The organism is Promicromonospora sp. NPDC090134, from assembly GCF_044746965.1.
In the GTDB taxonomy this organism is placed as follows: Bacteria; Actinomycetota; Actinomycetes; order Actinomycetales; family Cellulomonadaceae; genus Promicromonospora.
Window position 1 is genome coordinate 342,247 of record NZ_JBIVCZ010000001.1, and the last position, 55,302, is coordinate 397,548.

General features: G+C 72.7%; 55 protein-coding genes and 1 riboswitch (2 of these 56 cut by a window edge). Of the genes, 29 read left to right on the top strand and 26 right to left on the bottom strand.

The genetic code is table 11. From position 1 onward, the window contains the following. Positions 1-847, top strand: the 3' portion of a protein-coding gene (locus tag ACIPN7_RS01500) for an App1 family protein (RefSeq protein WP_400537276.1). Its footprint begins 341 nt before the window's first position; the window shows 847 of its 1,188 coding nt (coding positions 342-1,188); the start codon falls outside the window, past its left edge; its stop codon occupies positions 845-847. An 18-nt stretch (positions 848-865) separates the two neighbouring features. Here ACIPN7_RS01500 and ACIPN7_RS01505 read toward each other — a convergent pair whose 3' ends face one another. Further along, positions 866-2,137 carry an NYN domain-containing protein gene (locus tag ACIPN7_RS01505; protein ID WP_400537278.1) on the bottom strand — a complete coding sequence of 424 codons (1,272 nt, stop codon included), beginning with the start codon at positions 2,135-2,137 and terminating at the stop codon, positions 866-868. A 149-nt stretch (positions 2,138-2,286) separates the two neighbouring features. On the opposite strand from ACIPN7_RS01505, the gene ACIPN7_RS01510 reads away from it, so the two are divergent. Both ACIPN7_RS01510 and ACIPN7_RS01515 read left to right on the top strand, forming a co-directional pair. Continuing rightward, positions 2,287-2,907, top strand: a complete 621-nt coding sequence (locus ACIPN7_RS01510; protein ID WP_400537280.1) for a TetR family transcriptional regulator — start codon at positions 2,287-2,289, stop codon at positions 2,905-2,907. 51 nt (positions 2,908-2,958) lie between these two features. Continuing rightward, positions 2,959-3,831, top strand: coding sequence for an LLM class F420-dependent oxidoreductase (locus ACIPN7_RS01515; protein ID WP_400537283.1), 873 nt, complete (start codon positions 2,959-2,961; stop codon positions 3,829-3,831). 3 nt (positions 3,832-3,834) lie between these two features. Here ACIPN7_RS01515 and ACIPN7_RS01520 read toward each other — a convergent pair whose 3' ends face one another. Both ACIPN7_RS01520 and ACIPN7_RS01525 read right to left on the bottom strand, forming a co-directional pair. Continuing rightward, a complete protein-coding gene (locus ACIPN7_RS01520) occupies positions 3,835-4,476 on the bottom strand; it encodes a DNA-3-methyladenine glycosylase I (protein WP_400537285.1) in 642 nt (213 codons plus the stop codon). A 120-nt stretch (positions 4,477-4,596) separates the two neighbouring features. Further along, positions 4,597-5,481 carry a TetR/AcrR family transcriptional regulator gene (locus ACIPN7_RS01525; RefSeq protein WP_400537287.1) on the bottom strand — a complete coding sequence of 295 codons (885 nt, stop codon included), beginning with the start codon at positions 5,479-5,481 and terminating at the stop codon, positions 4,597-4,599. A 121-nt stretch (positions 5,482-5,602) separates the two neighbouring features. Here ACIPN7_RS01525 and ACIPN7_RS01530 point away from each other — a divergent pair, with 121 nt between their 5' ends. The 6 genes from ACIPN7_RS01530 to rlmC all read left to right on the top strand — a co-directional run bounded on the left by ACIPN7_RS01530 (position 5,603) and on the right by rlmC (position 11,391). Beyond that, complete coding sequence (locus ACIPN7_RS01530; RefSeq protein WP_400537289.1) at positions 5,603-6,571, top strand: ATP-binding cassette domain-containing protein; 969 nt, start codon at positions 5,603-5,605, stop codon at positions 6,569-6,571. Next, positions 6,568-7,335: an ABC transporter permease gene (locus tag ACIPN7_RS01535; protein WP_400537291.1), complete on the top strand. Its 768-nt coding sequence runs from the start codon at positions 6,568-6,570 to the stop codon at positions 7,333-7,335. Before ACIPN7_RS01530 ends, ACIPN7_RS01535 begins: the two co-directional genes overlap by 4 nt. 47 nt (positions 7,336-7,382) lie before the next feature. Continuing rightward, positions 7,383-8,108, top strand: coding sequence for a DUF2306 domain-containing protein (locus ACIPN7_RS01540; RefSeq protein ID WP_400537293.1), 726 nt, complete (start codon positions 7,383-7,385; stop codon positions 8,106-8,108). Between the two features lie 29 nt (positions 8,109-8,137). Continuing rightward, the gene (locus ACIPN7_RS01545) at positions 8,138-8,746 is read left to right on the top strand and encodes a DinB family protein (RefSeq protein ID WP_400537295.1); all 609 of its coding nucleotides are present in this window, start codon (positions 8,138-8,140) and stop codon (positions 8,744-8,746) included. A 198-nt stretch (positions 8,747-8,944) separates the two neighbouring features. Then, a complete protein-coding gene (locus ACIPN7_RS01550; protein WP_400537297.1) occupies positions 8,945-10,150 on the top strand; it encodes a D-alanyl-D-alanine carboxypeptidase family protein in 1,206 nt (401 codons plus the stop codon). 68 nt (positions 10,151-10,218) lie between these two features. Then, the gene (gene rlmC, locus ACIPN7_RS01555) at positions 10,219-11,391 is read left to right on the top strand and encodes a 23S rRNA (uracil(747)-C(5))-methyltransferase RlmC (RefSeq protein WP_400537299.1); all 1,173 of its coding nucleotides are present in this window, start codon (positions 10,219-10,221) and stop codon (positions 11,389-11,391) included. On the opposite strand, the gene ACIPN7_RS01560 is transcribed toward rlmC, so the two are convergent. From ACIPN7_RS01560 to ACIPN7_RS01570, 3 genes are all read right to left on the bottom strand, one after another. Next, positions 11,358-12,716, bottom strand: coding sequence for a zf-HC2 domain-containing protein (locus tag ACIPN7_RS01560; RefSeq protein WP_400537301.1), 1,359 nt, complete (start codon positions 12,714-12,716; stop codon positions 11,358-11,360). The two genes, rlmC and ACIPN7_RS01560, sit on opposite strands and share 34 nt — an antisense overlap. 199 nt (positions 12,717-12,915) lie before the next feature. Further along, positions 12,916-14,388: an RNA polymerase sigma factor gene (locus ACIPN7_RS01565; RefSeq protein WP_400537303.1), complete on the bottom strand. Its 1,473-nt coding sequence runs from the start codon at positions 14,386-14,388 to the stop codon at positions 12,916-12,918. Positions 14,389-14,584: 196 nt separating this feature from the next. Continuing rightward, on the bottom strand, positions 14,585-14,974 hold the full coding sequence (locus tag ACIPN7_RS01570; protein WP_400537305.1) for a hypothetical protein: 390 nt from the start codon (positions 14,972-14,974) through the stop codon (positions 14,585-14,587). 436 nt (positions 14,975-15,410) lie between these two features. On the opposite strand from ACIPN7_RS01570, the gene ACIPN7_RS01575 reads away from it, so the two are divergent. Beyond that, a complete protein-coding gene (locus ACIPN7_RS01575; RefSeq protein ID WP_400537307.1) occupies positions 15,411-17,345 on the top strand; it encodes a class I tRNA ligase family protein in 1,935 nt (644 codons plus the stop codon). On the opposite strand, the gene ACIPN7_RS01580 is transcribed toward ACIPN7_RS01575, so the two are convergent. After that, positions 17,342-18,178: an ion transporter gene (locus ACIPN7_RS01580; RefSeq protein ID WP_400537309.1), complete on the bottom strand. Its 837-nt coding sequence runs from the start codon at positions 18,176-18,178 to the stop codon at positions 17,342-17,344. The genes ACIPN7_RS01575 and ACIPN7_RS01580 overlap by 4 nt on opposite strands. Before the next feature lie 211 nt (positions 18,179-18,389). Here ACIPN7_RS01580 and ACIPN7_RS01585 point away from each other — a divergent pair, with 211 nt between their 5' ends. Beyond that, on the top strand, positions 18,390-18,656 hold the full coding sequence (locus ACIPN7_RS01585; protein ID WP_400537311.1) for a GlsB/YeaQ/YmgE family stress response membrane protein: 267 nt from the start codon (positions 18,390-18,392) through the stop codon (positions 18,654-18,656). 5 nt (positions 18,657-18,661) lie between these two features. Beyond that, positions 18,662-19,597: a hypothetical protein gene (locus tag ACIPN7_RS01590; protein ID WP_400537313.1), complete on the top strand. Its 936-nt coding sequence runs from the start codon at positions 18,662-18,664 to the stop codon at positions 19,595-19,597. Between the two features lie 139 nt (positions 19,598-19,736). Here ACIPN7_RS01590 and ACIPN7_RS01595 read toward each other — a convergent pair whose 3' ends face one another. Continuing rightward, entirely contained in the window at positions 19,737-20,471 is a 735-nt protein-coding gene (locus ACIPN7_RS01595; protein WP_400537315.1) for a C40 family peptidase, read from the bottom strand. A gap of 1 nt (position 20,472) precedes the next feature. Then, positions 20,473-20,668, bottom strand: a riboswitch (cyclic di-AMP (ydaO/yuaA leader). A 162-nt stretch (positions 20,669-20,830) separates the two neighbouring features. Between ACIPN7_RS01595 and ACIPN7_RS01600 the strand changes: the two genes are divergently transcribed. Both ACIPN7_RS01600 and ACIPN7_RS01605 read left to right on the top strand, forming a co-directional pair. Continuing rightward, entirely contained in the window at positions 20,831-21,724 is an 894-nt protein-coding gene (locus ACIPN7_RS01600) for a hypothetical protein (protein WP_400537317.1), read from the top strand. A 139-nt stretch (positions 21,725-21,863) separates the two neighbouring features. Further along, positions 21,864-22,925 (top strand): S8 family serine peptidase, encoded by a 1,062-nt coding sequence (locus ACIPN7_RS01605; protein WP_400537319.1) that lies wholly within the window; start codon positions 21,864-21,866, stop codon positions 22,923-22,925. 87 nt (positions 22,926-23,012) lie between these two features. Here the strand turns inward: ACIPN7_RS01605 and ACIPN7_RS01610 are convergent, their stop codons facing one another. The 4 genes from ACIPN7_RS01610 to ACIPN7_RS01625 all read right to left on the bottom strand — a co-directional run bounded on the left by ACIPN7_RS01610 (position 23,013) and on the right by ACIPN7_RS01625 (position 26,294). Beyond that, positions 23,013-23,516 carry a C40 family peptidase gene (locus ACIPN7_RS01610; protein WP_400537321.1) on the bottom strand — a complete coding sequence of 168 codons (504 nt, stop codon included), beginning with the start codon at positions 23,514-23,516 and terminating at the stop codon, positions 23,013-23,015. A 494-nt stretch (positions 23,517-24,010) separates the two neighbouring features. Beyond that, positions 24,011-24,478: an SRPBCC family protein gene (locus ACIPN7_RS01615; RefSeq protein WP_400537323.1), complete on the bottom strand. Its 468-nt coding sequence runs from the start codon at positions 24,476-24,478 to the stop codon at positions 24,011-24,013. 77 nt (positions 24,479-24,555) lie between these two features. After that, complete coding sequence (locus ACIPN7_RS01620; protein WP_400537325.1) at positions 24,556-25,689, bottom strand: PASTA domain-containing protein; 1,134 nt, start codon at positions 25,687-25,689, stop codon at positions 24,556-24,558. Beyond that, positions 25,686-26,294 (bottom strand): SigE family RNA polymerase sigma factor, encoded by a 609-nt coding sequence (locus ACIPN7_RS01625; protein WP_400537327.1) that lies wholly within the window; start codon positions 26,292-26,294, stop codon positions 25,686-25,688. The genes ACIPN7_RS01620 and ACIPN7_RS01625 overlap by 4 nt, the downstream gene beginning before the upstream one ends. 80 nt (positions 26,295-26,374) lie before the next feature. Here ACIPN7_RS01625 and ACIPN7_RS01630 point away from each other — a divergent pair, with 80 nt between their 5' ends. Together ACIPN7_RS01630 and ACIPN7_RS01635 are read left to right on the top strand one after the other, a co-directional pair. After that, positions 26,375-27,484: a DNA glycosylase AlkZ-like family protein gene (locus ACIPN7_RS01630; protein ID WP_400537329.1), complete on the top strand. Its 1,110-nt coding sequence runs from the start codon at positions 26,375-26,377 to the stop codon at positions 27,482-27,484. Positions 27,485-27,630: 146 nt separating this feature from the next. Beyond that, positions 27,631-28,866 carry a cytochrome P450 gene (locus ACIPN7_RS01635; protein WP_400537331.1) on the top strand — a complete coding sequence of 412 codons (1,236 nt, stop codon included), beginning with the start codon at positions 27,631-27,633 and terminating at the stop codon, positions 28,864-28,866. Between the two features lie 86 nt (positions 28,867-28,952). Here ACIPN7_RS01635 and ACIPN7_RS01640 read toward each other — a convergent pair whose 3' ends face one another. Further along, positions 28,953-30,143 carry a cytochrome P450 gene (locus ACIPN7_RS01640; protein WP_400537333.1) on the bottom strand — a complete coding sequence of 397 codons (1,191 nt, stop codon included), beginning with the start codon at positions 30,141-30,143 and terminating at the stop codon, positions 28,953-28,955. Positions 30,144-30,274: 131 nt separating this feature from the next. Between ACIPN7_RS01640 and ACIPN7_RS01645 the strand changes: the two genes are divergently transcribed. Beyond that, the gene (locus tag ACIPN7_RS01645; RefSeq protein WP_400537335.1) at positions 30,275-30,790 is read left to right on the top strand and encodes a GNAT family N-acetyltransferase; all 516 of its coding nucleotides are present in this window, start codon (positions 30,275-30,277) and stop codon (positions 30,788-30,790) included. Positions 30,791-30,811: 21 nt separating this feature from the next. Here the strand turns inward: ACIPN7_RS01645 and ACIPN7_RS01650 are convergent, their stop codons facing one another. Next, a complete protein-coding gene (locus tag ACIPN7_RS01650) occupies positions 30,812-31,579 on the bottom strand; it encodes a GH25 family lysozyme (RefSeq protein ID WP_400537337.1) in 768 nt (255 codons plus the stop codon). Between the two features lie 65 nt (positions 31,580-31,644). Next, a complete protein-coding gene (locus ACIPN7_RS01655) occupies positions 31,645-32,163 on the bottom strand; it encodes a DinB family protein (protein ID WP_400537339.1) in 519 nt (172 codons plus the stop codon). Positions 32,164-32,254: 91 nt separating this feature from the next. On the opposite strand from ACIPN7_RS01655, the gene ACIPN7_RS01660 reads away from it, so the two are divergent. After that, on the top strand, positions 32,255-32,512 hold the full coding sequence (locus ACIPN7_RS01660; protein WP_400537341.1) for a hypothetical protein: 258 nt from the start codon (positions 32,255-32,257) through the stop codon (positions 32,510-32,512). A gap of 93 nt (positions 32,513-32,605) precedes the next feature. On the opposite strand, the gene ACIPN7_RS01665 is transcribed toward ACIPN7_RS01660, so the two are convergent. From ACIPN7_RS01665 to ACIPN7_RS01675, 3 genes are all read right to left on the bottom strand, one after another. After that, positions 32,606-33,112, bottom strand: coding sequence for an FBP domain-containing protein (locus tag ACIPN7_RS01665; RefSeq protein WP_377235135.1), 507 nt, complete (start codon positions 33,110-33,112; stop codon positions 32,606-32,608). A gap of 385 nt (positions 33,113-33,497) precedes the next feature. Then, the gene (locus ACIPN7_RS01670; protein WP_400537343.1) at positions 33,498-33,860 is read right to left on the bottom strand and encodes a DUF3817 domain-containing protein; all 363 of its coding nucleotides are present in this window, start codon (positions 33,858-33,860) and stop codon (positions 33,498-33,500) included. 63 nt (positions 33,861-33,923) lie between these two features. Beyond that, complete coding sequence (locus tag ACIPN7_RS01675; RefSeq protein WP_400537345.1) at positions 33,924-34,853, bottom strand: DMT family transporter; 930 nt, start codon at positions 34,851-34,853, stop codon at positions 33,924-33,926. Here ACIPN7_RS01675 and ACIPN7_RS01680 point away from each other — a divergent pair. Beyond that, entirely contained in the window at positions 34,852-36,264 is a 1,413-nt protein-coding gene (locus ACIPN7_RS01680) for a PLP-dependent aminotransferase family protein (protein WP_400537347.1), read from the top strand. The genes ACIPN7_RS01675 and ACIPN7_RS01680 overlap by 2 nt on opposite strands. Before the next feature lie 13 nt (positions 36,265-36,277). On the opposite strand, the gene ACIPN7_RS01685 is transcribed toward ACIPN7_RS01680, so the two are convergent. Both ACIPN7_RS01685 and ACIPN7_RS01690 read right to left on the bottom strand, forming a co-directional pair. Further along, positions 36,278-36,607 carry a TfoX/Sxy family protein gene (locus ACIPN7_RS01685; RefSeq protein ID WP_400537349.1) on the bottom strand — a complete coding sequence of 110 codons (330 nt, stop codon included), beginning with the start codon at positions 36,605-36,607 and terminating at the stop codon, positions 36,278-36,280. A gap of 10 nt (positions 36,608-36,617) precedes the next feature. Then, the gene (locus tag ACIPN7_RS01690; RefSeq protein ID WP_400537351.1) at positions 36,618-37,109 is read right to left on the bottom strand and encodes a nitroreductase family deazaflavin-dependent oxidoreductase; all 492 of its coding nucleotides are present in this window, start codon (positions 37,107-37,109) and stop codon (positions 36,618-36,620) included. Positions 37,110-37,217: 108 nt separating this feature from the next. On the opposite strand from ACIPN7_RS01690, the gene ACIPN7_RS01695 reads away from it, so the two are divergent. From ACIPN7_RS01695 to ACIPN7_RS01720, 6 genes are all read left to right on the top strand, one after another. Beyond that, positions 37,218-40,196 (top strand): glycoside hydrolase family 2 TIM barrel-domain containing protein, encoded by a 2,979-nt coding sequence (locus tag ACIPN7_RS01695; protein WP_400537353.1) that lies wholly within the window; start codon positions 37,218-37,220, stop codon positions 40,194-40,196. A 110-nt stretch (positions 40,197-40,306) separates the two neighbouring features. Next, on the top strand, positions 40,307-41,422 hold the full coding sequence (locus ACIPN7_RS01700; RefSeq protein ID WP_400539132.1) for a mannonate dehydratase: 1,116 nt from the start codon (positions 40,307-40,309) through the stop codon (positions 41,420-41,422). Between the two features lie 39 nt (positions 41,423-41,461). Further along, positions 41,462-42,619: an RDD family protein gene (locus ACIPN7_RS01705; protein WP_400537355.1), complete on the top strand. Its 1,158-nt coding sequence runs from the start codon at positions 41,462-41,464 to the stop codon at positions 42,617-42,619. A gap of 55 nt (positions 42,620-42,674) precedes the next feature. Further along, positions 42,675-43,283, top strand: coding sequence for a DinB family protein (locus ACIPN7_RS01710; protein WP_400537357.1), 609 nt, complete (start codon positions 42,675-42,677; stop codon positions 43,281-43,283). A gap of 185 nt (positions 43,284-43,468) precedes the next feature. Then, positions 43,469-43,885, top strand: coding sequence for a VOC family protein (locus tag ACIPN7_RS01715; protein WP_400537359.1), 417 nt, complete (start codon positions 43,469-43,471; stop codon positions 43,883-43,885). Between the two features lie 28 nt (positions 43,886-43,913). Next, positions 43,914-44,786, top strand: a complete 873-nt coding sequence (locus ACIPN7_RS01720; protein WP_400537361.1) for an alpha/beta fold hydrolase — start codon at positions 43,914-43,916, stop codon at positions 44,784-44,786. Positions 44,787-44,822: 36 nt separating this feature from the next. Here the strand turns inward: ACIPN7_RS01720 and ACIPN7_RS01725 are convergent, their stop codons facing one another. Next, the gene (locus tag ACIPN7_RS01725; protein WP_400537363.1) at positions 44,823-45,191 is read right to left on the bottom strand and encodes a DUF2255 family protein; all 369 of its coding nucleotides are present in this window, start codon (positions 45,189-45,191) and stop codon (positions 44,823-44,825) included. After that, a complete protein-coding gene (locus tag ACIPN7_RS01730) occupies positions 45,188-46,063 on the bottom strand; it encodes a helix-turn-helix domain-containing protein (RefSeq protein ID WP_400537365.1) in 876 nt (291 codons plus the stop codon). The genes ACIPN7_RS01725 and ACIPN7_RS01730 overlap by 4 nt, the downstream gene beginning before the upstream one ends. A gap of 104 nt (positions 46,064-46,167) precedes the next feature. Here ACIPN7_RS01730 and ACIPN7_RS01735 point away from each other — a divergent pair, with 104 nt between their 5' ends. Beyond that, a complete protein-coding gene (locus ACIPN7_RS01735) occupies positions 46,168-47,091 on the top strand; it encodes an alpha/beta hydrolase (RefSeq protein WP_400537367.1) in 924 nt (307 codons plus the stop codon). A gap of 80 nt (positions 47,092-47,171) precedes the next feature. After that, entirely contained in the window at positions 47,172-48,377 is a 1,206-nt protein-coding gene (locus tag ACIPN7_RS01740; protein WP_400537369.1) for a cytochrome P450, read from the top strand. A gap of 67 nt (positions 48,378-48,444) precedes the next feature. Here the strand turns inward: ACIPN7_RS01740 and ACIPN7_RS01745 are convergent, their stop codons facing one another. Then, entirely contained in the window at positions 48,445-49,722 is a 1,278-nt protein-coding gene (locus ACIPN7_RS01745; protein WP_400537371.1) for a cytochrome P450, read from the bottom strand. 41 nt (positions 49,723-49,763) lie between these two features. Further along, positions 49,764-50,972, bottom strand: a complete 1,209-nt coding sequence (locus tag ACIPN7_RS01750) for an AI-2E family transporter (RefSeq protein ID WP_400537373.1) — start codon at positions 50,970-50,972, stop codon at positions 49,764-49,766. A gap of 191 nt (positions 50,973-51,163) precedes the next feature. Here ACIPN7_RS01750 and ACIPN7_RS01755 point away from each other — a divergent pair, with 191 nt between their 5' ends. After that, on the top strand, positions 51,164-51,523 hold the full coding sequence (locus tag ACIPN7_RS01755) for an MmcQ/YjbR family DNA-binding protein (RefSeq protein ID WP_400537375.1): 360 nt from the start codon (positions 51,164-51,166) through the stop codon (positions 51,521-51,523). 28 nt (positions 51,524-51,551) lie between these two features. Here ACIPN7_RS01755 and dnaB read toward each other — a convergent pair whose 3' ends face one another. Continuing rightward, complete coding sequence (gene dnaB / locus ACIPN7_RS01760) at positions 51,552-52,916, bottom strand: replicative DNA helicase (RefSeq protein ID WP_285101714.1); 1,365 nt, start codon at positions 52,914-52,916, stop codon at positions 51,552-51,554. A 381-nt stretch (positions 52,917-53,297) separates the two neighbouring features. Between dnaB and ACIPN7_RS01765 the strand changes: the two genes are divergently transcribed. After that, on the top strand, positions 53,298-54,641 hold the full coding sequence (locus tag ACIPN7_RS01765) for an MATE family efflux transporter (protein WP_400537377.1): 1,344 nt from the start codon (positions 53,298-53,300) through the stop codon (positions 54,639-54,641). A 33-nt stretch (positions 54,642-54,674) separates the two neighbouring features. On the opposite strand, the gene ACIPN7_RS01770 is transcribed toward ACIPN7_RS01765, so the two are convergent. Continuing rightward, a protein-coding gene (locus ACIPN7_RS01770; RefSeq protein ID WP_400537379.1) for a winged helix-turn-helix domain-containing protein crosses the window boundary here: on the bottom strand, positions 54,675-55,302 show its 3' portion. The gene runs 176 nt beyond the window's last position; the window shows 628 of its 804 coding nt (coding positions 177-804); the start codon falls outside the window, past its right edge; it ends in the stop codon at positions 54,675-54,677.

The window sequence follows — 55,302 nt, forward strand, 5'->3', positions numbered from 1 at the left end:
GCTCCCGACGGACGCCCCGCTGTCCGACGGCTGGCACACCGCCCTCCTGACCTGCCTCGACGAGCCGGAGCCCGCCGAGGCCGAGGCTCCGCTGCGGGTGCTCGACGAGCGCCCGCGGACCGGCGTGGTCAGCGACATCGACGACACGACGATGGTCACCGCCGTGCCCCGGCCGCTGCTCGCGGCGTGGAACACCTTCGTGCGGCACTCCAGCGCGCGGCGCGCCGTGCCGGGCATGCCCGAGCTGTACCGGACGCTCCAGCGGGCGCACCCGGACGCGGCGTTCTTCTACCTGTCGACCGGCGCCTGGAACACCGCGGGCACGCTGCGCGCGTTCCTCTCGCGGCACGCCTACCCGCCGGGCCCGTTGCTCCTCACCGACTGGGGGCCGACCCTCACCGGGTGGTTCCGCAGCGGCCAGGCCCACAAACGGGCGAGCCTCGACCTGCTCATGTCGTGGTTCCCGAACGTGCGCTGGGTGCTCATCGGCGACGACGGCCAGCACGACGTCGAGATCTACCAGGACGTCGCGCGCCGTCGTCCCGACCGGGTGCGGGTCGTGGCGATCCGGCAGCTCACCGGCGGGCAGCAGGTGCTCGCCGGGAACGCCCCGCACGTGGGGAACGGGTCGCACGCCGGGAGCGGTTCGCACGCGGGGACCGGGGCGCGCGTCGGTACGACGACGGCGCCCGCCGTCGGACCGGTGCCGACCGCCGAGCAGGTGCCGGCCGCCGAGCAGGTGCCGGCCGCCGAGCAGGTGCCGACCGTCGCGGGCCGGGACGGCGACGAGCTCGCCCGCCGCCTCGCGACCGTCCCGGGCGTGCTCGACGACCCGGCCGGGGCCTAGGCTCCGGCCGGCTCGGGCTCAGGAGGTGGCGGTCACCAGGTAGTCGTCCGCGTCGTCGTCCCAGGCCAGGGACACCGTGCCCGCGGCCTCCGCCGCCTTCGCGAACTGGAGGAACCCGCGGAAGCCGAGCGCCTTCTCGGAGAAGTCCGGGCGCCGCTTGCGCACGGCGTTCTTCAGCCCCGACAGTGCCGCCGAGCCGTTCGACTCCTGCACCACGTCACGCAGCAGCGCGAACGCCGCGTCGGTGTCGCCCTGCTCCGGCAGCGACACCTCGGGGTCGCCCGCGGACGGGCCCGTCGCCAGCTCGACGAACCCGCGGTCCGCGAGGAACCGCAGGAACTCGCCGAACGTACGGAATCCGTAGTCCGACTCGCTGAACGTGGCGTCCTTGCGCAGGAGCGTCCGCTTGAGGGCGGACGCCGTGACGGCGCCGCTGGTCGAGGACTGGAGGTCGCCGAGGGTCTGCGCCACGCGCACCTCCATGGGCACGTCGTCCGACGCCGGGGCGTCGTCCTGCTCGGCGACGTCGACGTCCGGCTCGGCCTCCGGCGCGACGTCGACGGGGGCCGGCGCGGGCTCCGCCTTCTTGCGCCGGCGGGTCGCGGGCTTCGCCTCGGGCTCGGCCGGCGTCTCCGGTTCGGCCGCGGCCTCGGGCGACGTCGTGCCGGCGACGGCCTCCGCGACCGCCTCGGCGGCCTTGGCGCGGCGCGAGGCGGCGGGTGCCTTCTGCGCGGCGGCGCGCTCCGTCGTGCCCGTCTTGCGGGTGCGCGAGCCGCGCTTCGGGGCGGGGGCGCCCTGGTCCTCGTCCGGCACCTCGACGCCCTCGAGGCGGTCGTAGAAGAGGAACTCGTCGCACGCGGCCGGCAGCAGGCGCGACGTCGACTTCTCGACGCCCACGCCGATGACGCGCTTGTTCAGCTCGCGCAGCTTGTGGACGAGCGGCGAGAAGTCGCTGTCGCCCGTGCACATGACGAACGTGGAGATGTAGTCGCGCTCGAAGGCCATCTCGATGGCGTCGACCACCATCTTGATGTCGGCGGCGTTCTTGCGGGAGGCCCCCATGCGCTGCGTCATCTCGATGAGCTCGACCTGGTGGCGCGTGAGCATGCGCCGGTCCTCGTCGAAGTACGACCAGTCGGCGTACGCCCGGCGCGCGACCACCCGGCCGCGCACGGCGAGCGCGTCGGCGATCGGGCCGAAGTCGAACTGCATCCCGCCCAGGTGCTCCCGGGCGCCGAGCGCCAGGTTCTCGTAGTCGATGAAGACTGCCAGGCGTTCCTCTTGGTCCATGCCCGCCACTCTAGGGGGTTACCGGCGCAGGGGGTGGCGGAGCCGCACCGGGCCACCGCTCCGCAGGGTGAAATGAAGAGCGGGTGAAATATGTCGCGTCGGGGACCCCCGCTCGGCCCGGAAGTTCACCCGGTGCCTAGGATCGGGCCATGGCCGAGGCGACCGCCGGACCCGACGACGACCCGATCTCCAACCGGAATCGGATCATCGGTGCTGCCACGCGTCTGACCTGTGCCAACGGCTGGTCCAAGGTGACGATGGGCCGCCTCGCGACCGAGGCCGGCGTGAGCCGCCAGACGGTCTACAACGCCGTCGGCAGCCGCGACGACCTGGCCGAGGCCATGGTGCTCACCGAGTCGGCGCAGTTCATCTTCCGGATCGCCGAGGCCTTCGACCGGCACCCTGACGACCTGCTGCCCGCGATCCGCGACGCGGTCGAGAGCACGCTCACGTTCGCCGAGGGGAACGCGCTGCTGCGCGCGGTGGTCTCGGCGACCCACGGCGCCGACACCGAGCTGCTGCCGCTGCTCACCACGCACTCGGAGGCGCTGCTCGGCACCGTGAAGGTGGTCGTGCAGGACCGGGTGGACCAGTACGAGATCGCCCTCGGGCCGGAACGGATCGCCGCGGTCATCGACATCGTGGTGCGGTCCGCGCTGAGCCACGTCATGCAGCCGTCGGCGTCCCCGCGGGAGACGGCCGAGTCGATCACCTGGCTCGTCGCGTGCGTCCTGGGCCGTGCGGAGGAGCTGGCCCCCACCGGCGTCTGACGCCCCACGCCCCGCGCTTGACGCCCCGCGTCGGCGGAGGAGGATCGAGGCATGCGAATCGGCACCCACTTCATGCGTTTCGACTCGATGGAGCCCGCCCGGATGCGGACCGAGCTGGCGGACGCCGCCCGGTACGCCGACGACGGCGGCGTCTCGTGGATCTCCGTGATGGACCACTACTTCCAGATGGAGCACCAGGGCTTCCCGGCGTCGGACCCGATGCTGGAGGCGTACACGACGCTGGGCTACCTGGCCGGCGTGACCGAGCGGGCACAGCTCGGCGCCCTGGTCACCGGCGTGACGTACCGGTACCCCGGCCTGCTGGCCAAGATCGTCGCGTCGCTCGACGTGGTCTCGGGCGGGCGCGCGACCTACGGCATCGGCGCCGCCTGGTACGACAAGGAGCACGCGGGGCTCGGCGTGCCGTTCCCGCCGGTCAAGGAGCGGTTCGAGATGCTCGAGGAGACCGTCCGGATCGCTCGCCAGATGTACGACCCGCAGGAGAACGGCCCGTTCGAGGGCAAGCACTTCCAGCTCGCCGAGACGCTGTGCTCGCCGCCGCCGCTGTCGGGTCCGGAGATCATGATCGGCGGTTCCGGCGAGCGGAAGACCCTCCGGCTCGTGGCGCAGTACGCGGACGCGTGCAACCTGTTCGCCGAGACGCCGGAGCGGCTGCGCCACCTGCTCGACGTGCTGCACCGGCACTGCGACGACGTCGGGCGCGACCCCGCCGGCATCCGCGTCACGATGCTGCACCGCGGGCGCCCGATCGGCCCGGACGACACCGCTGCGTTCGTCGAGGAGATGCGGGGCTTCGCCGTGCACGGTGTGGACACCGTGATCCTGCGGCCGCCGGGCACGTCGCTCGCCGCGTGGGTGCGCGACGCCGTGCTCCCCGTCGTGGAGCCGTGCGCCGACCTGTGACCTTCAGCCGGCCGTCCCGGCGTCCTCGGCACGTGCCCGGTTGAGCACCACCGGGCACGTGGCCAGGTGGTCGTCCACCAGGCCGCACGCCTGCATGGCGGCGTACGCCGTGGTGGGGCCGATGAACCGGAAGCCCTCCTTCTTGAGCGCCTTGCTCATGGCCTTGGACTCGGCGGTCGTCGCCGGCACGTCGCCGAACGTGGCGTGCCGCACGCGCCCGGCCGGGTCGGGCGCGAACGACCAGATCAGCTCGTCGAGCGTGCGCCCGGAGTCGTACAGTGCGACCACCGCGCGCGCGTTGTCGACGGTGGCCTCGATCTTCATCCGGTTCCGGATGATGCGGGCGTCGCCGAGCAGGCGCTCGACGTCGTCCGGCCCGAACGCCGCGACGCGCTCCGGGTCGAAGCCGTCGAAGACCTCGCGGAACGCCGGCCGCTTGCGCAGCACGGTGATCCACGAGAGCCCGGACTGGAAACCCTCCAGGGCGATGCGCTCCAGCAGGGCCGACTCGCCGTGCACGGGCACGCCCCACTCCTCGTCGTGGTACGCCGAGTAGAGCGGGTCGCCGTCGCCGAAGCAGCGCGCGGGAGGGGCGGCGCCGTCGTCCGCCGCCGTGCTGATGTCTGTCCCGTGGTCGATGGTCACGGCACCACTCTGACTCACGTCACCGACACTCCGCGCCGGTCGGCCGCCTGACTGTGCACGACGTCCGAATTCCGCTGCCTGTGGTCGCGCCAGAACCGTTGCGGCGTCGTGCCGAGGGTCTCAGGGCGCCCCAGGACCGATCGCGCCCCGGCGTCGCAGGTAGGCCTCGACGCCGTCGAGCACCGTCGCGATCCCGAAGGCGATGTCGTCGTCTGACGGAGCGGTCATCGCCGTCCCGGGCCAGGTCGCGAAGGCCTCGAACAGATTCGGGTACGTCGCGGGGTCGGCGTATCGGGTGAGCACGATCTCGAAGTCGGCGTAAGGGCTGGCCGCCTCGAGCGCGTCGGGGTCGAGCTCGGACTCGGGGGTTCCGTCCGGCAGCCCCGCCTCACGGCGCACCTGGTCGGCCGCCGCACGGCGGGACTCGACGTGCACCCGGATCTCGCCCAGAACGTGCTGCGCGAGCAGGCCGACGACGGCGAGCTTCTCGTCGGCCGGCAGGTCGACGGGCCGCAGAACCCCGAACGCCTGGTCGATCCAGCGCACCCGGTTCGGCCCCGGAGGTGCGGCGGTCAGCGGCAGGTCCATCATCCACGGCCGTCTCACGCCCAGGGCGATCTGCGCCCGGGTCCAGGCCTCGAGCCCGGCGCGCCAGCCGCCGTCGACGGGGAGATCCGGCAGGTCGGCTGCCACGGCGTCCGCCATCATGGCCAGCAGCTCCTCCTTGCTGGACACGTGCCGGTACAGGGCCATCGGCGTGTACCCGACGGCGTCCGCGACGCGTGCCATCGACACGGCGGCGAGTCCTTCGGTGTCCGCCAGGTCCATCGCTGCCTGCACGATCTGCGCGACCGACAGCGCGGGCTTGGGCCCGCGCCGCCGCGGTGCGGCGGCACCCCACAGGCGCCGCACGGCGGCGGGCAGCTCACCCGCCGGCCTGTCCTGCGGCTGGTCGGCCGGTCCCTGCGGGCGCTCGGCGGGTTCGGGCGTGGTGTCGGCGTTCATCGACTCCCATCCTGCCCTGCTCCGCTGCGTGACCCGACCCGTAACTCTCTTGACCGCATACTGTTTACGCCCCACACTAAAACGCGTAGGCCATAAACAGTATCCGGAGCGGAGAGGGACCATGACTGCGATCGTCACGGCCGAGGGACTGGGCAAGTCCTTCGCGAGAAAGGGCTCGACGAGCCCGCCTGTGCTGGACGGGCTCGACCTGGAGCTCCAGGAGGGCGCGGTGCTCGCGCTGCTGGGCCCCAACGGGGCGGGCAAGACCACCACCGTCCGCATCCTGTCCACGCTGCTGAAGCCGGACGCGGGCCGCGCCACGGTCGGCGGGTTCGACGTGGTGCGGGACGCGCGGCGTGTGCGCGAGATCATCAGCCTCACGGGGCAGCAGGTCGCCGTCGACGACAAGCTGTCGGGCGCCGAGAACCTCACGATGATGGGCCGGCTCGCCCACCTGCCCCGCCGCGCCGTGCGCGACCGGGTGGCCGAGCTGCTCACGGCGTTCGACCTGGCCGACGCCGCGAGCCGGCACGTCGGCACCTGGTCGGGCGGCATGCGACGCCGGCTCGACCTCGCCGCGGGCCTGCTCACCCGGCCGCGCGTCATGTTCCTCGACGAGCCCACCACGGGGCTCGACCCCCGGTCCCGGCAGGCGCTGTGGGACGTCGTCCGGAGCGTGGTCGCCGACGGCACCAGCGTGCTGCTGACCACCCAGTACCTGGAGGAGGCCGACCGTCTCGCCCAGCGGGTGGCGCTCGTGGACGGCGGCCGGATCGTCGCCGACGGCACGCCGGCCCAGCTCAAGCGGCAGGTGGGCGAGGCGGGCGTCGAGCTCACCTTCGCCGCCGCGTCCGACGTCGAGCGGGTCGCCCTCGCGCTCGCGGGCGCCACGGTCGACGGGGCCCGGGTGCGCGTACCCACCGACGGTTCGGTCGCGCACGTGCGCTCCGTGCTGTCCGTGGTCGACGACGCCGGCGTGGCGCCCGAGCACTGGGAGGTGCGCGCGCCGAGCCTTGACGACGTCTTCCTCACCCTGACCGGGCACACCGGCCAGGAGCGTCCGGTACGGACGGCGGAGGTGGCGGCATGAGCCACGTGCTGAGCGACGTCTCGACCATGACCACCCGCGGCCTGCGCCTCGTTTCGCGGGACGCGGACGCCATGATCACCGCGGTGGTGCTGCCCGTCATCATCCTGCTGATGTTCGTCCTCGTGTTCGGCGGGGCCCTCGACACCGGCACGGAGTACATCAACTACGTGACCCCCGGCGTGATCCTGCTGGCCGCCGGGTTCGGCGCGGCGAACACGGCGATGGCGGTCGAGCGCGACATGTCCGGCGGCATGGTCGACCGGCTCCGGTCGATGCCGGTGAACGCCTGGACCGTGCTGTCCGGGCACGTCGTGGCGAGCCTGGTGAAGAACCTCGCCACCACCGCGATCGTCTTCGGCGTGTCGATCCTGCTGGGGTTCCGGCCCCAGGCCACCGCGCTGGAATGGCTCGCCGCGGTGGGCATGATCCTGCTCTTCGTCGGCTGGATCACCTGGCTCGCCACCCTCGTGGGCGTCCTGGTCCGCTCGCCCGACGCCGCCGGCGGCTTCTCGTTCTTCGTGATGTTCCTGCCCTACGTGTCCAGCGCGTTCGTGCCCGTCGACACGCTGCCGGGCTGGCTGCGCGGGTTCGCGGAGCACCAGCCGGTCACGCCCGTGATCGAGACGGTGCGCGGGCTGCTCGTGGGTGGCGGCTCGGCGGTCGCCGACCCGGCCGGCGTCGCCGTGCTCGCCGTCGCCTGGTGCCTGGGGCTCGGGCTGCTCTTCGCGGTGGCGGCCGGACTGGCGTTCCGTGCCCGGCGTTGACCCGCACCTCCTCGCGTCCCATCCGGCCTGGCGAAAGCAGGTATGACATGGCAACCGACACGACAACCACCACTCCGAAGCCCGCGCCGTCGCCCAGGGCGGTCCGCTGGTGGCGCCGGCCCTGGATAGCACCGCTCGCGATCATCACCGCGGTGTTCCTCGCGACCGTACTGCCGCGCTACGTGGGCCTCGACCCGTCCCGTGCGCTCCTCCTCACCGGGGAGGTCGGTGACCGCGGACCCGCCTACTACCCCGCCCTGGTCACGCACATCTTCTTCGGTTCGGTGATGCTGTGCGCGGCGGTGCTCCAGCTGTGGCCGTGGCTGCGGGCCAACCACCTGCGCGTCCACCGGTGGAGCGGCCGGGTGTACGTGGCAGCGGCCATCCCGACCGGGCTCGCAGCCCTGGTCACCGCACAGTTCCCGGCCGCAGGTCCCAGCCAGCGGATCGCGAACACACTCCTCGCGGTGCTGTTCCTGACGTTCACGCTGCTCGGGTTCCGGGCCGTGCGGCAGCGACGCTTCGCGGACCACCGCGAGTGGATGATCCGGAGCACCGCGATGGCCTTCTCGATCGTGGCGAACCGCTTCTGGGGAGTCGCCCTGGTCATGCTCTTCGTGCCGTCGTTCGACGGGGACATGGCGTCCTCGCCCGAAGCCTTGTCGGCCGCTGCGGCGTCCGCCTGGGTGTCCTGGGTGGTGAACCTGCTGTTCGCCGAGTGGTGGATCCACCGGACGCCGAAGAAGCGGGTCAGGGCGCAAAAAGCTCGGTAGATGTCGGTGACGGGGGACACACTGTCCCCATGTCACAGACCGCGAACGACGTCGAGCTCGAACAGAAGCAGATCCTGAAGAAGTACCTCCAGGAGACCCGTGAGGCCCTCGTGTGGAAGCTCGAGGGCCTCACGGAGAAGCAGACGCGCTGGCCCCTCGTGCCCTCCGGCAACAACCTGCTGGGCATCGTGAAGCACTGCGCCAACACCGAGATCGGCTATCTCGGGCCGGTGTTCGGTCGGGAGTGGCCGAACCCGGCCGAGCTCGTCCCCGACGACGTCTTCGAGACGGACCCGCAGGCCGACTGGTACGCGACCGAGGACGAGTCCGTCGCCTCCGTCGTGGACCTCTACCGGCGGGGGTGGGCGTTCTGCGACGAGACCATCGACACGCTCCCGCTGAGCACGGTCGGCCGGGTGCCCTGGTGGCGGTCCGGCGAGGTCACGCTGTTCCGCATCATCGTGCACGTCACCGACGAGACCGCCCGGCACGCCGGCCACGCCGACATCCTGCGCGAGCTCACGGACCGGTCCGTCGGGCTCCACGCCGGCAACACGAACATCCCCGACTGGCAGGGCGACCAGATGGCCGCGTACGTCGACAAGCTGAAGAACCTCGCCGAGCGGGCAGGCAACTAGCGCCCGCGTCCGAGATTCGCCAAACTGCGGGCCATGCCCCTCAACGTGGAGCCGTCCACATCCTCCGGGCCCTCGCCCGAACCAGCCCTCGCGGGAGCGCCGAAGCCCGCACGGTCCGCGCCGACACCCGACATGTCGTCCGGTAGATCGGACATCGTCCCGCCACGTCGCGCGGGTGGGCGACCCGACGGCGGCTCCATGCGACCGCTGTTCGTCTTTCTCGTCGCCGCCGCGGCCGCGCTGATCGGCAGCATCGCGTTCGCCCTCGTCCACGTCGGCTCCGAGAACGACCTGGAGCAGCTCAGCACCGCGCGCGCCGACGTCGTGCAGGCGGTCGACGAGGGGCGCACGGCCCAGGAAGGCCTGGCCGAGCAGGTCGCGGCGGCGGAGAAGACGCTCGCGGCCTCCGAGGGCCGCGTGGCCGACGACGCCGTGCGCACCGCCCTGGCCGCACACGTCACCCAGGCCAAGGAGCTCGGCACGCAGGAGGCGCCGTCGATCCCCGAGGCCGGCGCCCCCGGCCTCGACGCGCCCGAGGACATCGACGCCCTGGAGGCCGCGGCGACCGAGTGGTCGATGTCCATGCGCACCGCCTCGACCACGCTCGCGGCGGCGATCAAGGACGTGCAGGCCTCCTACCGCCAGTGGCAGCAGGATCGCAAGGACGCCCAGGCGCAGGCCCAGTCGGAGGCCGACCAGGCCGAGAGCATGGCCCAGCAGCTCGAGGAGGCCAAGGCGTCGCTCGCCACGGTCACGGACCAGCTCAAGATCTCCGTACGGGACTCCGGGTACACGCTCGACTGGACGGCGGAGGTGGGCGCGCCCGACGGCGTCCGCTCGGCCCTGGCCACCCGCCGCGCCGAGGGCGAGGCGGCGCTCGCGGTCGGCGTGAACACGAGCAGGCTGAACTCCGTGAAGGCGCTCGGCCAGCAGCGCGAGACGGCGCGCGTCGCGCTCGAGGATGCCGCCTGGGCCGCCCGCGCGGCGGTCGCCGACGACTCCAACGGCCGGCTCGCGCAGGCCGACCTGTGCCTGGTGGGCGTCGGCCCCGAGGGGCAGGACCAGTACCTCCGGTGCGACGCGGCCGAGGCCTGGGGCAAGCTCGGCGCGGCGTTCGAGGAGGAGCTCGGCAAGCCGCTGCGCATCGAGTACGGCTACCGGCCCTACGACTGGCAGCTCCAGGCGCTCGACGAGTTCGGCAGCGGGCAGGTCGCGGCGCCCGGCACGTCCAACCACGGCTGGGCGCTCGCTGTGGACGTACCTGTGGACGACGGGTTCCGCTTCGGCCAGCCGGAGTACGAGTGGCTCGCCGCCAACGGGCCGAAGTTCGGCTGGGTGCACCCGGAATGGGCCCGCCAGGGCGCCGGGCGCGAGGAGCCCTGGCACTTCGAGTACGAGGGCTGACCGCCCCTCCGGTGCCACCGCGCGCCGCCGCCGACCGCGGCGGTGCGCGGGCACTGGATAATGGGGGAGTGCAGTGCCCTCACTACGACGCCGGACGCTGCCGCTCCTGCACCCTCCTGGAGATCGACTACCCCACCCAGGTGCTCGACAAGGAGCGGCACGTCGCCGAGCTCCTCGACCCGGTCTCCGACGGGACCACCTGGCTCCCCGCGGTCCGCAGTGTCGAGTCCGCCTTCCGGAACAAGGCGAAGATGGTCGTCAGCGGCACGGTCGCCGAGCCGGTGCTGGGCATCCTCGACCGGGCCGGGCACGGCGTCGACCTGACCGACTGCGGCCTCTACCCCGAGGCGCTCCAGGCGTCCTTCGGCCCCCTCGCGGCGTTCGTCACGCGCGCGAACCTGGAGCCCTACCAGGTCTCGGGCACGGGAAAGCGCGCCCAGCAGCGCGGGGAGCTCAAGTACCTGCTGGTCACCCTGTCGCCCGACGGCGAGCTCATGGTCCGGTTCGTGCTGCGCTCCCAGGAGGCGATCGCCCGGATCCGCAAGCACCTGGCCTGGCTGCGGGCCGAGCTCCCGGCCCTGGCTGTGGCGTCGGCGAACATCCAGCCCGCGCACGCCGCGGTGCTGGAGGGCGACCTCGAGATCCCGCTCACCGAGCGCGGCACCCTCCCGATGCGCATCGACGACATCACGCTGGACCTGCGTCCGCAGAGCTTCTTCCAAACCAACACGGCGGTCGCCACCGAGCTGTACCGGCAGGCGCGGTCCTGGGTCGACGAGGTGGGCCCGGGCAGCCTCTGGGACCTCTACTGCGGGGTGGGCGGGTTCGCCCTGCACTGCGCGGCACCGGGGCGCACCGTCACCGGCATCGAGATCAGCGCCGAGGCGGTCGTGGCGGCGTCGGGCACCGTGGAGCGGCTGCGCGACGGCGGCCAGGCGGACCGGTTCCGGGACGTCACCTTCGCTGCGGGTGACGCGACGGCGTTCGCCGTCGGGCCGCAGGGTCCGGAGCTGCCCGAGATGGTGATCGTGAACCCGCCCCGGCGAGGCATCGGCGCGGACCTGGCGCACTGGCTGGAGACCTCTGGGATCGACCACGTCCTGTACTCGAGCTGCAACGCGACCACGCTCGCCAAGGACCTCGCCGCGATGCCGTCGCTCCGGCCCGTGCGGGCGCGGCTGCTCGACATGTTCCCGCAGACCTCGCACTACGAGGTGCTGGTGCTCCTCGAGCGCGCCTGACCGGGCGGTGTCGCCTTCTTGTCCTGCTTCTTCTTCTCCTGCTTCGCCTCGTCGGGGGGTGTCTCCTTCTTCGCCTGACCCGGCGGGACGTGGTCCTTCTTCGCGAGGCCAGGCGGGGTCGCGTCGTCCTTCTTCGCCTGACCCGGCGGAACGCCGTCCTTCTTCGCGAGACCGGGCGGCGTCGCGTCGTCCTTCTTGGCATGGCCCGGCGGGACCTTGTCCTTCTTGGCATGGCCCGGCGGGACCTTGTCCTTCTTCGCCAGGCCGGGCGGCACGTCGTCCTCCACCGGCGTCGCCCGAGCGGACGGAACGAGCCCCGTCGGGGTCACGTCCGCCAGGTCGGGGACGTTTGCCGGATCCGTGTGCGGGGAGATCTCGGCGGCCTGCCGGACGGCGGGTCGCCTGTCGTGCGGCGCGGAGACCGACACCGTGCCGGTCTCCGGGAACGACGCCGCGGCGTCTATGCTGCCCGCGACCCCGGTGGTGACGGCGGTGGTGACGAACAGGCCGCCGGCGACGGTCGCGGTCAGGCTGATCGGGTCGGTCAGCACGCTCCGGGCGGTCACGACGGCCCGGGTGCCCACCGTGCTGAGCCAGCCCCCGGCGCCCGCGGCACCGGCCGCCGTCGTGCCCGGACCCGCCGACGCCGCGGCACCGAGCAGGAGGACCGGGGCCGCGGCGCGCAGCATCCAGTAGGACTCGCGGACGTCGACGAACGCCCGCGTGCAGCCGGCGCACCCGACCGTGTGGTCCTCGACCTGCTGCCGCCGGCGGGGCAGCAGACGGTTCCGGACGAAGTCGTGCAGGGCGGCCCGGGTGGCCCGGCACTCGAGGTCGGGGGCCGTGCCGGTGTGCGTCTCGGCGATGGTGCTCGCGAGCCGGTTCTCGGCGCGGCGCAGGCGGCGCTTGGCGGCGTAGGGGAGCACGCCGATCTCGTCGGCGATCGCCGCCACGGGCCGGGACCCCACGTGGTGGTCCCAGAGGAGCTGCTGCTCGCCGGCCGGCAGCCGTTCCATCGCGACGTTCAGCACCTCGGGGTCGAGGGCGTGCCGGGGCTGCGTGACGTCGGCGGCGCCGCCGTCGGATCCCTCGGCGGCCGGCTCCTGCTCCCGGGCCATCCGCTGCGCCACCTCGATGGACGCGGCGCTCCAGAACGCGAGGGGGTCGGCGAGGTCGCGGGCCTTGAGGAGCTCCACGCAGAGCAGCTCCAGGCCGCAGCTCGTGGCCAGCTCCGGGTCGATGCCCGGTACCCGCCGGGACACCGTGAACACCACGGCGCGGCGGTGTGCCGCCCACAGGCCGAGGTCGGCGCTCGTGACAGTCACGCGGCCCCCCTCCTCCACGCGACGTGGCACCCCGTGGCACCTCGGCGCGCGTGCCCCCGGGCGTGCATGCTCGCAAGGAATGCATGCGCATGGAAGGGTCCCCCGTGATGGCGGGACGATCTTGGGCCGGCGCCCAGATCACCTGTGCGTTCGCACAGCATGGAGGGGACACGGGCCTCGTGGGAGGCCCGCACGACCATCAGTCCCCGGTCGCAGGCTCTGCGTCGTCGGCGGCGTCCGAGAACGTGCCGAAGAGCAGCTGCCAGATCTCGTCCAGCGTGGTCGTGGCGAGATCGATGCCGGGCAGGTCGGAGAGTCCGAGGCTGGCGAGCAGGTCGTCCAGCGCGGTGCCGAGACCCGGCGTCTCCTCCTCCGGTTCCTCCGGCACCTCCGGCGGTTCGACCGGCGGCTCCGGCTCGGCCGGCGGCTCCTCGGGCTCCGTCGGCTCCTCGGGCGGGTCCGGCTCGTCCGAGCCGCCGTCGGGGCTCGACCCGGAGCCGGAGTCCGACCCGGGGTCCGCGGGCGGGTTCGGGGCGTCGGCAGGGGTGCCGCCGGAGTCCGGCTCCGGCGCCGGCTCGGCCATCACCGGCGCGTCGGCGGGCGCGGCGGCGCCGTCCTCCTTGGGCGTGGTAGCGGGGCGCGGCTGCGGGTCCGTCGGGGGGATCGACGGGGGCTTCTCGTCCGTCGGCGGCTTCTCCGAGGTGTCGGACGAGTCCGTGCCGTCGCCGCCGCCACCCCCGCCGGCACCGGCCCCGCCGCCCGACCCGCCGCCCTCGCCGGCTGCCCCGGCGTCGTCGGTGGCCTGGACCGGCGGGTCGCCGAGCTGGTTGGCGATCAGGGCCGCGGCGCTGCCGCCGATGGCGAGCGCGGCGAGCACGCTCGCCGCGACGGCGGCCTCCTTTTTGCCGAACCGGGGCTTGGTCGCACCGGCGGCGCCCGCCGCGCCTGCGGCGGCGGTGCCGGTGAGGAGTCCGCCGGCGATGAGGTGCTGGCCGAGGTCGCGGAGCATCCAGGAGACCTCGCGGACGTCGATGAACGCGCGGGTGCATTCGCCGCAGCCGTCCATGTGGACTTCGAGGCGGCGTTGCCGGCGGGGCAGGAGGCGGCCTTTGAGGTAGTCGTGCATGGCGGCGCGGGTGGTGCGGCACTCGGGTTCGTTGACGGTTTGTGCGTGGGCGGCGGCGAAGGCGCCGGCGAGGCGTTCCTCGGCGCGGCGGAGGCGCATGGTCACGGCATGGGGTCGGACGCCGAGGCCGGTGGCGATGTCGGTGACGGCCATGTCGTGGACGTGGCGGTCCAGGAGGATCTTGCGGTCGTCGTCGGCCAGGTCGGACAGTGCGGTGCGGAGCATGGAGACGTCTGCTTCGCGTTCGGCGTCCAGCTCGGCGCCGGCGACGGGGGGTGTCAGGCCGTCGAGGGTGTCGTCCTCGACGGGGCGGGCGCGGCCGGCCTCGCGGGTCATGGAGATGGCTTCGTTGACCGCGGCTCTGCGCCAGTAGGGGGCGGGGTCGTCGATGGTGCCGCCGGTGGAGACGATCCGGACCATCTTTTCCAGGGCCCGGCTGGTGGCTTCTTCGGCGTCGATGCCGGGTACGCGTGCTGCGACGGAGCGTACGACGTTGGGCCGGTGCACCACCCAGTCGTCAATCCGCAGGTCACCTGTGGTCGTCACGCGAACCTGCTCCCCTCTGCGCATAGTGTCCGGTTTCGACTCGCTCGGCAATGATCGCACCACAGATGCACGTTTGTGCAACTTTCCGGCGTGATCGGACGGCGTGGCGGCGCCGCTGGGGGGCGCGGCCGGCACGGCCTCCGACCTGGTCCCGGGCGGCGGCTCGGGCGCTGGTCTGGTCGTCTCCATCAGGCATTCACCTCCGGGTGGTCGCGAACGTGGTCGATACTGCGTCGAGGCCCTGCGGTCCGGACGTCGCGTGGATGATCGCGAGCGCGACCTCGCAGGTGGCGGCGATCAGGTCGCTCGCCCCCCACGCGTCGGCCAGGCGATAGAGGTTGACGGCATCGCCCTCCGCGTACGCGCGCAGGTACTGGGCGCCCAGACGAACGAGTTCGGGGTGCTCGGTGTGTTCCATGCAGCCCAGACGCGCGAGCGGTCCGGATGTCACAGCACTTCTGGAAATTTCTTCGGATTGTTCTGTGACGTCCGGTTCGGGCCGATGTCGGCGTCCGAAATGGGTGCCCAGGGCACCGTTCGGCGCGCGCGATGCAATTTCATCCGGTAGTCCTGTGATCCAGGCCACATGTGAATGCATCGAAAAGTGCTGTGACATCCGGGACGTGCCCGCGTCCTAGCTGCGACGCGGACGAAGTTCGGACCTCGCTGGGGGCGGGCCGAGCTCCGGCGCGTCGGGTGGGAGACCGTGGTTCGGAGTGCGCTGGGGGCACGCCGAGCCACGATCTCCCGCTCTCCGGCGTGAGCGCCGGCTCGGACCTCGCTGGCGGCGGACCGAACCGGCGCTCGTGTCCCCGCGCGGCCCCGCCCTCGGCGCGGCACGCAAACTTCCTTTACCCGGTCCGGCCGGCCCACGTACGGTGGACGCATGCACACGGCACGCTCGCTGCTTATGTAGCCGCACCGGACTCGCCCTCGATCGGGCACGACCGGTGCGGCCGCCCCTCCCTGCGAGGGGCTTTTTCGTGCCCGGAACCCGATCGACGTACCGGAGAGCGAGAGCGATGAGCGAGCAGCGCACCACCCCAGAACCCGCCGGCGGCGGTCCGGCCGCGGCCCACCCGTTCGCGGCGTCCGACGACGGCGCCCGGCCCCGCCGCTATCTGCTGACGATGTTCCCGTACCCCTCGGGGGACCTGCACATGGGTCACGCCGAGGTGTTCGCGATCACCGATGTCGTGGCGCGGTACTGGCGCGCCAAGGGCTTCGACGTGCTGAACCCGGTGGGCTGGGACTCGTTCGGCCTGCCGGCCGAGAACGCGGCGATCCGCCGTGGCGAGCACCCGGCCGTGTTCACGGAGGCCAACATCGCGACCCAGGCGGCGTCGATCGAGCGCTACGGCGTCTCGTTCGACTGGTCGCGGCGGCTGCACACCCACGAGCCGGGCTACTACCGCTGGACGCAGTGGCTGTTCGCCCGCCTGCACGAGCGAGGCCTGGCCTACCGGGCCGAGGCCGAGGTGAACTGGTGCCCGCACGACCGCACGGTGCTGGCCAACGAGCAGGTGGTCGACGGCGCGTGCGAGCGCTGCGGCACCGCCGTGGTCCCGCGCAGCCTGACGCAGTGGTTCTTCCGGACCACCGCGTACGCGGACCGGCTGCTGGACGACATGACGCTGCTGGAGCCGGGCTGGCCCGCGCACGTGCTGACGATGCAGCGCAACTGGATCGGCCGCTCCGCGGGGCCGGACGGCGAGCCCACCTATCGCCTGCACGACTGGCTGGTCTCCCGGCAGCGCTACTGGGGCGCGCCGATCCCGGTGGTGCACTGCCCGGCCTGCGGGGAGGTGCTGGTGCCGGACGACGAGCTGCCCGTCGAGCTGCCCCACCTGGAGGGGGACCGCCTGGCCCCGGGCGACGTCTCGCCGCTGGCCGCCGCCCGCGACTGGGTGGAGACCACGTGCCCGCGCTGCGGCGGCCCGGCGGAGCGGGACACGGACACGATGGACACCTTCGTGGACTCGTCCTGGTACTTCCTGCGCTACCTGTCGCCCGGGTACGACGGCGGGCCGTTCCGACCCGAGGACGCCGCCCGGTGGATGCCCGCGGCGCTGTACGTGGGCGGCGTCGAGCACGCGACGATGCACCTGCTGTACGCGCGGTTCGTCACCAAGGTGCTGTACGACATGGGCCTGGTGCCCTCGCCCGAGCCGTATGCCCGCCTGATGAACCAGGGGCAGGTGGTCAACCACGGCCGCGCGATGAGCAAGTCGCTGGGCAACGGCGTGGACCTGGCCGCGGAGCTGGACCGGCACGGGGTCGACGCCGTCCGGCTGGCGATGCTGTTCTCCGGACCGCCGGAGGACGACGTCGACTGGGCGGACGTCTCACCCGAGGCGATGCGCAAGTTCCTGGCCCGCGTGCTGCGGCTGGTCCCGGCGGGGTCCTACCCGGGCGGGCCGGGGGCGCGCGCGTCCGACGCCCTGCGCCGCACGGTGCACCGGACCGTGCACGACGTCGACGGCCTGGTCGAGGCGGGGCGGTTCAACGTCGCGATCGCGCGGCTGATGGAGCTGGTGGGTGCGGTGCGGCGGGCGTCGTCGGACGGCGGGGCGGACGACGGTGCGGAGGCCTACCGCGAGGCTGTCAGCGCCGTCGCGGTGCTGCTGGGCCTGTTCGCGCCGTTCACCGCCCAGGAGCTGTGGGAACGGCTGGGGCGCACGACACCGGTCGCGGCGCAGCCGTGGCCCGAGGTGGACCCGGCGTATCTGGTGACGGCCGAGGCCGAGGCCGTGGTCCAGGTGGACGGCCGGGTGCGGGACCGGATGCCGGTCCCGGCGGACGTCGCCCCGGCCGAGCTGGAGCGGGCCGCCCTGGCGCGACCGGCGGTCACGCGCGCCGTGGGCGGCCGGCCGGTGCGGCGGGTCGTGGTCCGCCCGCCGAACCTGGTCAACGTCGTGACCGGGCCCGACGTGCCGTCTGACGTGGCGCCCGGTTAGGCGGCCGCGCCGTCCTTCTCGTCGAGCTTCGCGCGCAGGGCGCGGAGCTCGGCGAGGATCTCGCGGTTCTGCTCGGCCAGGGCGTCGAGCCGCTCGTCCTTCTGCTCGTCGTCCTTCCGCTCCTCCTCGGAGATCTCCTCCATGCCGTTGACGATGACGGCGATGAACAGGTTCAGCACCGCGAAGCTGACCACCAGGATGTAGAGCACGAAGAAGATCCACGCGGCGGGATGGGTCTCCATCACCGCGCGTGCGATGTCGGGCCAGGCCTCGCCCGTCATGGCCTGGAAGAGCGTGAACAGGGACGTCCAGAGGCTGCCGAAGTACTCCGGGGTCGTCTTGCCGAACAGGCCGGTCGCGATGACCGCCGACACGTACATGACCAGCACCAGCAGCGCGCCCACCGCGCCCATCCCCGGCACGGCCCGCAGCAGCCCGTCGACGACGCGGCGCAGCGCGGGAACCGCCGAGATGACGCGCAGCACCCGCAGCACCCGCAGGGCACGCAGGGCGGACAGCGACTCGGTGACCGGGAGCACGGCGACGCCCACCACGAGCAGGTCGAACACGTTCCACGGGTCGCGGAAGAAGCGCCAGCCGTAGGCGACCAGGCGCAGGAGCAGCTCCAGCACGAAGAAGCCGAGCATGACGTGGTCGATGGTGCGCAGGACCACGAGGGCCTGGCCGCCCACCATCATCTCCGCGCCCAGCACCAGCGCGTTCGCCAGGATCACCCCGAGCACGAGGTTGGTGACCCACCTCTGGTCGAGAAAGGCACGCAGTCGCTCTCGTCCGGTCCGCGGTACGACCGGTGTGCCGATCTCCTGGTTCATCGGGTGTCTCCTCCACTTTCCCGTGCCCGGAGCCCACGCTCCGGCCGTGCCTCAGGGCCCCTTGCCCGGGCGAACCTTAGCGCGGCGGTGTACCCCGACTTGTCTGGGCGCAATGTCCCGATATGGGCCTGATCGGCGGGTCCGGTGGCAAGTGAACCAAATCAGTGCTTGAGTAGAGCACAAGCAAGCAACACGACTGGAGGAAAATGCCATGGGCTTCTGGGCCTTTCTCATCCTCGGACTGATCGCCGGTGTCATCGCTCGCATCGTCATCCCGGGCAAGCAGCCGGGCGGTTTCTGGGTCACCTTGCTTCTCGGAGTGCTCGGCGCCATGCTCGGCGGCTGGCTGGGCGGCCTCATCTTCGACATCAGCTTCAGCGAGTTCTGGTCCTGGTCGACGTGGCTCTTCGCGGTGATCGGCGCGGTCATCGTGATCCTGATCGCCCAGGCGATCTTCGGCCGGCGCAAGACCGCCTGACCACTGTGGCCCGCGGCCGCACCGTCCTCGTCGTCGTCCTGACGTCGCTGGTCGGGGCGGCCGCGGTCGCATGTTCGGGTGCGCCCACGCCGTCGTCCACGCTGGGGCCCGTGCCCGACGACATCGCCGACCACCTCAGCGTCCAGGTGGACCAGGGGCGCACGCAGTACGCCGCCCGCGAGATCGTCCTTGCGGTCACCAACGACTCGGACGAGACGATGACACTGGTGTCGGGGGCCCTGGACGCGGACGGCTTCGGGCCGTCCCGCCCCACCAAGGAGAACCGCACCCCGGCGCTGCGGCCCGGCACCACGCGGGACGTCTACGTCGAGCTCGGCGAGGCGGAGTGCGCGGGCTTCCCGGCGGGTCCGGAGGAGCCGGTGCCGGACGCCGCGCCGTCGGCCACGATCACGCTGGCCCTGGGCGAGTTCGACGACCTGGGTCCGGCCTCCGACGTCGTCGTCGCGGAGGTGGGCGATCCCGGCGGGCATCTGGCGCGGAACCACGCGGTGGACTGCGCCACCGCCGCGGTCGCGTCGGGCGCGAGCCTCGCCGTCGACGCGGACATCCCCGTCGCGACGCGCGGCGGGGAGCTCACCGCCCTGGTCACGCTGCGGATCGACCCGGTGGACGGCGGGCCTGAGGTCACGATCGACCGGATCGCCGGGACCACGATCATGAACAATCCCGGCCCGGACGGCGAGGACTCCGGCTGGACCGGCTCCGCGCTCGACGGGCAGCGTTCCGGCAGCGTCACCCTGCCCGTGGTGCCCGCCCGCTGCGACGCCCACGCCGTGGGTGAGGACAAGCGCGGCACGTTCCTGCCCGTGACGGCGAGCGTCGACGGGGTGGTGCAGCACGTCGTCTACGTGCCCATGCCGGACTCGGCGCGCGCCGACCTGTTCGCCTTCATCGCGGACAGCTGCGACTGGCCCGGGTAGAGCGCTCCTCGGCGAGACGCGCAGGGCACGCGAAAGGCGTCACCTCCGCCGTCGGGCCGGGGCCCGACGGCGGAGGCGACGCCTCGCGAGACTCTGGTGCGGCAGCTCAGGCTCTGTTCTTCTCGTCTGAGCCTGCGGCTCAGACGACCCGGATGAAGGTCGGGCTGTTCTGCCACATCTCGGTGTAGCGCACCGGCATGCCGGCCGCCCAGGCCTCGATGATCATGCCGTTGCCCGCGTAGAGGGCCACGTGGCCGGGCGTCCAGACGATGTCGCCCGGCTCGGGGTACGTGACCTGGTAGCCGGAGCCGAGGAGCGCGCTCGACGAGTGCGGCAGGGAGATCCCGAGCTGCGCGTACGTGTACTGGATCAGGCCGGAGCAGTCCATGCCCTCGGCCGGCGAGGCGCCGCCCAGCACGTACGTGATGCCAAGGTAGTTGAAGGCGATGTTGACGGCCTGCTGGCCGACCGGCACCGGGTCCGGCGCGTCGACCGAGACGACGGCGGGGCCCTCGCCCTTCTCGCCGTCGGCGCCCGTGGAGGCGCCCAGGGCTTCCATCTCGATCGGCATCTTCGCGTCGGCCGGGACGGTCACGGTGGGGGCGGCGGCGACGGACTGCTTGGCCACCGCGGTGAGGGAGTTGAGGTCGACCGAGTTGAGCTTCGCGGTCTTGACGTCGGTCTTCAGGTCCATCGCCGGGGCCGCGTGGGCCGTCGTCGCGATGGTGGAGATCAGGACGCCACCGGCGGCTGCGGCGAGCGCGCCGCGGCGGGCAACTGTGCCGGCGTTCTCGGTGGCGGTACGGGCGAGGATGGTCAGCGGTGTCTGGGCCGGGCGGCTGTCACGATGCCGTCCGCGAAGGGAGTTCGTCACCTAATGTCTCCTGTACCGCCTGCGAGGTCAGCTGTCGGGTTCGGGTAGGAGTACAACCCGGCCGCACGGCTACTGGGGGGTTTCCGTCCGGCTTCACCCCGAGGACGACGATCCTGCTGTCGCCCGGGAATGGGTCCCCCGCTCCTGTCTTGAACGTCTGGTCACGAACCGGTGACAGGACTCGGCGTCCGGCTCGCGACTCCACCGTGCGGTGGAGCAGAAGTCAAAGTACACACGTTCACGGAAAAAGTCACGATCGGGTTACGCATTACGGTCTGACCCAACGAAGGCGCAGATTTGCGTCGTTCCGGGCTTCAGGGGTTATGACCGACATCACACATCCGCTAGCGTTCGGCGGCATGGGCGAATCGCACTCCCGTATCTCCGCCTGGTGGGTGTTTCCCATCAGTGCGATCGTCTGGTGGATCTGTGGGTTCCTGCCCTGGCTCGCGCAGCTGTCGTACCAGGTCACCGGCGTCGCGCAGGCTTCTGGCGCCGCCGCGGCGGGCATCCTTCCGCTTCCCTTCACGGCCGACGGCGCGGTGGTCGGCCTCGTCGTGATGGCGCTGCTCGGCGGCATGCTCGCCGGGGCCACCGCCCGCCTGGCCGGCTCGGCCGTGGCGGGCGCCGGCGCCGCGATCTCCGGCACCCTGCTCGCGATCGCCGGAGCCGGCGGTGCCTCCTGGTGGCTCGCGGCCCGCGAGACCGTCCCCGGTGACGCCATGCCGCTCGGCATGCTCGTGGTCACCTGTGCGGCCGGGGTCGTCGGCCTCGGGGCCGGGCTGCTGGCGGGCCTCGGGCCGGCGGCGCTGCGCGGTGTCGCCCTCGCCCTGCCGGTGGTGCTTGTCGACGGCTGGTTCTGGGGCTTCGTGCCCGGCAACGAGGTGTCCCCGACCGGCACGTGGTGGGTGTTCGCCGTGGCCCTCGGCATCGCGTTCGGCCTCACCGTGGACAGCAGGCCGATCGAGCTGCTCGGCTGGCTGCCCGCCGCCGGCGCCGTGTGGGTGCTCCAGGCAGCCGGACCCGCCCTCCTCGCGGTGCAGGAGAACATCTGGCCGGGCTCGGCGCTCACCGAGGACCCGCTGTCCGCCGTGGCCATCGCCGCGGGCAAGATCGCCTCCGCCGCGATCGTGGCCGACGGGCACCAGCTCGGTGCCTGGGTGGTCGCCATGCTGCTCGGCGCGGCCGTCGCGGCGCTCCGGCTGTCCCGGGAGGCCGGGGACGAGAGCGAGCTCTCCGAGGCATGGGCCTGACAGGTCGCGCCCTTACTGATTGCGATTGGGTAAATTTCACCCCCTGCCGGGCGTGAGACCTGTTCGGCGCCGACCCGGTCGCCCTAGGTTTGCCCCAGTTCAGGGGTAATCAGCCCCTGTGCGAACAATGGGGGCATATATGAACAGGAAGTCACTCGTCGGCGCCGCCACCTCCGCGGCGCTCGTCGTGGCGGCGCTGATCGCGGTCGCGCCGGGCGCGCAGGCCGCGACCAGCGATCCCCTCCGGGACAGGCAGTGGGGCCTGGACCAGATCAACGCCGAGGCGGCCTGGGCGGCCAGCACCGGTGACGGCGTGGTGGTGGCCGTGGTCGACACAGGAGTCGACTTCGACCAGCCCGACCTGGCGGGGCAGCTCCTGCCGGGTGCCACCTTCACGGGCTGCGCGGACGTCCGCCCGTGCGGCGAAGGGGACTTCAGGGGCCCCGACGGCACCAACGACGGCGACGAGCACGGGACGCACGTGGCAGGCATCGTCGCCGCCGCGACGGGCAACGGCATCGGCGTCGCAGGCGTGGCGCCGGACGCCAAGATCCTCCCGGTCAAGGTGCTCGAGGCCGGGTCGGGTTCGTCGCAGGACATCGCGGACGGCATCCGCTGGGCGGCCGACCACGGTGCCGACGTCATCAACCTCTCCCTGGGCTCCGGCCTGGGCGGGCAGCTGCTGACGATCATCGGCGTCGACACCCTGATGCGGGACGCCATCGGCTACGCACGCGAGCGCGGTGTGCTCACGGTGGCGGCGGCCGGCAACTCGTCGACCCCGCTCTGCAGCGACCCGGCGTTCACCAGCGTCGCGATCTGCGTCGGGGCCACCGACTCGGCCGGCCTCCACTCCTACTACTCCGAGCTGCCGGTCAAGCTGGACCTGAAGAGCGTCTCGGCGCCCGGCGGGTCGGGCGGGCTGACCGGCTGCGACGGCGACGTCTGGTCGACGGTCCCCGTGGGCACGGGCTCCGACACCTGTGCGGGCGGCAGCTACGACTCCTACGCGGGCACGTCGATGGCGACGCCGCACGTGGCCGGGGTCGCGGCGCTCCTGTTCGCGCAGGGGCGCCCGGTCGACGACGTGGAGCGCGCGATCCTCCACACGGCTCACGACCCGCTGCTGGGTCTCACGGGGCTGTGGACGCCGCTGTACGGGTTCGGTGTCGTCGACGCGGCCGCGGCGGTCGCGTACTGACGCCGGGGCAAGCCTGGCGCGCAGGAGCACCGCGGCCCACGCCGCGGTGCTCCTGCGCTCTGGTTGTCGGTGCGTTCTCGGTGCGGCTCAGTACGGGCGGATGTAGACCGCGTAGTCCTGCCACTGCTCGGTGTAGCGCACAGGACTGCCGTAGTTGGCGGCCTCGACCACCATGCCGTCGCCGGCGTAGAGGGACACGTGCCCCTGGGTCCACACGATGTCGCCCGGGATCGGTGACGACACCTGGTACCCGGTGGCCACCATCGACGACGACGAGTGCGGCAGCTCGACCCCGAGCTGCGCGTACACGTACTTGACCAGGCCCGAGCAGTCGAAGCCCGTGGCGGGCGAGCTGCCGCCGTACGCGTAGGCGATGCCGATGTACTGCATCGCGATCGAGACGGCCTGGGCTCCGATGGAACCGTCGGACGCGTAGTCCGGGGTGGCCGGCTCGGTTTCGGCGGCCGCGGTCGTCGCGGCCACCTGCTCTGTGGTGGTCTCCACGACTGGCTCTGGTTCGGGCTCGGGAGCGGGGGTGACCTTGACGGCCTTGCTCTCGATGTTGAGCCGTGCGTCGTTCGCGACCTGCACCGCCGGTGCTGTCGCGACGTCCTTTGCCAGCCGGTTCGAACCGTCTCCCACAACCGCGTGTGCGCCGGGGGCGAACGCCGTTGCGAGAAGTCCGGAAGATGCCGCGATCAGAGCGCCCGAACGAGCTGCGCTGCGAGTCACGGACATGAAGTGAGTGCTAGGAGCATGATCGGCGCGGTGTCGACCGCGTCGGACGGTGGTACTCACCGAAGTTCTCCAAGTCGCCGGTTGCGCGGTCCCGTACCGGTCTGGGGAATGGGGCCCGCGGCTGTGCCTCCGGTGGCGCAGCGAATCTGACGCTACATACGGGTACCCACCTTGTCTCGATCAGATAACACTTGTCATGAAGTATCGGCCTGTCCGAAACGCGCGTAACTTTTCGACCAGATGCCTTTTCCCAGCGTAAGGAGCATTTTCAACGCCGAAATGCCGTCCTGACGGCTATGAAAGAACAGTGGACGAAATGATGCGACACGCGCCTCTCCGGCGGTGTGTCAGGGCTTGTTCCCCACCCGGAGCTCCGCTTCCACCTTCAGGTCGGCCAGCAGGGTGTCGGCCAGCTCGCGCGCTCTTGGACCCGCCGCCAGGTCGGTCAGCCCGGCCAGCATCCCGCTCCGGGCCACGGCCGTCGTGACCTCGCAGGCGGCGCCGGCACGCGGCGCGGCGGCGGCCTGCGGGGTGATCCGGTAGGCGGTGCCGGTCCGCACACCGGGGGTGCTGCTGCTCGACCACGAGAAGCCCTGCCCCTCGGTGAGTCCGTCCACCTCCCAGGTCGCCACCGGCAGCCCGGGCTGCTCGACCTCGACGCGCGAGCCGACGACGATCGCCGTCTCGGGTCCGAGGAGCGTCATGCGGCTCATGGCGCGGGTCCAGGCGGGCATGCGCCCGACGTCGGACAGGATCTGCCAGACGACGTCGGCGGGCGCCTCGACCCGGACGCTGGTGCGGTAGGCGTGAGCCACGGGCCTCAGGCTACGCCGGGCTCGGGAGCATCCGGCGCAACCTGGGGCCCGTGGCGGACCTTCGGGTGAGGGGCGGGTCAGGGCCCGGTGGAGAGCACGACCGTGACCAGGGCACCCCAGCTCACGAGCGCGCCCGTCGTGGGGTCGGACGAGATGACGGTTCCCTCGGGCACCGTGTCGGACGCGGCCTCCTCGAGCGCGCAGGCCAGGTGCTTCTGCAGGCACGCGACCTCGACGTCCTCGCGTGTCATCGCGGTGAGGTCGGGCACCTCGATGACGCTGTCGGCGACCTCGTCGGGCAGGTCGGCGAACTCGGTCTCGAAGTAGGTCGTCAGCGAGTGCATCTTGCCGATCGACTCCTCCAGCTCGAGCGGGTGGTGCTGCTCCTCGTCGTAGATGATCTTGGTGGTCCGGTCCCACAGCTCGAACGTCGCGGATGTGCCCGGGCGGTCCTCGGAGTCCCGGACGTCGTCCTCGACCTGGACGTCCGGGTGGCTGATCAGCAGCTGCCACGCCGCGGCGCGCAGCTCCGGTGTGGCGGGTGCGTCGGTGACCAGCCGGGCCGTGTTGCTGAGCGCCGCCTCCTCGGCCACGCCGGTCACCTCCAGCGCGTCCAGGAGAGCGTCCTGCAGCGCGTCCGGCTCCGTGGGCAGCGCCGCGACGTCCGCCCAGCCGAGGCTGACGGGCTGGTTGCCCTCGAGGCCGAGGAACGAGTGCGAGTCGCGAAGCGCCGGACCATAGCTCCTGAGCTCGAAGCTGACCCCGTCGCCGTACCAGCGCTCGATGCCCAGGGGCGTGTCGTCGTCGTCCTCCTCGCCCTCCTTGGTCGACATGACTCTCGTCACGAGGTGGAAGTACGACGCCTCCCGCCAGCCCTCGGGAGGGATGACCGGCTCCTGGGGCACGTTGTCGGATGCGTCGCCGAGGCGGTCTCCCTCGCTCGTCGTCAGGGGCGGCCCGGTCGGCGTCGGCGACGGCTCGACCGGCATCGTCGTCGACCCTCCCGGCACGACGACGGTGGGCTCGAGCGTGGTGGCCACCCAGGCCCCGCCCCCGAGGGCGAGCGCCAGGACCAGGGTGATGCCGCCCGTCCGGGCGGCCCGCCGGCGTCGGGCAGCGGGGACGACGCTCGTGACGTCCACGTCGATCTGCGGCGCGACCCGGGTCACCCGGTCACGCAGGCCCTGCGCGAACTGCTCGTCGTCGTTCATGACCCGTTCCTCTCGTGGTGGGTGTGCTGGGTGGTCGCGTCGGTGGCGTCGCCGGTCCGGAGGATCTCGCGCAGGCGGGCGAGGCCGCGGGACGCCGTGGACTTCACGGTGCCGACCGAGACCTTCAGCGTGTCGGCGACCTCGCGCTCCGGGAGACCTTCGAGGTGCCGGAGCACCACGATCCGGCGCTGCTGCGTGGGGAGCAGCAGCAGCGCGCGGGCCAGGCGGTCGCGCTCGGCGTGCCGGCCGGCCTGGTCCTGGGTGTCGTCCGACCGCTCGGGGAGCGTGTCGGAGGCCATGAGGACCTCCCGGCGGCGGCGACGCCACCCGTCGATCCGCAGGTTCGCCAGGACGCGGCGTGCGTAGGCGAGCGGTTCGCCCTTGCGGGCCTTGGGCCAGGCCAGGTACGTCTTCATCAGTGCCTGCTGCACCAGCTCCTCGGCCTGGTGGGTGTCGCCGCACAGCAACCAGGCGGTGCGGGCCAGTGCTGGCGTGGACCGGGACATGAAGGCGGCGAACTCCGCTTCCTTGTCGCCCACCACCACCACGTCGACCGGTTGGGCTGCGTCGGGGCTCGAGCGCCCCGCGACCATTGGCATGCTCATGCCTCCTTCACGGTTCGGCACGGCGAAAGGTTGAGCGGGGCGTCCCGGTGACTGTGGGTGTGCTTCCGTATCCTCGCGGCATGGCCACCCATCGGCTCACCGTGCAGCAGGCGCGTCGCATCGCGCTCCGCGCCCAGCTCCTCGACGCCCACCGGCCGGTCGACCTGGTGCACCTCGTGGAGGACCTCACGTTCCTCGCGGTGGACCCGACGTCGGCCGTGGCCCCGGCGGTGGACCTCGTCGCCTGGTCGCGGCTCGGGAACGAGTACTGGGTGGGCGCAGTCGACGACGCGATCACGGACCGCATGCTGTTCCAGCTCCGCGGCACGGTGCGCTCGATGGGCGACCTGCCCCTGTACCTGGAGCAGATGGCGCAGTGGCCGCAGAACGAGACCATGCGCGGGTGGCTCGCCGACAACGCGGAGTTCGAGCGCGAGGTGCTGGCGCTGGTCGAGGCGGAGGGGCCGGTGCTCGCCAAGGACGTGCCCGACACGGCACGGGTCCCGTTCACCTGGGGCGCCGACGGGTGGAGCAGCCGGCGGAGCGTGGCCGAGATGCTCGAGGCGCTGAACATGCAGGGCAAGCTCGCGATGGTGGGGCGCAAGGGCCGCCAGCGGCTGTGGGACCTCGCCGACCGGGTCTATCCCCAGGTCGAGGCGGTGCCGCTCGCGGACGCGCTGCGTGAGCGGGTGGAGCGGAGGCTGGCCGCGGAGGGCATCGCGCGCAAGCGGGCGCAGGGCCGCTCGGGCGACGGCGCGTGGTGGGTCGACCTGCCGGGCGAGGCGGTCCAGGTCGAGGGCGTCGACGGCGAGTGGCGGGTGGACCCGGAGCTGCTGGAGCACGCGGACGACGACTTCGAGCCGCGCACGGCCCTGCTGTCCCCGTTCGACGCGATCGCCGCCGACCGCGCGCGGCTGCTCGACCTGTTCGGCTACGAGTACACGCTGGAGATGTACAAGCCGAAGGGGAAGCGGCGCTGGGGGTACTTCGCGCTGCCGATCCTGCACGGCGAGCGGTTCGTCGGGAAGCTCGACGCGAAGGCGGACCGCAAGGAGGGCGTGCTGAACGTCTTCGCGGTGCACGAGGACCTGCCGTTCGACGGGACCACGATGGACGCGGTGCACGCCGAGATCGAGCGGCTCGCGACGTGGCTCGGCCTGGGGAGGGTCGACTACGCCAGGTCCACCTAGCGGCACGTGCGGCCCGCCCGGGAGCGGATTCGGCAGGAGGAAAAAACCACCCGCTGACGGTCCCGGTGGGACCTTCCGGACGGCCGGGTGCCTGTGGTCGGATGGCGGCCATGGCGCAGCGGACAATTCGGTACGAGACGGACTCGTTGACGAACCTGACGGGGTTGGTGTCCCTGACGGCGTTGACCAGCAGCCCGGACCCGCAGGCGGCGTACGACGCGCTGCGGGCACGCTGGGGTGCCGTGGCTCCGGTCGAGATCGAGGCCGGGGTGCCCGCGTGGCTGGTCATGGGTCATCAGGAGAGCTGTCACGTGATGCGCTCCGAGGCGGCCTTCGCCAAGGACCCGCGCACCTGGCGGTGGAACTACGAGGGCCTGCTGCCGCCCGGCACGGCGATCGCCACGTTCGCGCCGGCCGACCCGCGGCCGTCGTCCTTCCACCACGACGGCGAGGAGCGGCGCCGGCTGCGCAAGCCGCTGGACGACGCCCTGGAGCAGCTCGACGAGCGGATCGTCCGCGACAGCATCACCGACCTGTGCCGGCGGATCATCGACCGCATGGGCCCGAGCGGCACCACCGACCTGGTCCGGGCGTTCTGCCAGCCCATGGGCTTCCTCGCGATGACGACGCTGCTCGGGTTCGACCTCGAGACGGGCGCGCAGCTCATGGCCGACTCCGCCAAGGTGGTGGTGGCCGACGGCGACGAGGTGGCCGCCGCGCAGGCCCGGGTCGCGGGCACGATCCTGCAGCACATCCAGCAGCGCAGGCAGGACGGCGGGCAGGACCTGATCTCGTTCCTCGCGGTCCACCAGAACTTCGCGCACGACGGCGAGATCGCCTCGACGGCTGTCGTCCCGATGCACGCCGCCGCGATCTTCCTCACCGCGTGGATCACGCAGACCCTGCACCTGCGGCTGTCCGACCGGCAGCTCGCCTCCCGGGTGACCGGCGGCCGGGTCGGGCTCGACGACGCCCTCGACGAGGTGCTGTGGCGCCAGTCCCCGATCGCCCAGTCCCCGGCGCTGCGGTTCGCGCGCAACGACGTCGAGCTGGGCGGGCGGCTGATCACCAAGGGTGACGCCCTGGTGCTGTCGATCGCGGCCGCGAACGGTGACCCGGCCGTGCACACCAGCGACCCGTGGGACGAGGTGGGCAACCGCGCCCACCTGTCCTGGGGCACCGGACCACACGCGTGCCCGGCGCCGCGTCAGGCCCGCCTGATCGCGCGCATCGCGGTGGACCAGCTCCTGCGGCACATGGACGTGCAGCTGCACGTGCCGGAGGAGGGCCTGCCCTGGGCGCACTCGCCCTGGGTGCGGCACCCCGAGCGGATGCCGGTGACCTACCGGCGGGCCCCGGCGTTCGGCGACATCAACGCGTGACGCCAGGCCGGGCGTCAGGTCCGACGCCCGGCCTGCCGTCAGGCCAGGCGTGCGTCAGGCCAGGCGTGCGTCAGGCCAGGCGTGCGTCAGGACAGGCGCGCCGGCAGCCGGGCCGGGCCGTTCGCCACGAAGCCGGGCACCTGCCCGTGGTCGCCGTCCGGCTCGACGAGCCGGAGGTCGGGGAAGCGCTCGAACAGCGCGGGCAGCGCGGTCTCGGCCTCCAGCCGCGCCAGCGGCTCACCGGGGCAGTGGTGGGTGCCGCCGCCGAACGCGAGGTGCGTCCGGTCCGCCCGCGCGGGGTCGAACACCGTGGGCTCCTGGTGCACGGCGGGGTCCCGCCCCGGGGCGCCGAACGCCGCGATGATCGGGTCGCCCTTGCGGATCTGCACGCCGCCGAGCTCCAGGTCCTCGACCGCGAAGCGCAGCGGGATGTAGACCACGGGCGGGGCGACCCGCAGGGTCTCGTCGACCACGGCCGACCAGGAGACCTCCCCCGCGCGGGCCGCGGCCAGCACCTGGGGGTGGGTCAGGAGCAGGCGGGTGGCCGATGCCAGCAGGTTCACGGTGGTCTCGTGGCCGGCGATGAGCATCAGCCGCACGGTCGAGACCGCCTCCTCGTCCGTGAGCGCGGCCGCGACCGTGCTGGTCAGGTCCTCGCCTGGCGTCTCGCGCTTGGCCTGGACCAGCCCCGCGATGAGCTTGCCCAGCTCGATCTGGGTCGCCAGGGCCTCGGCCGCCGTCGTGCTCGTGTCCATCAGGGCGTCGGCGCACCGGCGCATGTCGCCGCGCACCTCCGCTGGCACCCCGATCAGGTCGCAGATCACCTCGATGGGGATCGGGTAGGCGAACAGCTCGCGCAGGTCCACCACCGCGCCGTCGGCGCCCGCCGCGGCGAGCCGGTCGAGCGTCGCGGCGGTGGCCGCCTCGACCTTCGGCTGCATCTCCCGGGTGCGTCGCGCCGTGAAGGCGCGGGCGACCGAACGGCGCAGGCGGCGGTGCTCGTCCCCGTAGGAGTTGAACATCGACTTGCTCGTGACCCAGGTGTACAGCGGCCACTGCGGCGTGATCTCGCCGGTGGCAAGCGCGGTCCAGTGCTGGTGGGAGTCCTTGGAGATCCGCGGGTCGACCAGCATGGGGCGGAGCAGCGCCACGTCGGTCACCGTCCATGCCTCCACCCCACCGGGCAGCGTGACGCGTGCGACCGGGCCCGTCGCGCGCAGGCGAGCGGCCTCCTCGAGCACGGCGCCGCCGGCGGGATCAAGTACCACGGTCTCCACGAGCACTCCTCATGATCAGGTCCAGAAACGGTGAGCTCAGTCTTTTCCGAGATGCCCGCTTTGTCCATACCGGAAGTGGTTGAATATTTCAGTAGCATCGGATGCTACGAAATCGGACTATCATCCGCGACGTGACATCACAGATGATGGTTGACCTCGTTCCGGTGGGCGAGGACGTGCTCGAAGACCTGCTCGCCCTGGCCGTGGCCGAGGCTCAGCCCGGCGAGGTGATGCCGCCCGCCTCCGGTGAGTCCGCCCACGAGGCCCGCACCACGTGGACCGAGCCGCGCAAGGGCGCGTTCCGCGACTACCACCGCCGGTGCCGGCTCACCCCGGCCGCCGCGGTCCCCGAGGTGACCTGGGCGGTCAAGACCAGGGGCCGGATCGTGGGGGCGGCCCGCCTCGCCCTGGTCGACGGCGACCCCAGCGCGCGCGAGGTCGGGCTCTGGCTCGGCCAGTCCTACCGCGGGCACGGCATCGCGGGCGAGGTGGCCTACTGGGCGCTCGCGGCGGCGCACACCATGGACGCCCGGCGGCTCGTGGCGCGCACGGTGGCGAGCGCGCGGGCGCGGCGGTCGCTGGAGCGCATCGGCTTCGAGGTGGCCGAGCAGGACGGCGGCCTGGTCGGCACCCTCACGCTGCCCTGACCCTCGCTCCGGGGAGGGCCGTCACGGAAGGGTGAGGTCCGCCAGCTCCTCGCGCGTGCCCGCGAAGACGTTGAGGTCGATGTACGGCTCCACGCCGTCGTACCCGGTCAGCTGGTCGCGGTTCGAGTACTGCCAGACGGTCCAGTCCCGGCCGTCGGACAGCCGGGGCGGCCACGCGACCGACCGGATCCAGACCGGCAGGTCGGGGTAGCGGCCCGCGACGTAGAGGTCGTACGCCTCCTCGGTCGCGTACACGATCGGCGGCACGCCGTAGTGCGCCTCGATGCCCGCGACGAGCGGGTCGAGGATCGCGCGCACCCGCTCCGGTGCCGGCGGGTCGTCGAAGTAGGCGCCGTAGAACTCGAGGTCGATGACGGGCGGGAGCGTGCCCGGGGTCGCGGGCACCTCGCTCGCGAGGTGCGCGGCCTGCTCCGCTCCCGGGCTCTCGAAGCTCATGAAGTGGTAGGCCCCCACGAGCAGGTCCGTCCGGGTCGCGGCCGCCCAGCTCTCCGCGAACCGGGGGTCGGTGTGCGACGCGCCCTCGGTCGCCTTGATCCACGCGAAGTCGAGGTCCTGCGCGGCGAGCACGTCCCAGTCGATCTCGCCCTGGTAGTGCGAGACGTCCACGCCCCGCACCTCGTAGGCGGCCGCCGGGATCCGGTTGGGCCAGACGGTCCCGGTCGCCACGAGCATGCCGAGGACGGCGACGACGGCCACCCCGGCCGCCGTCGTCCACAGGCCTGTGCGCAGTGCTGACCGGGACGGGCGGCGTTCGGGCGGGGTGCGCATGCCCGGACGTTAGCCGCGAGATGCGCGCGCCACGGTGGACATCCGTGCAGGTCGTGTGCGGGCGGCTACTCGCCTGTCGCGCCACCCGCGATCTCGGCCGCGACGTCCAGGTGCCCCGCGTGCCGGGCGTACTCCTGCAGCACGTGGAAGCAGATCCAGGCGAGTGTGGGCGGGTCCTCGGTGAACCGGCCGCCGAGCGCCCCGTGCTCCGCGAGGTCGTGCGCGGCGAGCACCTCGCGCGTCGCCTCGCCCCCGGCGTGCAGCGCCGCGAGGAGCTCGTCCGGGCCCACGCCGTCGGGCACCGCCCACGGCCCGTGCGGGTCCTGGCCCGCGTGGTCACCCCACGGGCGGTCGACCTGCTCGCCCAGGAAACCCCACCGGAACCAGCGGCGCTCCATGTGCACCAGGTGGATCAGCAGCTCGAGCGGCGACCAGCCGGACGGCAGCCGGGAGGTGCGCAGGTCGACGTCGGACAGGCCGCGGACCTTTCTGTCCACGGCCTGCCGGTAGTAGTCCAGGTAGGCGGCGAACAGGACCGGGGTGTCGGCGGAGTCGAGGCGGGGCTCGTGGTCGGAGAGGGGCACGTGGCGAGGTTACGTCGCCACGCCGGGAGACCGCCGCGAACGAAGTTGCCGAAGTGCTGTGACATCGGCCGGGTCGCCGCGTCTGTAGGGCATGACCGCGACCAAGAGCAGGACCTATGGACTGGCCTCGAACCCCTCGGAGTGGGCCGCGCACCGCCGCGCCGTCGTCTTCTCCGTGCACCGGATGTTCCCCGGGGTGGACGCCGAGCGGGCGGCCACCGAGGGGCTGGGCGAGCTGTGCCGCCAGATCGTGATGCGCGGCGCCGTCGACCGGCCCGCCGTCGTGTGGTGCGAGGCCGCGACAGCGGCCGCCGCGCGCCTGCGGGCCGAGGACGGCGTGGCGGCGTGAACCGCCGGAGGTGCGCCCACTCCCCGGCGTCCGCACCGCACCCGCGGATGTCGGACGCACAGGCCCGCGGGACCTGTGCGCCCGACGCGAAGGTCAGCGCGTACTGCCGACCTCTGCCACGAACCGAGCGGCGCGTTCGCGCAGACCGGCGATGCGGCGGTCGGTGATCAGCTCACGCATGGCCGGGTCGTTGCCGGCCTCGGTGAACGTGGGCGTGCGCCGCACGTTGCGGGAGCAGACGAACTCGGTGCAGATCAACGTGCCGATCGTGTTGCCGTTGCGGCCCGAGGCGCCGCCTCGCTTGGCGACGTAGAGGGACACGTCCTCGGTGACGACGACGTCCTCGCACCAGGCGCAGACGCCCTTGGTGCGCTTGCCGCCCGCCTTGGCGTCGGTGGAGCGCAGCAGCACCCCGGTCGGTTCGCCGTCGAGCTCGAGCACCACGTACGCGGACAGTGGCGCCTTGCGGTCGCGCCACCCCAGGTAGTCGAGGCGCTCCCAGTCGAGGGTGTCGAGGTCGGGGAGGGTCGCCTGTGCGGCCTCCCGCTTGCTCGCGTTCTGGAAGGACGCGCGGATCTGCTTCTCGGTCAGGGGGTTCATCAGGTTTCTCGGCTTCCGGTCGTGCGGAGGCCACCGGCCGGCGTCCGCCGTCGCGAGACGTGCACGACGGCGCCACGGTCACCGATACGTTCGGCGCACCGGGCCGGCGGGCGGCAGGGCAGGGGACGATGCCGCGCCCGCCCTCCGAGCCGTATTACCAGTTCAGAGAGCTGTAGCGCGGGTCCGGGCACTGCCCGAGCAGGCCGAGACGGCCGCCCCGCATCCCGCGGTGAGTTCCCGCATCTCTCGCTCCTCGTGGTCGACCGGTCCGTGTGTGACCGGTGCGTCGGCCGGGCCCTGTGCCGCACAGCCGACACTCGATGCTACGACACCGTTGCCGCGCGGCACATGTGCTTTTCCGCACGTCTGGAGACGGCCCGTCCGGTCAGCGCGTGGGCTGGAGCTCCGCGGCCGGCTCCGCCGCGGCCGCGCGGTCGGCCGGGTCCGCGAGGTGTCCCGTCCGCCTGAGCCACCACTCGGCGAGCAGCGTGGTCAGCGGCGGGACCGACGAGGCCAGGGCCACGAGCGTCCGGAACCAGCCCCACCGCAGCCTGATCCCCACGACCAGCGTGACCACGACGAAGAGCACGAACGCCCCGCCGTGCAGACGCCCGAACAGCCACACCCCGGCCTCGGTGGTCTCGGTGACGTACTTGAGGAACATCCCGACCAGCAGTCCGGCCCAGGTGAACGCCTCGATCCAGGCGACGACGGCGAACAGGCGGCCCAGACGGGACATCGGGGGCATGCGGGATCCTTCCGGAGGAGGGTCGGGTGTGCGCCCAGTCTGCCCGACGCCGGACGGTGCGCCTCAGCCGGGCTGCCGCAGGCGGGACCGGACGGCGACGCCGGCGCAGAGGATCACGGCCGCCCCGCCGAGCGCCGTGGGCCAGCCGATCTGCTCGTGCAGGAGCAGCGCCGCCCAGGCGATCCCCAGCACGGGCTGGACCAGCTGCACCTGGCTGACCTGCGCCATCGGGCCGATCGCCAGCCCGCGGTACCAGGCGACGAAGCCCAGGAACATGCTCACCGCCCCCAGGTAGCCGAACAGCGCCCAGTCGAGCGGCGTGCCCGACGGCGGCTGCCGCACGACCGCGACCGCCGTCAGCAGCGCCATCGGCACCGCGGCGAGCACCAGGGCCCAGGAGATGGTCTGCCACGAACCGAGCTCGCGCGAGAGCAGCCCGCCCTCCGCGTAGCCGAACCCGCAGGCGACCACGGCGGCGAGCAGGAGCAGGTCCGACCCGTGCAGGCCGCCGAACCCGTCGCCCTGGACCGAGGCGAAGGTGATCGCCGCGACCGCACCCAGGGCGGCCATCACCCAGAACGACGGCCGGGGCCGCTCGTGCCCGCGCGCGACGACCAGCACCGCGGTGGCGGCGGGCAGCAGTGCGATCACGACGGCGGCGTGGCTGGCGGACGCGGTGGTCAGCGCGAACGACGTCAGCACCGGGAAGCCGACGACCACACCGGCCGCGACGACCGCGAGCCGCGCCCACTGGATGCCGCGGGGCCTGCGCTGCCGCGTGATCGCGAGCACGGCCCCCGCCAGCAGCGCGGCCACGACCGCGCGCCCGCACGCCACGAACAGCGGCGACATGGCGCCGGAGCCGACGACCACACGGGTGAAGGGGAGGGTGAACGAGAAGGCCAGCACCCCCAGGAGCCCCCACCAGAGGCCGGCGCGCGAGGCCGATAGCGGACGGTCCGTCGTAAGGGTAGCGCTACTGTTGGCTGTCATGTATGACGATAGCAGCGGACGGATCGTCGCCGGCCTGCACGACTGGATCGCGGCCGCGGCGCCCGGTGCGCGGCTGCCCTCCAGCCGGGAGCTGGTGACGCGGTACGGCGCGAGCCCGGTCACCGTGCAGAAGGCCCTGCGCACCCTGGTGGCGCAGGGCGTCGTGGAGACCCGGCCCGGCGTCGGCACCTTCGTCCGGGCGGTGCGGGTGGCCCGTCCCCATGACTACGGCTGGCAGACGGCGGCGCTCGGCCCCCGGGCCCAGCCCGCCCAGCAGCTGTCGCGCGCGCAGCACACCGTGCCGAACGACGTCATCGCGCTGCACTCGGGCTACCCGGACCGTGAGCTGCTGCCCGAGCGGCTGGTCCGCGCCGCCTTCGTCCGGGCGGCGCGCAGCGAGGCCGCCGTGACCCGGTCGCCCGCCGCCGGGGTGCCCGAGCTGCAGGCCTGGTTCGCGGCCGAGGTCGGCGGCACCGCACCCGTCGGCGTCGCGCCGCCCGCGCCGAGCGACGTCGTCGTCTTCCCCGGCAGCCAGAGCAGCCTCAGCATCACGTTCCGCGCCCTGGTGGGCGCGGGTCGCCCGCTGCTGGTGGAGTCGCCCACCTACTGGGGCGCCCTGCTGGCCGCGGAGCAGGTGGGCGTGCAGGTGGTGCCGGTGCCCAGCGGCCCCGGCGGCCCGGACCCGGAGGCGCTCGCGCGCGCGTTCGAGCAGACCGGTGCCCGCGCGTTCTACGCGCAGCCGCACTTCGCCAACCCGACGGGGGCCCGCTGGTCGCCCGACCTGTGCGACGAGGTGCTCCAGCTGGCCCGGCAGCACGGCGCGTACGTGATCGAGGACGACTGGGCGCACGACTTCGGCATCACCGAGGACGTGGTGCCCCTCGCGACCCGCGACGACAACGGCCACGCCGTCTATCTGCGATCCCTGGCCAAGAGCGTCTCGCCGGCGGTCCGGGTGGCGGGGCTCGTCGCCCGGGGCCCGGCCCGCGACCGCATCCTCGCCGGCGCCCAGGCGGAGTCCATGTACGTGAGCGGCATGCTGCAGGCCGTCGCGCTCGACGTCGTGACCCAGCCCGCCTGGCGCACCCACCTGCGCGGCCTGCGCCAGCAGCTCGCCGGACGCCGTGACCTGCTGCTCGGGGCGCTCCGCGAGCACGTCCCGGACGCGCGCGTCGAGGCGGTGCCGCAGGGCGGCCTCAACCTCTGGGTGCGGTTCCCCGACACGACCGACGTCGCCCGCCTGGTCCGGGACTGCGAGGCGTCGGGCGTGATCATCGCGGCGGGCGACGAGTGGTTCCCGGCCGAGCCGACCGGCGCCTACCTGCGGCTCAACTACTCCGGCCCGAACCCGGGCGCGTTCCCGGAGGGCGCGCGCGTGCTGGGCGAGATGCTGGCGCGGCAGCGGACCTGACCGGGCGGAAGCGCTACTTGGCCGGCAGCGTCCGGGCCCAGCTCACCCCGCGCCGCACCCACGTGGCGAGCTGCGTCTCGGTGGCGACGGCGGCCGCCGGGACGTCCAGCCAGCCCGCCATGGTCCGGGCGCCCATCACCGCGCGTTCGGCGGCCGTGGTGCGGGCGAGCTCCTCGGCGGCGTCGGCGCCCACCCGGACCAGCAGGCCGTCGTCGCGCACCGCCACGGCGAGGTTGCCGCCCACCAGGAACGACAGCCCGCCGAACATGTGCTTCTCGGACAGCCCGTCCACGCCGGCCAGGGCATGCCTTATCTCGTCGGCCAGGACCCGGTCGTACGCCATGCCTGCGACGCTACGCCCGCTGCGGCCGTTCCAGGCGGAACAGGCGCACCTCGCGGCCCGACGTCCGCTCGTAGCCGCGGTAGCCCGGCCACTGCCGCTCGATCTGTCCCCAGATCATGTCGCGCTCGCCGTCCTCCACGAGCGTCGCGTGCACCGGGATGTGGCGGCCGCGCACGCTGATGCTCGCGTCGGGGTGGGCCAGCAGGTTGTACGTCCACGCGGGGTGCCGGTCCTGGGCGAACGCCGAGCCCGCCACGATCGCCCGGCCCGGGCCGTCGGGCGTGTACATGAGGTAGGTGTCCCGTGGTTTGCCGGACCTCGCGCCCCGGGTGTGCAGCACGAGCGACGGCACCAGCAGCGCGCTGATCTGCAGGCGCCCGCCGGAGCACCAGGCGAGCGCTCGCTCGGCGGGCGGCAGCACCACGGGGCCGACGGCGCGGAACGCGCGCGTGCGCGTCAGCGGTGCGACGAGGGAGCGGACGGCGTGCAGCAGGCTGGCCATCTGTCCATGATCTGACGACGGGGCGCAGTCGGCAGGGCGAGGCGGGGTAGCGTCGCGACCGGCGCTCTCGTTTGCGCGCTTCCCCACCCGACGCCGCCTGGAGGAGTCATGTCCATCACCCACGAGTCCGTCGTCACGCCGGACGGTGTCGTCGCACCGCGATTCCGCCCTCCGGCCGGCGCCTCCAGCGCCGCCGCCGTCTCGCTCGACGGCGAGTGGCGGTTCCGGTTGTTCCCGCGCCCCGACACGGGCGTGGACCGTGCGGAACCCGGCGACGACTGGGACCGTGTGTCCGTACCCGGGCACTGGCAGCTCGCCGGAGCCCCGGACGCCTGGCCCTATGGAATGCCCGCCTACACCAACGTCCTGTTCCCGTTCCCGGTCGAGCCGCCGCACGTGCCGGACGACAACCCGACGGGCGAGTACCGCACGACCCTCCGGCTGCCCGCGGAGTGGCCGGAGGGCGGCCGCACCCTGCTGCGGTTCGAGGGGGTGGACTCCTGGTTCCAGGTGGCGCTCGACGGCGAGCTGCTCGCCACGTCGCACGGGTCCCGCCTACCCACGGAGGTCGACCTCACGGGTCGGCTGCGGCAGGGTGGCGAGCACCTGCTGGCCGTCCGCGTCACCCAGTGGTCGGCCATGTCGTACATCGAGGACCAGGACCAGTGGTGGCTCTCGGGCATCTTCCGCGGTGTCACGCTGGAGCACCGGCCGGACGCGGCCCTCGACGACATCCGTGTGCACGCGGGCTTTGACCACGTGACCGGCGTCGGCACGCTGCGCGTGGACGCCGCGACGATCGTGGCCGGCGCGGACGCCGTTGCCGCGCGGGTCGTGGTGCCGGAGCTGGGCGTCGAGGGAGCGGCGGGCGAGGAGCTGCGCGCGGCCGTCGAACCGTGGAGCGCCGAGCGGCCGCGGCTCTACGACGTCGTTGTCACCACGGACACCGAGACGGTGACGCTCGCCGTCGGCTTCCGCACCATCTCGATCGAGGACGGCGTGTTCCTCGTCAACGGGCGGCCGATCAAGCTGCGTGGCGTCAACCGGCACGAGTTCGACCCGCTGCGCGGGCGCTCGGTGACACCCGAGCGGATGCTCGAGGACGTGCTGCTCATGAAGCGGCACCACATCAACGCCGTCCGGACCAGCCACTACCCGCCGCACCCGCACTTCCTCGACCTGTGCGACCGCTACGGGCTCTACGTCATCGACGAGAACGATCTGGAGACGCACGGCTTCGAGATCGACGGCTGGGTCGGCAACCCGGTCGACGACCCGGAGTGGACCGAGGTGCTCGTCGACCGTGTCACCCGGATGGTGCGCCGCGACGCCCATCACGCGAGCATCATCATGTGGTCGCTCGGCAACGAGGCTGGGGTCGGCCGCAACCTCGCCGCGATGGCCGGCGCCATCCGCACGCTCGACCCGACACGTCCCGTCCACTACGAGGGCGACTGGTCGAGCGACCACGTCGACGTGTACTCCCGGATGTACGCCGAGAGCGAGGAGGTCGACCTCATCGGCCAGGGCATCGAGCCGCCGTTCGAGCGCGCCGAGTCCGACGGCCGCCGCCGGGCGATGCCGTTCCTCCAGTGCGAGTACGCGCATGCGATGGGCAACGGCCCGGGCGGCCTCGCCGACTACGACGCCCTCTTCGACCGGTACCCGCGCCTGCTCGGCGGCTTCATCTGGGAGTGGATCGACCACGGCCTGACCCGCACCGACGATGACGGGGTCCAGTTCTCGGCGTACGGCGGCGACTTCGGTGAACGCCTCCACGACGGCACGTTCATCGCGGACGGCCTGCTCCTGCCGGACCGCACGCCCTCGCCGGGGCTGCTCGAGACGGCCGCGGTGTTCGCCCCGATCCGCATCGACGCGCAGCCCGACGGCGCGCTGCTGGTGCGTAACCGTTACGCGTTCCGAGACACCAGCCACGCCGAGCTGCGCTGGATGCTGCACCGCGGCGAGGTGGAGCTCGCCTCCGGGGTCCTTGACCTGGTGCTCGATGCCGGGGCCGAGGCCGTCGTCCGGCCGCCGTCGGACCTGGCCCTGCCCGAGCCGGGCGAGGCACCGGTCTGGTGGACGCTGCGTGCGGTCCAGGAGAAGCCGGACGCGTTCGAGGACCAGTGGCTGGAGCCCGACTTCGTGCTCGGCGCGGGTCAGGTCCTCCTCGTCGAGCCGGCGCCGCTCCCGGCTCCGGCCGGCCGGGTCACGGTGGAGTCCGACGGCGGGTTCCGGGCCGGTCCGGCACGGTTCGACAGCCGGGGTGGCCTCCGCGAGCTCGGCGGCCGCGCGGTCCACACCTTCCGGGCCGACGCGTGGCGGGCCTCGACCGACAACGACCGCCGGCCCGGCCGCGGGGAGCGGTCCGACGCGGAGATCTGGTACCGGGCGGGCCTGACCCTGCTCGGTGAGCGCATCGCCGGCGTCGGGGTCACCGAGGACGGGGCGCTGGAGATCGACGCACGTGTCGCGGGGCCAGCGATCCGAACCGGCTTCGCCACGCGCTACCGCTGGCAGCCGGTCACCGATGCGCCGGACGCCGTGGACCTGATCCTCGACCTCCGCCCCGTGGGGCCGGCGCCCCAGAGCGTCGCGCGTCTCGGCCTGCTGCTCGCCCTCGACGAGCCGCGGGCCGCGGAGGCCGGCGTGCGCTGGACCGGGCTCGGCCCGGACGAGTCGTACGCGGACTCGAAGGCGGCGGCGCTCGGCGGCGCGTGGGAGCACACGGTCGCCGAGTGGCAGACCCGGTACACGCACCCGCAGGAGAACGGCGCCCGGCGCGGCGTCACGAGCGCGGCCGTGTCGTTCGCGGACGGCTCCGGGCTGCGGATCGACGCGGGCGAGGTGACGGTGGGGGGCCGGTCGCAGGTCGGGTTCGAGCTGTCGCTGCGGCCGTGGTCCGACGAGGCGCTCGACCGGGCGGCGCACCCGCACGAGCTCGTGCCGGACGGCCGGCTGTGGCTGCACGTCGACGCCGCGCAGCACGGCGTGGGCAGCGCGGCCTGCGGGCCGGGGGTGCTGCCGAACGCCCAGCTGCACGCCGCACCGGTCCGGATGCGGCTGCGCCTCACGGCGCTCTGAGCCGCACCCGTCGGCCACTGAGTGAGCATCGTGCCCGCCCCGCCCGCCGGGGCGGGCATGATGTATACAAGAGCGGCTGGACAACGACGACGAGGAGAACCGCTGTGAAGATGGGCTTCCGCTGGTACGGCGAGGGCAACGACACCGTGACCCTGGATCACGTGCGCCAGATCCCTGGCGTGGAGACCATCGTGTGGAGCCTGCACCACAAGCAGGCCGGAGAGGTGTGGGAGCAGGCGGAGATCGACGCCGAGATCGCGAGGATCACGGGCCTGTCGGACGAGGCACGCGCCCAGGGCATCACGAAGACGTTCGACGCCGAGGTGGTCGAGTCCGTCAACGTGCACGAGTCGATCAAGCTCGGCCGCACCGCGCTCGGGCTGAGCCGCGACGAGGCGATCGAGAACTACATCACGACGATCCGCCGCCTCGGGCAGTCGGGCGTGAAGGTGGTCTGCTACAACTTCATGCCGGTCTTCGACTGGCTGCGCACCGACCTGTGGCACCCGCTGCCGGACGGCTCGACCGCGCTGTTCTACGAGAAGGCCGTGGTCGACAAGATGTCGCCCGAGAGCCTGATCGCCGACATGGAGGCGAACACGCACGGGCTCACCCTGCCGGGCTGGGAGCCGGAGCGGCTGGCGAGCTTCAGCGAGCTGAACGCGGCGTACGAGGGCGTGACCCACGACGACATGTACGCCAACTACATGTACTTCCTCGACGCGGTGATCCCCACCTGCGAGGAGGTCGACGTGAAGCTCGGCGTGCACCCGGACGACCCGCCCTTCGACGTCTTCGGCTGGCCGCGCGTGGTCTCGACCAAGGAGGGCATCGCGCGGGTGCTCGACCTGAACCCGAGCCCGTACAACGGCCTGACGCTGTGCCTGGGCAGCTTCTCGGCCAACCCCGAGCAGGACGCCGTGGACGCGGTGCGGACCTTCATGGACCGCATCCACTTCTCGCACGTGCGGAACATCAAGCACTTCGACAACGGGGACTTCACCGAGGTCGCGCACCGCGCGTGCGAGGGCAGCGTCGACACCACCGGCATCATGAAGGCCTACGCCGAGGCCGGCTACGAGGGCTACATCCGGCCCGACCACGGCCGCCACCTGTGGGACGAGAACACCACGAACAAGCCCCGGCCCGGGTACGGCCTGTACGACCGGGCACTGGGCATCCAGTACCTGCTCGGCGCCTGGGACGCGTACCGCTACCAGGGCTGATTCCTGGCCCGGGGCCGCCCTCGCTGTCATCATCCAGGGATGCAGAGCAGTGAGGGGCCCCGGGCCGACGACGGGACGACGTCCGATGGTGTGCCCGACGGCGGCGGGGTGTCGGCCGTCGCCGTCGTGCCGCCCGCGACGCCGGGTTCGCTCGTCGCCGTCGTCGAGCCGGTGTACGCCTCATGGGGGCAGCGCGTCGTCGCGGCGATCCTCGACAACGCGATCCTGGCCGGGGTGTCCTGGTTGGCGCTCGGCCCGGGGCTCGGCGCGCCGACGCTCACCCCGGGGTGGGGAGCGGTGGCCGACGACGCTCGCACCGCCGGGCCGCTGGTCCTGGTCCCGATCGCCGCCCTGGTGGTCCTGCTGGTGCTGCAGGCCACGACGGGCTGGACGCCCGGCAAGCTGGTGGTCGGCATCCGGGTGGTCCGCGAGGAGGACCATGCTCCGGCCGGGCTGTGGAGGACGCTGGCGCGCTGGGCGCTCCACCTCTTCGACGCGATCCTGCTGATCGGTTACCTGCGGCCCCTCTGGAACGCGAAGCGGCAGACATTCGCCGACTCGATCGTGCACACCGTCGTCGTGCCCCGGATACCCGACCTGCCGCGGTGGCCCCGCATCGTCCTGTACTCGGCCGCGATAGTGGTCTGCGTGCTCGGCCTCGGGTATGGGTGCGTGCCCATCAGCGGCGGCGGGGTGGACGCCGTGGCCGAGGACGGGCCCCTGTGCGAGGTGCAGACCTCGAAGCCGGCCTTCGTCACCGGTCAGATCAAGCCGGCGGGATCCATGTGGGTCGAGCGGGAACGCCGGCTGTGGACGGTCCGGGAGACCGGCGTCGTGCACCCCGGCGCGACGATCACGTGGACGAGCGACCCGTCAGTGCGGGGCACCGACTATCGGGTCGAGCTCGACGCCCGGACCAGCTACGGCGAGAACCTGGTGATCTCCCGGTCCTGGGACATCGGTTCCGGCGACGCCGACTCCTGGACGGACAACGAGGGGTTCACGCACGACCGGACCATCGCGGCGGCCGGGGACACGCACCAGGTCGAGGTCAACATCACCGACCCGGAGGCTGACGCCGCCCTGGCGGCGCTCGACGCCCAGCCATGGCTCGACGTCCGGCTGCTCGCCGACGGCGACGTCGTGGCATCGTGCGGCGGCCCGGCGAGCTACACCCGGACCGGCCTCGAGGGCTGACGCCGTCCCGGAATTCCCGTGGCCGACGGCCCGGGCCCAGGTCCACCCTGGACGCATGGAACCCCACGAACAGGCCGAAGAGCCCGAGACCACCCGTTGGACGAGTGCCACCGTCTTTCCCGACATGTGGGTGGACCCCGACGACGACCCGCGCGAGACCGACACCCCGCAGGGTGACGAGCGCGCCATGCTGCTCGACTACCTCCGTTACTACCGGCTCACCCTGGAGCTCAAGTGCCAGGGGCTCGACGCCGAGCAGCTCGCCCGCCGCTCCGCCCCGCCGTCCACCATGTCCCTGCTCGGGCTGGTGCGACACCTCGCCGACGGGGAACGACACCTGCGACGGGTCATGGCCGGCGAGGACGCGCCACCCCTCTACCGGACCGACGACGACCGCGACGGCGACTGGAACGGCGCCGTCGCCGACCCGGCCGTCGCCGAGGACGCCTGGCGCCAGTGGCATACCGAGATGGCGGCCACCGACCGCTACCTCGACACGGTCACCGACCTCGGGAGCTGGAACGTCGGAGACTCCGACCTCGGGCCCGACGGCGGGGACCTCCAGCTCCGGGACGGCATCGTGTCCCAGATCGTCGAGTACGCACGGCACTGCGGGCACGCCGACATCCTGCGCGAGCGCATCGACGGGCGCGTGGGCCAGTAGGCGCCGTCGGTCCCGACCCGGCGCGCGGTCCGGCTGCCCGCCCCGGCCGCCCGCGGGTGATGTCCGGGCCGACCCCCGTCGGCCGCTTGCGCCCGCGCACCACGGTGGCAGTGTGGAAAGGGTCCGGTGCTCCCGACGGGAACCCGCCGTGCGGTTGCCGGTGATCACGAAGGAGTGAGACAGCCATGGTCAACGTACGAAATGTGTTGCCGACGTTCGCGGCGAACGACATCGACGCGGCGCGCGCGTTCTACGCCGACACGCTCGGCATGAGCGTGTCGACCCTGGACGAGGGAGCCGGCATCGTGCTCGACCTCGGTGACGGCGCCGCCGTGTTCGTCTACCAGAAGGACGACCACGTCCCCGCGCCGTTCACCGTCATGCACCTCACGGTCGACGACGTCGACGAGGTGGTGGACGAGCTAGCCGCCAAGGGCGTGACCTTCCAGCACTACGAAGGGTTCGACCAGGACGAGAAGGGCATCGTGCGCGGATTCATGGAGGGAGGCGACGGAGCCTGGTTCACCGACCCGGCGGGCAACATCATCGGCCTCGCCGACGGCGGCGGGATGGAGGCGTACCTCGAAAATCCCGGCGGCTGACCCGGTCGCCCGGGTAGCGTCTGGCGCCATGTCACCCACGTTCGTGCTGGTCCATGGCGCCTTCGCCAACTCGTTCTCGTTCGCACCCCTCCAGGCCGAGCTCGCCCTCCACGGGCACCGCTCCGCGGCCGTCGACCTGCCCGGCCACGGGTTCGAGGCCACCTACCCCGCCGCCTACCAGGCACCCCAGGACCCGGCCGGCCTCGCGACCACACCCGGTGCCATCAAGGGCGTGACCCTCGCCGACAACGCGACGCGTGTCATCGAGGCCCTCGAACGCGCCAAGGAGCACGGACCCGTGATCCTCGTCGGCCACAGCCGGGGCGGCATGACGCTGACCGCCGTCGGCAACGCCCGCCCCGACCTGATCGACCGCATCGTCTACGTCTCCGCCTGGGCACCCGTCGACCTCGACGTCGGCGACTACTACGCCCAGCCCGAGATGGCCGACGTCGACGCGGGGGCGCTCGCGGCCGTGCTCGCGGGCGACCCGGCGGCGCTGGGCGTGCTGCGCGCCAACTTCCGCACGGCCGACCCGGCGGTGCTGGCCGGCCTCAAGGAGGCGTTCCTCGCGGACGGCACCGACGACGAGCTCCGCGCGTTCCTCACCACGTTCCAGCCGGACGAGAACCTCGACGTCGGCACGTCGGACGATCGGGCCAAGGCGGAGACCTGGGGCACGATCCCCCGGTCCTACGTGCGCCTCGACGCCGACACGAGCATCCCGCCCGCGATGCAGGACCGGATGATCCGCGAGGGCGACGCGCTCACGCCCGGCAACCCGTACGACGTGCACACCCTCGCGTCCAGCCACCTGTCGTGGCTGGTCCGGCCGCGCGCGGCGGCCGAGGTGCTGGCCGGGCTGGCGGCCGGGCTCAGCGAGGTGCCCGCAGCAGGCTGAGCTGGAGCGCGACGGCGCCGGCGGCGTGCTGGTCGGTCACACCGGTGAGATGCGCAGGGTCGCGGCGCGGGCCGCCCGGCCGGCGGCGAAGGACGCGAACGACCCGTACTTGCTCCGGTAGGCCGCGTCGACCGCCGGCGCGGCCTCCGGCCCGGCGGGCTCGAACCGCACCGCGACGGTCTCGCCGGCCACCCGGATCCGTCCGGAACCGTGGCTGACCGCGGCGCGGTACCACTGGGACGTCGTGCCCCGCTGGGCTCGGACGTAGAGCTCGCCGTCGGCGAGGACCATGCCGACCTCGACCTCCGGGGCGGCAGGTGCGTCCGGATCGACGGGGCCGGCGGAGAGATGCAGCGCCGGCGCGTCGCGGAGCGTGGCCGGCGTGGGTACGGTCCAGGTGGTCATCGCGCGTCCGTCACGGTTGTCGTGGTGCCGGCGTCCGCCGTCCAGGAGGCCAGGATGCGCAGCGCCTCGTCCGACGGCGATCCCGCCTCGGCGGTGAGGACCATCAGGCGCTGCCCGCTGCCGTCCGGGCTGGACCAGGTGTCGCAGTCGAGCGTCAGGTCGCCGACCACGCGGTGCCGGTACTGCTTGGTGCCGTACGTGGCGCTGTTCACGCGGCGCTCGGCCCACCAGCGGCGGAAGTCGGGGTCGACCACGGCGAGCTCGCCGACCAGCCGGGCGAGCTCGGGGTCGTCGGGGTCGGCGGCGGCCTCCATGCGCAGTGCGGCGACGGCGTCCCGCGCGTCGTGCTCCCACCGGACGTTGAGCGCGCGGACGGTCGGGTCCGTGAAGAGCAGGCGGACGTAGTTGCGTCGCGCGGCGGGGATCGCCCCGAAGTCGACGAAGAGGGCCGCGGCGGCGGCGTTCCAGGCGAGGACGTCCATGCGCTTGCCGAGCACGATCGCCGGCGTGTCGGTGAGCCGGTCGAGCAGCCGCCGCATCGCCGGGCGCAGGGCCTGCCGGGCCCGGCGGCGCCGAGGCCGGGCATCGGCCTTGCCGGCGATCTCGTAGAGGTAGCGCTGCTGGTCCTCGTCGAGGCGGAGGGCCGACGAGAGCGTGGCGAGCACCGCGGCGGACGCGGCGACACGGCCCTGTTCGAGGCGGGTGTAGTAGTCCACGCTGATCGCCGCGAGCTGGGCCACCTCCTCACGGCGCAGCCCGGGCACCTTGCGCCGGGACAGGGTCTCGGGAAGGCCGGCGGCGTGCGGGTCGAGCTCGGCTCGGCGCGCCTTGAGGAACGCGCCGAGCTCGTCCGGATCGACGGGTGGGGTCATACGGACCATTCTGCGATCGGGCGGGGCGGCGTGGGAGGGCAGGATCCTTCCCCGGCAGGAACCCGACGCTGTTGCGGTGCGAGCGAGCGGCACAACCTGGTCGCATGAACCGAACAGACATCACCTTCGACAGCGCCGGCATCTCCCTCGCCGGCCACCTCTACCTCCCGTCGTCCGACGCCGCCGCCCCGCTCCCCGCGGTCGTGGTCGGCCATCCCGGGACCGGGGTCAAGGAGCAGACCGCCGGTACGTACGCGGCGCACCTGGCCGAGCAGGGCTTCGTGACGCTCGCCTTCGACGCCGCCTACCAGGGCGAGAGCGGCGGGCTGCCACGTGGGCTCGAGGATCCCGCCCACCGCATCGAGGACCTCAAGGCGGCGGTGTCGTACCTCGCCACACGCCCCGAGGTCGACGCCGGGCGGATCGGGATGCTCGGCATCTGCGCCTCCGGCGGCTACGGCATCGCGGCGACCGCGGGCGACCACCGGGTGCGGGCGCTGGCCACCGTGAGCGGCGTCGACGTCGGGCGCCAGTTCCGCGAGGGCGCCGACGGGTCCCAGCCCCCGGCCGTGGTCCAGGGGATGCTGGACGCCGCCGCGGCCGCCCGCACCGCGGAAGCGCGCGGCGAGGGCACGGGCATGTTCCCGGTCTTCCCGGAGACCGCGGAGGAGGCGCGGGCGCTGGGCGGGCGGCACGGGTTCGAAGGCTTCGAGTACTACCGCACGGAGCGCGGGGCGCACCCGCGTTCCGCCAAGGAGTTCACCTGGTCGAGCGTCGACCGCATCGCGACCTCCGACCAGTTCCGGTTCGTCGGCCTGATCGCACCCCGACCGCTGCTCGTCATCCAGGGGACGGAGGCGGTGACCAGGCACATGGGCACCCTGGCCTTCGCCGAGGCCCACGAGCCCAAGGAGCTCCACTGGGTCGAGGGGGCCAGCCACGTCGACCTCTACGACAGGCCCGAGTTCGTGGGTCCGGTCGTCGAGAAGCTGACCGGGTTCTTCGCTCAGGAGCTCGCCGCCGCCTAGACGTCCGCCGACGTGGACAAAGCGGGCATCACGGCCAAGACTGTGGCCACTGACCTGCCCGTTCGGCGTGAGGAGTGCTCGTGGAGACCCTGGTCCTGGATGCCGCTGGAAGGGCACCCCTGGAAGAAGTCGCGCGGCTGCGCGAGCGGGGGCCGGTGACGCAGGTCGCCCTGCCGGGCGGCGTGGAGGCGTGGGCCGTGACCGACCTGGCCCTGCTGCGCCCGATGCTGGTCGACCCGCGGATCTCGAAGGACTCGCGCCAGCACTGGACGGCGCTGATCGACGGCGAGATCACGCCGCAGTGGCCCCTGTACACCTGGGTCACCGGCACGTCGATGTTCAACGCCTACGGCAGCACGCACCGCGAGATGCGCAAGGTCGTGGCGCGGGGGTTCACGGCGCGCCGGACGCGGGCGATGGAACCCCGCGTCACGGCCGCCGTCACCGCGACGCTCGACGAGCTCGCCGCGAAGGGCGCCGACGGGGCGGTAGTGGACCTGCGTGAGGTGTTCGCCTCGTCGATCCCGGTCGAGGTGATCTGCGACCTGCTCGGCGTCCCCGACGGACAGCGGCAGGACATGCGCCGGTGCGCCGACACCCTGATCAACACCGGTGCCACGCGCGAGGCGCAGGGGGCGGCCCAGGCCGAGCTGCGCGAGCTGCTCGGCGTGCTCGTCCGCGAGAAGCGGGCGGACCCGGCCGAGGACCTGATCAGCACCGTCGCGGCCGAGCTGGCCGACGACGAGGCGGTCTCCACGAGCAACCTGATGCTGGTCGCCGGCCACGAGACCACCGTGAACCTGCTGGCCTCCGCCGTCCACCTGCTGCTGACCCACTCGCACGTGCTCGCCGCGGTCCGCGCCGGCGAGGTCACGTGGTCGGCCGTGGTCGACGAGACGCTGCGCGTGGCGCCGCCGGTGATCTACATCCCGCTCCGCTTCGCCGTCGAGGACCTGGAGCTCGGCGGGGTGGCGATCAGCAAGGGCGACCCGATCATCGCCGTCTTCGGCGCCCCGGGTCGCGACGAGACCGTGCACCAGCACGCAGCGGTGTTCGACCCCGCGCGCGCGGACCGGACGCACCTGGCGTTCGGCGCCGGCGCCCACCACTGCGTCGGCGAGCCGCTGGCCCGGCTGGAGGCCGAGACCGCCCTGCCGGCGCTGTTCGACCGCTTCCCCGACCTGCGCCTCGCCGAGCCGGACGGCGACCACGGCCAGGTGCCCGGGTTCGTGGCGAACGGCCCGGCCCGTCTGCCGGCCGTCCTGGGCGCCGAGCGCGCGGGCTGACGCGTCCTCGGTCAGCCGCCGAGTGTCAGCCGCCGAGTGTCAGCCGCCGGGTGTCAGCCGCCGGGTGTCAGCCGCCGACCACACCGTGGTCGGCGGCCCGCCAGGTCACGGGGAGCCGCTCGGCGTGCCGCACCCATGCCGAGGACGCCCAGGGCAGGTCGTCGGGTGACACGGTCAGCTGTACGTCCATGTGCCGCAGGAGCTGGTCGACGGCGGTGCGGGCGATCAGCCGGGCCAGCCGGGGCGCCGGGCAGGCGTGCGGCCCGGTGCCCCAGGACAGGTGGGAGCGGTTGTCGACCTCGTCCCACACGTCGCCGGTGTGCACGGCCGGGTCCCGGTTCGCCGCGGCGATCGCCAGGACCAGGGCGTCGCCCTTGCGGATCCGGTGCCCGCCGAGATCCAGGTCGGTGAGGGCAAACCGCGGCGCGGGCGACTGGGCGATGGGGGACCTGCGCCACAGCACCTCGTCGAGCGTGCCGTCGAGCGTCAGGCGGCCGCCGGCGACCCGGGCGGCGAGGCTCTGGTCCGTCAGGATCTGGTGCAGCGTCTGCGTGATCCACGCGGTGAGGAAGATGGCCGCCGCGCTGACGGGCACGATCGAGCTGCTGGCGATCTCGCCGTCGTGCGCGAAGTTCTTGTGGACCGCGAGGTACGAGACCAGGTCCTCCCCGCCGTCCTGCCGCCGTCGGCGGATGTGCTCCAGGACGATCGCCGCCGTGTTCGCCTGGGCCTGGGCGACCTGGTCGCCGTCGCCGCTCACCACGGCCGCGGCGTCGGCCATGAGCATGGCCCCGGTCTCCAGGTCGAACCCGAGCGTGGTGGTCATCGCCAGGAACCCGATGGGCCGGCAGTACGCCTTGACCAGGTCCCCGCTCCCGGACGGGCCCATCCGGTCGATGACGCGCTCGCACATGTCCGTGGTCCGCTCGCGGACCACCCGCTCGTCGAGGGCTGCCAGGGCGTCGTCCAGCGGCTCGCGCAGCCGCTTGCGCTCGTCGCCGTCGTGGTAGAACGCCGTCGGCCTCGGCTCCGCCGGGGTGTAGATGCCGATCGCCGTGCCGGCGGGCAGCAGGTTCTCGGCGTTCCACCGCCAGTTGGCCGCGTTCCTGCTGAAGTCGAACTCGGAGCGCATCACGTGACAGTTCTCGGAGTGGCCCAGGACCAGCCACGCCGGGATCACGACGTCGCCCTTGCGCTCGATCTCGATCGGGGCGACCGGGCCCCACTGCGCGCGCAACCGGGCGTAGTGCTCCTGCGGGTCCGGGCTGCTGGTGATCTCGGTCAGGGAGGTGAGCCCGGTGTGGCTCTCCAGCGAGGCCGTGCTCCGAGTCGTCTGCGGGATCATGGGCGCCATCTGACCACGACCGTCGGGCGTGCCGGAAGGCCTCAGGATTTCTCATCTCGAAGTTCGGTCACCGTCTCGGGCCGCTTCTGCCGGGCGAAGCGGGCCGGCAGGTCCGGCCCGTCCCACACCTGGATGGCGCGCCAGATCGACGCGGCGACCGGCACGGCGAGGACGGCGCCGGTGATCCCGGCGAGCACCGTGCCCGCGGTCAGGGCGAACAGGATGACGAGCGGGTGCAGGCGCAGGGTCCGGCCCATGACGATCGGCTGGAGGAAGTCGCCCTCGAGCTGGTTGACGGCGACCACGATCGCGACGACGATCAGCGCCTCGACCGGTCCGACGGCGACGAGCGTGACCAGGGCCGCGATGACGCCGGCGACGGTGGCGCCGACCAGGGGGATGAACGCGAGCAGGAAGACGAGCACGGACAGCGGGATGACGAGCGGTACGCCCACGATCGCGAGGCCGATCCCGATGCCGACGGCGTCGACCAGCGCCACGATCGCCGTCCCGCGCACGTAGCCGCCGAGCGTGCGGATGGTGGCGTCGCCCACGCGCTGCCCCCGCTCGTACCGGTGACCCTCGAACGGCCGCAGCAGGAACTCCCACATCGCCGGACCGTCCTTCAGGAAGAAGAACAGGACGACGATCATGATGAAGAAGCCCGCGATGAAGTCGGCGGTCTGCGAGACGCCCGCGATGGCCCCGGAGCCCACGGTGTCGGACTGCAGCAGGTTCAGCGCGGACTCACGCACCGACGCGAGCTGTGCCTCGGTGATCTCGAAGGGCAGGTCCTGGACGTAGGTCTCGAGGGAGTCGAAGCCGTCGAGTGCCTGCCGGCCCAGCTCGTCCCACTGGTCCGCGACGGCGCGCACCACGAGCCACACGATCCCCGACAGCAGCGCGACCAGGGCCAGGAGTGAGACCCACGTGGCCAGCAGCGAGGGCCACCCGTGGCGGCGCAGGTACGACACCAGCGGGGAGATGGCCGCCGCGAGCACGAGCGCGATGAGCACGGGAATCACGACGAGCGTCAGGCGGGTGCCCACGTACCCGAAGACGGCGATGATCGCGACGACCGCGAGGATCTGCAGCGCCCGGGTGCCGACGCGGCCGAACCCGTCGGACCACAGCCGGGAGGCGGGGCTCTCGGCGGACGCCGCGTGCTCGGTCGGCTGGTCCGGGGCGTCCGGGGCGTCCGGGGCGTCCGGGCGGGCCGGGGGCGGGGTGCGGCGGCCGAAGAGACCCATCGGCTGTCCTCCTCGTACGGGGTCCAGCGAGTGCTGGGTCCGGCGGCGCCGGACATGCCGACGCTATTGCGGCCGCGCCCAGGTCGCGCGACGGCGCGCCCACTCCATCGGTTCCGATCGGTTCCGTGGCGATCGATGAGTTCGGATCGCCACGACCGTCGACGCTCTGAGCGCGACGAGCGGAGTCAGCAATGGCGGAGATCGACGATGTCCGGCCGCTGGGCACCAGCCTGGAACGGTCCTACGAGGTGTACGTGCGCGGCCGCCTGAAGTTCCGCGTGGGTCAGCTCGTCTACGTGGCGTTCTCGCTCGACGAGTCGGTGATGGGCTTCGCGTTCCCGAAGGAGGAGCGAGCGGCCCTCGTCGCGAGCGATCCCCGGACGTTCCAGCTGCCTTCCGCGTCGGACATGCGGTTCAACTGGGTGCACGCCGACCTCGTCGCCCTGGACCCGGAGGAGGCCCGTGAGCTCGTCATCGACGCGTGGCGGATGGTCGTCCCCCAGAAGGTCTCCCGCGCCTACGACGTCGCACACCCTGCCGGCACCGACTGACCCGGACGTCGACGGCGGACGGGCAGCCTCACACCTGCATGTCGACGAACCGCTGGTAGTGGCCCTGGAACGCCACGGTGATCACGTCGGTGGGGCCGTTACGGTGCTTGGCCACGATCAGGTCGGCCTCGCCGGCGCGCGGCGACTCCTTCTCGTAGGCGTCCTCGCGGTGCAGCAGGATCACGACGTCGGCGTCCTGCTCGATAGACCCAGACTCGCGCAAATCCGACATCTGCGGCTTCTTGTCGCTGCGCTGCTCGGCGCCACGGTTCAGCTGCGAGATGGCGATGACGGGCACCTCGAGCTCCTTCGCCAGCAGCTTGAGCGAACGTGAGAACTCCGAGACCTCCTGCTGACGCGACTCGACGCGCTTGCCGGACGACATGAGCTGGAGGTAGTCGATGACCACCAGCTTGAGGTCGTGCTTCTGCTTGAGGCGCCGGCACTTGGCCCGGATCTCCATGAGCGACATGTTGGGCGAGTCGTCGATGAACAACGGGGCGTCCGAGACCTTGCCCATGGTGGCGGCGAGCTTCTGCCAGTCGCCGTCGTCCATGTTGCCGCTGCGCATCTTGGTGAGTGGCACGCGGGCCTCGGCGGCGAGCATTCGCATGACGATCTCGTTGCGGCTCATCTCCAGGGAGAAGATGACGGAGGCCATGTCGTGGTGGATGGCCGCATGAGAAGCGACATTAATACCCAAAACGGACTTACCGACAGCAGGTCGGGCGGCGACGACGATCATCTGGCCGCCGTGCAGGCCGTTGGTCAGGCGGTCGAAGTCGGAGTAGCCCGTCGGCACGCCGGTGAGTCCCTCGCCGCGGCCCTGCGCGGCGTCGATCTCGTCGAAGGTCGGCCCGATGATCTCGGCCAGCGGCAGGTAGTCCTCGGACGCGCGCCGCTCGGTCACGGCGTAGACCTCGGCCTGCGCGTTGTTGACGACGTCGTCCACCTCGCCGCCGTCGGTGGCGTAGCCCATCTGCACGATGCGGGTGCCGGCCTCCACCAGGCGGCGCATGATGGCGCGCTCGCGCACGATCTTGGCGTAGTACCCGGCGTTTGCGGCCGTGGGCACGCCCGCCATGAGGTCGTGGATGTACGGGGCGCCGCCCACGCGGGCGTGCTCGCCCCGGCGCTGCAGCTCGGCGACCACGGTGATGGCGTCGGCGGGCTCGCCGCGACCGTAGAGGTCGATGATCGCGTCGTAGATGGCCTCGTGCGCGGGCCGGTAGAAGTCGTTGCCGCGGATCTGCTCGATCACGTCGGCGATCGCGTCCTTGGACAGCAGCATGCCGCCCAGCACGCTCATCTCCGCGGGGACGTCCTGCGGCGGCGTCCGGTCGAGGCCGGGGCTCCCGCCGGAGTAGCTCGACTCGAGCTCCTCGATCGACATCCGCGCCTCCAGCCTTCCTGATCTCGTGACATCCCGTGACGCCCGGGCACACGCTACGCGTGCGTCCGGTCGATGTCCTACACCTGTTCTACTCCTCGCCACCGACACTCTCGGGACATCGGCCCCGACACGCCTTTGTGTCGTGCACGACAGTCCCCGGACATCAGATCAGCAAGCTAGCTCCGCTGACGCTAGGCCTCCGCGCACCCGAGCGCAACGAGACCTGTGGACAGACCTGTGCACATCCATGTGGAAAGGTGGCTCAGGCTGTGCACAGCGGGTGGACAACCCTGTCCCCAGCTGTGGATAGCCCCTGTGTAAAACATCGACATGGCCTCTGACCTGCGTCGACGCAACCCCCAGCCTGTGGAGGAAAGAAAGTTGGGCGAGCCTCGCCACACCCCCGGTTCCCCGCGGTCCATCGACCGGGAGATCCTCGCCCTCGCGGTGCCCGCCCTCGGGGCCCTGATCGCCGAACCCGTCTTCGTGCTCGTGGACAGCGCGGTCGTGGGCCACCTCGGCACGGCCCAGCTCGCGGGGCTCTCGCTCGCGAGCAACGTGCTGCTCACGCTCGTCGGGCTGTGCGTCTTCCTTGCGTACACCACCACCGCCTCGGTGGCCCGGCTGACCGGTGCGGGCCGGGAACGCCAGGCCCTGCAGTCGGGTATCGACGGCATGTGGCTGGCGCTAGGGATCGGGGCGGTCCTCGTCGTCGCCCTGCTGCTCGCCGCCCCGTTGACGGTGACCGCCCTGGGTGCCCAGGGCGACGTCGCGCACCATGCCGTGACCTACCTGCGGTGGTCCGCGCCGGGGCTCGCCGGGATGCTCGTGGTCCAGGCCGCGACCGGCGTGCTGCGCGGCCTCCGCGACACGCGCACGCCCCTGGTCGTCGCCGCCGCGGGCGCCGTGCTCAACACGGTGCTCAACATCGCGCTCGTGTACGGCGTGGGCATGGGGATCGCCGGGTCAGGCCTCGGGACGGCGATCACCCAGCTGCTCATGGCCGTCGTGCTGGGCGTGATCGTGGTGCGCGGCGCCCGCCGACGCGGCGCGAGCCTGCGCCCCCACCGCGCCGGCATCCTGTCCGGCGCGCGCGCCGGCGCGCCGCTGGTGGTCCGCACCCTGAGCCTGCGCGCCGCCATCCTGCTCACCGTGGTGGTCGCGACCGGCCTCGGCGACGTCGCACTCGCCGGGCACCAGGTGGTGAGCTCGCTCTGGGGCCTCGCGGCGTTCGCGCTCGACGCACTGGCCATCGCCGCGCAGGCGCTGGTGGGGCACGGTCTCGGGGCCGGCGACGTCGGCCATGTCCGGGGCGTGCTGCGCCGCTGCCTGCAATGGGGTGTCGGCGCGGGGGCCGTGCTCGGCCTGCTCCTCGCGGCAGCCGGCTGGTGGATCGCGCCCCTCTTCTCGCCCGACCCCGACGTCCGTGTCGCCATCGCCCTCGGCATCGCCGTGTGCGGAGTGCTCATGCCGATGGCGGGCTGGGTCTTCGTGCTCGACGGCGTCCTCATCGGCGCCGGCGACGGCCGCTACCTTGCCTGGGCGGGCATGGCGACGCTCGTCGTCTATCTCCCGTTCGCGCTCGCGGTCGCCGCCTGGGCGCCCGACGGCGCACGCGGGCTCGCCTGGCTCTGGCTCGCGTTCGCCGGCGTGTTCATGGCCGCGCGCGCCGTGACCACCGGCTGGCGCGCCCGCGGCGACCGCTGGCTGGTGACGGGCGCGTGATGCCCGGCGCGGCCCTGCCCGGCCGGGCGCGGGTCAGGCCCACACCTTGAGCCGGTAGCCCACCCCGCGCACCGACGCGACCTCCACGTCGCGCACGGGCGCGAGCCGCTTGCGCAGCCGCTTGACCGCGGACGTCACCGGGTCGGAGTCGCCGAGGTAGGGCAGCTGCCACACCCTCGCCGTGAGCTCGGCGAACGACCACACCCGCCCGGCCTCCAGGGCGAGCGTCGCGAGCAGGTCGAACTCCCGCGCCGACAGGTACACGCGCCGGCCCAGCGCCGTGACCTCGCGGGCGGCCAGGTCCACGAGGAGCGGCCCGGCCACCAGCGGTTCGAGCACGGGCGGCGCGACCATCGCGACGGAGCCGGTGACGGCCGGAACCGGACCCGTGACGGGACGCATCGCCTCGGTGACGACCGGCATCGTGCCGGTCGCCGGCCGGGCCGGCGCGGGGATCGTCGCCACCGGCAGCACGGGGGACGCCGTCCACTGCGCGGGCAGGAACTCCGGGGCAGGGTGTACGGCCGGGTCGGTGAGGTTGTCCGGGAGCCGGTCGGTCGGGTGCCCGGAGAGGTGCCGGCCGTAGGCCCGCTCGTCCGCCGGCCCGGGGTTGTCGAACCGCTCGGGCTGAGCGCCGCGACCGCGCCAGGGCACGTCGCCG

Bases quoted from the DNA above. Each gene is read 5' to 3' on its own strand.
- ACIPN7_RS01505 (WP_400537278.1), bottom strand. From the start codon at position 2,137: ATGGACCAAGAGGAACGCCTGGCAGTCTTCATCGACTACGAGAACCTG.
- ACIPN7_RS01510 (WP_400537280.1), top strand. From the start codon at position 2,287: ATGGCCGAGGCGACCGCCGGACCCGACGACGACCCGATCTCCAACCGG.
- ACIPN7_RS01515 (WP_400537283.1), top strand. From the start codon at position 2,959: ATGCGAATCGGCACCCACTTCATGCGTTTCGACTCGATGGAGCCCGCC.
- ACIPN7_RS01525 (WP_400537287.1), bottom strand. From the start codon at position 5,481: ATGAACGCCGACACCACGCCCGAACCCGCCGAGCGCCCGCAGGGACCG.
- ACIPN7_RS01530 (WP_400537289.1), top strand. From the start codon at position 5,603: ATGACTGCGATCGTCACGGCCGAGGGACTGGGCAAGTCCTTCGCGAGA.
- ACIPN7_RS01535 (WP_400537291.1), top strand. From the start codon at position 6,568: ATGAGCCACGTGCTGAGCGACGTCTCGACCATGACCACCCGCGGCCTG.
- ACIPN7_RS01540 (WP_400537293.1), top strand. From the start codon at position 7,383: ATGGCAACCGACACGACAACCACCACTCCGAAGCCCGCGCCGTCGCCC.
- ACIPN7_RS01545 (WP_400537295.1), top strand. From the start codon at position 8,138: ATGTCACAGACCGCGAACGACGTCGAGCTCGAACAGAAGCAGATCCTG.
- ACIPN7_RS01550 (WP_400537297.1), top strand. From the start codon at position 8,945: ATGCGACCGCTGTTCGTCTTTCTCGTCGCCGCCGCGGCCGCGCTGATC.
- ACIPN7_RS01575 (WP_400537307.1), top strand. From the start codon at position 15,411: ATGAGCGAGCAGCGCACCACCCCAGAACCCGCCGGCGGCGGTCCGGCC.
- ACIPN7_RS01580 (WP_400537309.1), bottom strand. From the start codon at position 18,178: ATGAACCAGGAGATCGGCACACCGGTCGTACCGCGGACCGGACGAGAG.
- ACIPN7_RS01585 (WP_400537311.1), top strand. From the start codon at position 18,390: ATGGGCTTCTGGGCCTTTCTCATCCTCGGACTGATCGCCGGTGTCATC.
- ACIPN7_RS01600 (WP_400537317.1), top strand. From the start codon at position 20,831: ATGGGCGAATCGCACTCCCGTATCTCCGCCTGGTGGGTGTTTCCCATC.
- ACIPN7_RS01605 (WP_400537319.1), top strand. From the start codon at position 21,864: ATGAACAGGAAGTCACTCGTCGGCGCCGCCACCTCCGCGGCGCTCGTC.
- ACIPN7_RS01620 (WP_400537325.1), bottom strand. From the start codon at position 25,689: ATGAACGACGACGAGCAGTTCGCGCAGGGCCTGCGTGACCGGGTGACC.
- ACIPN7_RS01625 (WP_400537327.1), bottom strand. From the start codon at position 26,294: ATGAGCATGCCAATGGTCGCGGGGCGCTCGAGCCCCGACGCAGCCCAA.
- ACIPN7_RS01630 (WP_400537329.1), top strand. From the start codon at position 26,375: ATGGCCACCCATCGGCTCACCGTGCAGCAGGCGCGTCGCATCGCGCTC.
- ACIPN7_RS01650 (WP_400537337.1), bottom strand. From the start codon at position 31,579: ATGCGCACCCCGCCCGAACGCCGCCCGTCCCGGTCAGCACTGCGCACA.
- ACIPN7_RS01660 (WP_400537341.1), top strand. From the start codon at position 32,255: ATGACCGCGACCAAGAGCAGGACCTATGGACTGGCCTCGAACCCCTCG.
- ACIPN7_RS01665 (WP_377235135.1), bottom strand. From the start codon at position 33,112: ATGAACCCCCTGACCGAGAAGCAGATCCGCGCGTCCTTCCAGAACGCG.
- ACIPN7_RS01670 (WP_400537343.1), bottom strand. From the start codon at position 33,860: ATGCCCCCGATGTCCCGTCTGGGCCGCCTGTTCGCCGTCGTCGCCTGG.
- ACIPN7_RS01680 (WP_400537347.1), top strand. From the start codon at position 34,852: ATGTATGACGATAGCAGCGGACGGATCGTCGCCGGCCTGCACGACTGG.
- ACIPN7_RS01675 (WP_400537345.1), bottom strand. From the start codon at position 34,853: ATGACAGCCAACAGTAGCGCTACCCTTACGACGGACCGTCCGCTATCG.
- ACIPN7_RS01685 (WP_400537349.1), bottom strand. From the start codon at position 36,607: ATGGCGTACGACCGGGTCCTGGCCGACGAGATAAGGCATGCCCTGGCC.
- ACIPN7_RS01690 (WP_400537351.1), bottom strand. From the start codon at position 37,109: ATGGCCAGCCTGCTGCACGCCGTCCGCTCCCTCGTCGCACCGCTGACG.
- ACIPN7_RS01695 (WP_400537353.1), top strand. From the start codon at position 37,218: ATGTCCATCACCCACGAGTCCGTCGTCACGCCGGACGGTGTCGTCGCA.
- ACIPN7_RS01700 (WP_400539132.1), top strand. From the start codon at position 40,307: ATGGGCTTCCGCTGGTACGGCGAGGGCAACGACACCGTGACCCTGGAT.
- ACIPN7_RS01705 (WP_400537355.1), top strand. From the start codon at position 41,462: ATGCAGAGCAGTGAGGGGCCCCGGGCCGACGACGGGACGACGTCCGAT.
- ACIPN7_RS01710 (WP_400537357.1), top strand. From the start codon at position 42,675: ATGGAACCCCACGAACAGGCCGAAGAGCCCGAGACCACCCGTTGGACG.
- ACIPN7_RS01715 (WP_400537359.1), top strand. From the start codon at position 43,469: ATGGTCAACGTACGAAATGTGTTGCCGACGTTCGCGGCGAACGACATC.
- ACIPN7_RS01720 (WP_400537361.1), top strand. From the start codon at position 43,914: ATGTCACCCACGTTCGTGCTGGTCCATGGCGCCTTCGCCAACTCGTTC.
- ACIPN7_RS01725 (WP_400537363.1), bottom strand. From the start codon at position 45,191: ATGACCACCTGGACCGTACCCACGCCGGCCACGCTCCGCGACGCGCCG.
- ACIPN7_RS01730 (WP_400537365.1), bottom strand. From the start codon at position 46,063: ATGACCCCACCCGTCGATCCGGACGAGCTCGGCGCGTTCCTCAAGGCG.
- ACIPN7_RS01735 (WP_400537367.1), top strand. From the start codon at position 46,168: ATGAACCGAACAGACATCACCTTCGACAGCGCCGGCATCTCCCTCGCC.
- ACIPN7_RS01745 (WP_400537371.1), bottom strand. From the start codon at position 49,722: ATGATCCCGCAGACGACTCGGAGCACGGCCTCGCTGGAGAGCCACACC.
- ACIPN7_RS01750 (WP_400537373.1), bottom strand. From the start codon at position 50,972: ATGGGTCTCTTCGGCCGCCGCACCCCGCCCCCGGCCCGCCCGGACGCC.
- ACIPN7_RS01755 (WP_400537375.1), top strand. From the start codon at position 51,164: ATGGCGGAGATCGACGATGTCCGGCCGCTGGGCACCAGCCTGGAACGG.
- dnaB (WP_285101714.1), bottom strand. From the start codon at position 52,916: ATGTCGATCGAGGAGCTCGAGTCGAGCTACTCCGGCGGGAGCCCCGGC.